The following is a 57,327-nucleotide window of genomic DNA, read 5'->3' as shown; positions in this document are numbered from 1 at the left end:
TCGTCGACAAGATGCGCCGGCGCTCGTTGATGAATTCGCCGGAGGCCGTGGAAAATTACCTGCGGCTTCTGATCGGCGGCCGTCCGCAGGAAGTGTTCGTGTCGCTGTTCCTCGACGCGCGGCATCGGCTGATTCGCAGTGAGGAAAGCGCGCGCGGCACACTCACGCGCATGGCCGTGTATCCGCGCGAGATCGTGCGGCGCGCGCTCGCGCTCAATGCGGCGAGCCTGATCGTCGCGCACAACCATCCTTCCGGCGCGGTGCAGCCGAGCGCGAGCGACTGCAGGCTGACGCGCACGCTGCGCGAAGCGCTCGCGCTGATCGACGTACAACTGGTGGATCATCTGGTGATCGGCGCAGATAGCGTATACTCGTTCGCCCGCGCCGGCTGGCCGTGAAGCTGGCTTGACGCTCTCGGCCGGAAGCTCCGGCCTGGAGCTTCCGGCTTCCGGCTTCCGCTCGAGGCCTCCATCAGGCCGCCCGGCGAGCGGCCCTGCACGGCTCTTCGACCGGCATGAAAAGAATGCGAGCGAAAAGCAAAAACTCGCCAGACCATGTTTCGCCGCCGCAAATAAGGTTTGATTTTGCGGCGTTTTTCCTGCTAGAATTCCGGTTTGCCTATTTCCAACCCCCTGTTCCGAAGCCACCAAGGCGTTCCGGAAAGGATACGTGCCTGATTTCAGCGCGACTCTTTTCGGGAAACTTTCACGGCGTTCGAACTCAGAATTAGCGTATTAGGAGTGCTCTCATGGCACGCGTATGCCAAGTAACTGGGAAAGCGCCGATGAGCGGCAACAACGTTTCCCACGCGAACAACAAGACCAAGCGCCGGTTCCTGCCGAACCTGCAAAGCCGCCGCATTTGGGTGGAAAGCGAAAACCGTTGGGTGCGTCTGCGTATTTCGAACGCCGGCCTGCGCCTGATCGACAAGAACGGTATCGACGCTGTGCTCGCAGATCTGCGCGCACGCGGTGAAGCCTAAGGAGTAAATCATGGCGAAAGGCGCACGCGACAAGATCAAGCTGGAATCGACCGCAGGCACGGGTCACTTCTACACGACCACGAAGAACAAACGCAACATGCCGGAAAAGATGCTGATCAAGAAGTTTGATCCGGTCGTCCGCAAGCACGTTGACTACAAGGAAACCAAGATCAAGTGAGTCTTGACTCCTGCCTTTTGACGAAGGCGAAGACATGTGCAAAGAAGCCCCGCATTCGTGCGGGGCTTTTTGTTTTTGGCCAATCGAATTCGCCGACGGCACGCCCTCTTCGCGCCGACAACGTCCTATGCCGTCCGGCCGGCTTTCCCTCGGCGGTCGTGGCGCGTATCCTCTCTCGTTTCAGCAGTGCGTGAACAACGCGTTGGCACAGCAAAACGACAGACGGAGATGCAAGCAATGGAATTCGATGTGGCGATTGTCGGTAGCGGTCTCGCGGGGCTGAGCGTCGCGCTCAATCTCGCCGAGACGCGGCGAGTCGCGGTAATCGCCAAGCGGTCGATGACCGAAGGCGCGAGCGACTGGGCGCAAGGCGGCATCGCCGCAGTGCTCGATTCCGCGGACAGCGTGGAAAATCACGTGCGCGACACGCTGATTGCAGGCGGTGGCCTGTGCGACGAAGCAGCCACGCGTTTTATCGTCGAAAATGGGCGGGCCGCAATCGAATGGCTCATCGAACAAGGCGTGCCGTTCACGAAAGACGACGCCGCGGAGCTCGGCTTCCACCTCACTCGCGAGGGCGGCCACAGCCACCGGCGCATCATTCATGCAGCCGACGCAACGGGCCACGCAGTGGTCGCCACGCTAAGCGAGCGTGTGCGTCGGCATCCGAATATCACGCTGCTCGAAGACCACTACGCGATCGACCTCATCACGTCGGACCGGCTCGGGCTGCCCGGCCGCCGTTGCCACGGCCTCTACGCGCTCGACGTGCAAAGCGGCCGCACGGTCACCATCGAGGCGCCGCACACGGTGCTCGCCACGGGCGGCGCCGGCAAGGTCTATCTGTACACCACCAATCCGGACACGGCGACGGGCGACGGCATCGCCATGGCGTGGCGCGCGGGCTGCCGCGTTTCGAACATGGAGTTCATCCAGTTTCATCCGACATGCCTGTTCCATCCGTACGCGAAGTCGTTTCTGATCTCGGAAGCGGTGCGCGGCGAAGGCGGTCTGCTGAAGCTGCCGGACGGCACGCGTTTCATGCCGAATCACGACGAACGCGCTGAACTGGCGCCACGCGACATCGTGGCTCGCGCCATCGACTTCGAGATCAAGAAGCGCGGCATCGACTGTGTGTATCTGGACATCAGCCATCAGCCGGCCGACTTTCTTCGCGAGCATTTCCCGACGATCCTCGCGCGTTGCCTCGAATTCGGCATCGACATCACGAAGGAACCCATTCCGGTCGTGCCGGCGGCGCACTATACGTGCGGCGGCGTCGTCACCGACCTGGCAGGCCGCACCGACCTCGCGGGCCTCTATGCGGTGGGCGAAACGTCCTGCACGGGGCTGCACGGCGCGAACCGGCTCGCCAGCAATTCGCTGCTGGAGTGCCTTGTGATTGGACGCTCGGCTGCGCGCGCAATCGAAGAGGAAGGCTTCTGCGGCGCCGTTCATGCCCCTCTGCCGGACTGGGACGAGAGCCGCGTGTCCGATCCGGACGAAGAAGTGGTGGTCGCGCACAATTGGGACGAGCTGCGCCGGCTCATGTGGAACTACGTGGGCATCGTGCGCACGGACAAACGGCTCGCGCGGGCGCGGCACCGGCTTGCCCTGTTGCGCGACGAGATACACGAGTACTACGCGAACTTCAAGGTGAGCCGAGATTTGCTGGAGTTGCGCAATCTGGTGGATGTGGCTTCGTTGATCGTCGACGGCGCACGGTCGAGGCGTGAAAGCCGCGGCCTGCATTTCAGCCGTGACTGGCCGGCAACGTTGCCTAAAGCACTACCTAGCGTGCTCTCGCCCGAGCACGTGCGCAACCGCAACGTCTGATGCAAGCTGAAACGCCATTGCGGCACGCACGGGCCGCAGATGGCGTTTGACGAATCACGACCGCCAGAAAGCAGCGTCAGACGATTCGCAACGAGTAGTCCGTCGCGCGCACGTCCTTCGTCAGGGCGCCGATGGATACACGGTCCACACCGGTCTCCGCAATCGTGCGCACCGTTTCGAAATTCACGCCGCCGGACACTTCCAGCACCGCGCGACCCGCGGTGATGCGAACGGCTTCACGCATTGAGTCGAAAGAAAAATTGTCGAGCAGGATGGATTGCGCGCGATGCGCCAACGCCGTTTGCAACTGCTCGAGCGTCTCGACTTCGATCTGGATCGAGACGCCCGCGTTGAGTGCCAGCGCGGCGTCCATGGCCGCGCCCACTCCGCCGGCTGCGGCGATGTGGTTTTCCTTGATCAGAATGCCGTCGTACAAAGCGAGCCGTTGATTTGCGCCGCCCCCCACGCGCACCGCGTATTTCTGCGCGAGCCGCAAACCCGGCAGCGTCTTGCGCGTGTCCAGGATACGCGTATGCGTGTGGGCGATTGCGTCAACGTAACGGCGCGTCGTGCTCGCTACGCCGGACAGCAATTGCAGGAAGTTGAGCGCGTTACGCTCGGCAGTCAGCAGCGCGCGGACCGGCCCACGCAATTCGCACACGGGCGTGTCCGCCGTCATCCGGTCGCCTTCGCGATAATGCCAGTGCACTTCGATCCGCGAGTCGACCTGCCGCAGCACGGCGTTGAACCACGGCACACCGCACAACACCGCGTCCTCGCGGACAATGACGCGCGCACTGCGAGTCTCCTCCGCGGGCACGAGGCGGCCGGTCAGATCGCCGGCGCCGATGTCTTCGGCGAGCGCCTCCGCGACATTGCGAGCGAGCGCTGCGTCGAAAGCCGCGCCGTACTGCGCGCGAACCTCGCCGAACAGCGGCGACACCGCTTCTTCCTCGCGATAGCCGGCGAAACCGCCCTCTGCTGAACTCTGCGCGACCGCGTTCATCAAGCGGCTCCCACGTTCGAGTACAACTGCGCGTCGCGCGCGAGGTCGCCGCTAGCCTGCACGCGCTTCTTGTGACGCGCCGCGAAATCGAGCATGCGGTCGATGGGCATGCGCGCCCGCTCGCCAATGGCACGGTCGACGAAAATCTCGTTGTGACCACGCTCCAGCACGTCCGCGAGATTCGCGAGCCCGTTCATGGCCATCCACGGACAGTGTGCGCAGCTCTTGCACGTCGCGCTATTGCCGGCGGTCGGCGCGGCGATCAGCGTTTTGCCCGGCGCGGCGAGTTGCATCTTATGCAGGATGCCGAGATCGGTTGCGACGATGAAGTGCGTCGCATCGAGCTTTTGCGCCGCGTCGATCAACTGCGTGGTCGAACCGACGACATCGGCCAGCGCCACCACGTTGGCTGGCGACTCAGGATGCACCAGCACTTTCGCGCCCGGATATTCGGCTCGCAGCAAATCGAGTTCGATACCCTTGAATTCGTCGTGCACGAGGCAGGAACCCTGCCACATCAGCATGTCCGCGCCGGTCTTGCTTTGAATATATGCGCCCAGATGCCGGTCCGGCGCCCAGATGATCTTCTCGCCGCGCGCGTGCAGGTCAGCAACGATTTCGAGCCCGATGGACGAAGTCACCATCCAGTCCGCGCGAGCCTTCACCGCCGCACTCGTGTTCGCGTACACGACCACGGTGCGATCCGGGTGCGCGTCGCAGAAAGCCGAAAATTCGTCTACGGGGCAGCCGAGATCGAGCGAACAGGTTGCATCGAGATCCGGCATCAGAATGCGCTTGCCGGGACTCAGAATTTTCGCGGTCTCGCCCATGAAGCGTACGCCCGCGACCACGAGCGTCTGCGCGTCGTGGTCGCGGCCGAAGCGCGCCATTTCCAGCGAATCGGCCACGCAGCCGCCGGTTTCATCGGCAAGCTCCTGCAATTCAGCATCGACATAGTAATGCGCAACGAGCACGGCTTTCTCGCGCTTGAGCAACGCGCGGATGCGCTCCTTCAGCGCCACTTTCTGCTCGGCCGACGGCATGTCGGGCACCTTCGCCCACGCCTGTCCGATTCCGCAGGACGTGCCCTGCGCCTGCGGCCGGTCGTATTCGACGGTCCTGATCGCCTGCTGATTCATGATCTCCTCTGCCTTCGCTCTGCCGCCGCAGACTGCTCGTCGCGTCGCGCTGCATTTTCCGCGGCCCAAAAAGCAAAACCCCGCCAACGCGGGGTTTTGTGACGTAACGAAATTTTAATGGATTTCGTGGTCAAGCATAACGGCGCAGTCGCATCGCGAACTCCTGCAGCGCCTTGATGCCGCTCGCCTCTGCACGATGACACCAGTCCTGCAACTGCACCAGCAGCTGATCGCGCGATGCGTTCGAGCGCTCCCACATGGCCGCCAGTTCGTTGCGCATGTCGATGTACGTCTTCAGCTTCTGGCTATTGGCGAAGATTTGCGGCAACAGACGCTTCTGCGGCTCGTCGAGCCCCGCTTCTTCCTTATGGAACCAGCTGCGCGCGCCGCGCATGACCTGGTACTTCTCGCGTGCGCCGACTTCCTTCAGGTGCGCGAGTTCCTGACGATACGCGCGCTTGAGCGCCTTGCCGTAACGCGCCATGACTTCATAGCGGTTGGCGAGAACGGCCTGCAGCGTGTCCTGGTCGAGCACCAGCTTGCCGGTGGTCAGACGCGGCGTGGGCGCCACCTTCTTCACCTTCGCGAGACGGAAAGCCGACATGATGCGGATATACATCCAGCCGATGTCGAACTCGTACCACTTGTTCGACAGCTTGGCCGACGTCGCATACGTATGGTGATTGTTGTGCAGTTCCTCACCGCCGATGATGATGCCCCACGGGAAGATGTTCGTGCTGGCATCCGACGAGTTGAAGTTGCGGTAGCCCCAGAAGTGCGCGAGACCGTTGACCACGCCGGCCGCCCAGAACGGGATCCAGACCATTTGCACTGCCCAGATGGTCAGACCGACCACGCCGAAGAGCGCGATATTCAGCACCATCATCAGGCTGACGCCGAGGATCGGGTACTTCGTGTAGACGTTGCGCTCCATCCAGTCGTTCGGCGTGCCGTGACTGAATTTGCGCATGGTTTCTTCGTTTTTCGCTTCGACGCGATACAGCTCCGCGCCTTCGAGCAGCACCTTCCAGATGCCGCGCGTTTGCGGGCTGTGCGGATCTTCTTCCGTTTCGCACTTGGCGTGGTGCTTACGGTGAATGGCCGCCCATTGGCCGGTCAGCATGCCCGTGGTCATCCACAGCCAGAACCGGAAAAAATGACTGACGACGGGGTGCAGCTCCAGCGCGCGGTGCGCCTGGCAGCGGTGCAGATAAACCGTCACGCCGATAATCGTGACGTGTGTCACCGCGAGCGTGTACAGCACAAGTTGCCACCACGAGAAGTGCAGCAGGCCGTGGGCAAGGAAATCGAGCAAAGAATTCAACAAGGCAATTTACCTGTGGAACGAGAGATACGAGAGACACGAGACGCGCGCGAGTTGCGCGTGTCAAGAAAGTGAAAGCATACAGCGGGATTGGACGACATTCTACTGGAAGCGTTCCAAGTGTTTGTAACAAATAGGGATTTTTTGTGCGGGATCAACGCGCGATAGCCTGCAGCAAACGAGCCGGCGCTCGCTGCAGTCCCCAAGCAGCCCCTTACAGGGCCTTGTCCGCCTGGTTGGCCGCGGGAGCGGTCATTGTTACCGAGTGTGGCGCGGCGCCGCCGAGGTTTGCCACGTTTGCGACGCTACCCACAATGCGCACTTCGCGTTGCGCGAAAGGAATGGAAATGCCGTGCGCAGAGAATAGCTGCCAGATGTTGCGATTGACGGCCGAGCGCACGGCCGAAGTGCCGGTCGCCGCATCCGCGATCCAGAAACCGAGCTCCAGGTTGATGCCGTCCGCGCCGAAGCTCACTAGGTAAGGCGTGGGCGCCGGGTCGGCCAGCACGCGCGGCACGCCGTCGGCGGCCTGCACGAGGAGCGCCATGGCTTGTTCGACGTCGGCCGTATAGGCGATCTGCACGGCCGCTTTCGCATAGCCGCGCGTGAGGTAGGACGACTGGTTCTGTACGACGTCGGTGATCAGCTTTTCGTTGGGAATGAGCGTTTCGATGCCGTCGAGGCCGCGCACCACCGTATAACGGGTGCGGATCTGCGTGACCATGCCTTGCAGGCCGCTCACGTTGATCGTGTCGCCGATCCGCAGCGACCGGTCGATGAGGATGATGAAGCCCGACACGTAGTTGCTGGCGATTTTCTGTAGACCGAAACCGAGCCCCACGCCCAGCGCGCCGCCGAACACACCGAGCACCGTGATGTCGATGCCGACGAGCGACAGGCTGATCAGCACCGCGGCCAGCATGAACGCCGCGCGGCCGACGCGCGCGACCACCACTTTGAGATTGGCGTCGAGCGTCGTGGCGCGCATCAGCCGGTCTTCGAAGGCCGAGCCGAGCCACATCGCGACGATCATCGTCACGCACACCCAGAGCAGGCCGGTGACGAGCGAGAGCAGCGTCATATGCGCATTGGCGACGCGAAAGTGCACGCTCGCCATCCACGCGATCACGTCGTCCTGAATGCCCATCACCGTCAGGACCATGGCGACCCAGACGACGAGCGAAACAATCTTCTCGACGAGGAAAAGCCACGGGTGCGTCTCGCCGTCCTGACTGAAGACACGTCGCGCGAAGAAAAACACGATGTAAATCAAACCGATGCCGAACAGCGGCACCAAGGCCAGATCCAGCAACGACGTATGAATGAACTGGCCGGCGACAGACCGCGCGAGCCACACGAGCACCGCGCCGATCAGCGGGAAAAACGCCCGGTTCAGGCTTTCGGCGCCGAAGCGCAGCGTCTGGTAACGCGTCTGGCGGCGCAAGTCGAGCGCACGGCGCAGCAGGCGCGCAAGGAGCCAGGCGAGCGCGAGCGTTCCGACCAGCACGCCGACTTGCCAGAGCATCACCGGCTGGCCGAAGTCGCGCGCGAGATCGCCGAATAGATGAGAAAAGATACGGTTTTGCATGATGTCGCAGGAAGGGCCGGCTCGCGCTTTCGACAATTCACGCGCGAACCGGCCTATAAGGCCAGGGCATCGAGCCCTGGCGCTCAGCTTTGCCGCTCGAGCACGGCGGCGAAGAAGCCGTCAGTCGCGTGGCGATGCGGCCAGAGCGACAGATAGTCGCCCATTTCGAGATCGATGCGCTGCTCGGCCAGCACCTCGCGCGCCGGGACGAGCGCGAAGTCCGGATGATCGGCGAGGAACTGCTGCACGACCGCTTCGTTTTCCGCTTCCAGAATCGAGCAGGTCGCGTAGACGAGACGCCCGCCCTTCTTCACGAGGCGCGCGGCGCTCGCCAGAATCGACGCCTGCTTGGGCGCGAGTTCGGCAACCGATTCGGGCGACTGGCGCCATTTCAGATCAGGATTGCGGCGCAGCGTGCCGAGGCCGCTGCACGGCGCATCCACGAGCACGCGGTCGATCTTGCCCGCGAGGCGCTTGATCTTCGCGTCGTGCTCGCTGTCGATCAGCACCGGATTCACATTCGACAAGCCGCTACGCGCCAGGCGCGGCTTGAGCTTGGCAAGGCGCCGCTCGGAAATATCAAATGCATAGAGACGCCCGGTCGAGCGCATGGCCGCGCCCAGCGCGAGCGTCTTGCCGCCCGCGCCCGCGCAGAAGTCGACGATCATCTCGCCGCGCTTCGGCGCAACCAGCGAACACAGCAACTGGCTGCCTTCGTCCTGCACTTCGAGCCAACCTTGCTGGAACGCGTCGAGCTTGGTGAGCGGCGGCTTGCCGGCCACCCGCACGCCGAACGGCGCAAACGGCGTGGCGCCCGCCTCGATGCCCGCTTTCGACAGCGCGCCGAGCACCTCGTCGCGGCTCGCCTTCATCGGATTGGCGCGCAGATCGAGCGGCGCCGGGTAATTCAGCGCGGCGGCCAGTTGCGCAAGCTCCGCGGGTTCAAAACGCCTGGCGAGCGCCTGATGAATCCAGTCCGGCAAGTTCAGGCGAATGCGCAGCGGCAGGCTTTCCGGGTCGATCGTCGCGACGTGGTCGAGCCATCTGGACTCCGCCTCCGACACGAACGGCTTGAGCGCCGCGCGACCGGCCGTCTGCATCAGGCCGAGCAGGGCCATGCGGCGCGCCGGGCTGCCGGTGCCGCTTTCGGCCAGATGCGCGAATTCCATGCGCCGGCGCAGCACCGCGAACACCGCTTCGGCGATCACGCCGCGCTCGCCGTGGCCGAGCTTGGGATGCGCGCGGAAAAAGCGGCTGGTGGTGGCGTCGGCGGGACCGTTCAGTCTTAGGACTTCGGCCAGCAGCGTCTCAGTTTGTCCAATCAGAAAACCATGCAATCTCATGCGCCCTCTCCGGCGGTGTGACCGGCAAAGAGCCATTGCGGCTCCGGCGGCGTAAGCGTGACGCGCAGGCCGTCGAGCGCAAGGCGCCCTTCGACGAACCAGCGCACCGCGCGTGGATAAATGATGTGTTCGGTGGCGAGCACCTTGTCGGCGAGCGTGGCGGGCGTGTCGCCGGCCTCGACGGGCACCGCCGACTGCACGACGATCGGCCCGTGATCGAGCTGCGACGTCACGAAATGCACCGACGCGCCGTGCAGGCGCACGCCGGCGTCGAGCGCCTGCTGGTGCGTTTTGAGCCCCGGAAAGCTCGGCAGCAGCGACGGGTGCACGTTCAGCATGCGCCCCGCATAACGGTCGACAAAACCGGCCGTCAGCACGCGCATGAAGCCGGCGAGCACGACGAGATCGGGCGCGAAGCTATCGATTTGTTCGGCGAGCGCCGCGTCGAAGCGCTCGCGATCGGAAAACTGGCGATGGTCGACCACCGCCGTGGCAATGCCGCGCGACGCCGCGAAGGCAAGGCCCGCGGCGTCAGGACGGTTGGCAATCACGGCAGCGACCTGCGCCGGCCAGCCTTCGTCCATACACGCGCGGACGATGGCTTCCATGTTGCTTCCCCGCCCCGAAATCAGGATGACGAGTTTTTTCATGCGCGGATTTTATCATTCGGGGACACCCAAACCGCGACGCGCCGCCGTCGGCCGCGCCGAGCGTTTATAATCGTTTGTTTTGCGGCCCCGTGGCCGCCCTACCCCGACGCGCTATCGTGAGAGTCTTCCGCGGTCTTCCCAACGCTGAAAGCCGTGCGCCCTGCGCACTGACCATCGGCAATTTCGACGGTGTCCACCGCGGCCATCAGGCTTTGCTCGCGCACGTGCGCGCGGCGGCCGACGCGCGCGGCCTGCCCGTCTGCGTGATGACCTTCGAGCCGCACCCGCGCGAATTCTTCAATCCGGCCGGCGCGCCGCCGCGCATCGCGATGCTGCGCGACAAGCTGGAGGCGTTGCGCACCAACGGCGTGGACCGCGTGGTCGTCGAGCATTTCAACCACACATTCGCGAGCCAGTCGCCGGATGCGTTCGTCGAACGGATCATCGTCAACGGGCTGCATGCACGCTGGGTGATGATCGGCGACGACTTCCGCTACGGCGCAAAGCGTGCGGGCGATTTCGCGTCGCTCAAAGCTGCGGGCCTGCAGCACGGCTTCGAAGTCGAGCAGATGGCCACGGTCGCCGACCCGTCCGGCGCGCGCATTTCCAGCTCGGGCGTGCGCGCGGCGCTGGTGGCGGGCGACCTCGACGCGGCGCGCGCCGCGCTCGGCCGCGATTACCTGATCAGCGGCCACGTCGTGCACGGCATGAAACTCGGCCGCGACCTGGGCTTTCCCACGCTGAATCTGCAGATCGCGCACAAGCGTCCGGCGCTCGCGGGCATTTTCGTCGTGCGCGTGCACGGCGTCGCGGACGAACCGCTGCCCGGTGTCGCGAGTCTCGGCCTACGCCCCACCGTCGACGATTCGGGCCGCGTGCTGCTCGAAGTGCATCTGCTCGACTGGCACGGCGACGCATACGGCAAACTGGTGCGCGTCGAATTCCTGAAAAAGCTGCGTGACGAGGAAAAGTACGTCGACCTCGAAACGCTCACCGCCGCCATTGCGCGCGACGTCGCCAATGCGCGCGCGTGGTTCGCGGCCGTCGGCGCAGGCACGCCGGGCAGCCGCTCCACCGGTTTCGCGACGTCGGCCACCGACCGAATTAGATAGCCGCCGCGGTCCCTGCGCGCGTGTCAAGCCGCATGGACCCTCGCTCGCGCATCGAGGGGCGTCGGCGCATTTGCGCGACCTGTCCGCCGGGCGCGCCCAACGCTCTCGCGCATCGTGCGCCAACCGCGCCCCGCTGCGCTTACAAAGAATTCACCGCGACCACATCATGAGCAACAAGAAAGCCGATTCGAAACCGCAGTCCCGCTACCCCGTGAACCTGCTCGACACGCCGTTCCCGATGCGCGGCGACCTGCCCAAACGCGAACCGCAGTGGGTCAAGGAATGGCAGGAGCGCAAGGTCTACGAGACAATCCGCGCCGCCTCCAAGGGCCGCAAGAAGTTCATTCTGCACGACGGCCCGCCGTATGCGAACGGCGACATCCACCTCGGCCACGCGGTGAACAAGATTCTGAAGGACATGATCGTCAAGGCGCGCAACATGGCGGGCTTCGACGCGGTCTACGTGCCGGGCTGGGACTGCCACGGCATGCCGATCGAAATCCAGATCGAAAAGCAGTTCGGCAAGTCGCTGCCGGCCGCTGAAGTCATGCAGAAGGCGCGCGCTTACGCGACCGAGCAGATCGAGAAGCAGAAGGTCGGCTTCCGGCGTCTGGGCGTGCTCGGCGACTGGGACAATCCGTACAAGACCATGAACTTCGCCAATGAAGCCGGCGAAATCCGCGCGCTCGCGAAGATCATGGAAAAGGGCTACGTGTTCCGCGGCCTGAAGCCGGTCAATTGGTGCTTCGACTGCGGCTCGGCGCTCGCCGAGGCCGAAGTCGAGTACAAGGACAAGACCGATCCGACCATCGACGTGCTCTTCAGCTTCGCCGAGCCGGACAAGACGGCGCAGGCGTTCGGCCTCGCCGCGCTGCCGCGCAACGAAGGCGGCATCGTGATCTGGACCACCACGCCGTGGACCATTCCCGCGAACCAGGCGCTGAACCTGCATCCGGAAATCGTCTATGCACTGGTCGACACGCCGCGCGGCCTGCTGATCCTCGCCGAAGAGCGCGTCGAGGCGTGCCTGAAGACATACGGCCTGGAAGGCTCGGTGATCGCGGTCACGCCGGGCGCGAAGCTCGTCAATCTGCGCTTTAACCATCCGCTTGCGTCCGCGCATCCGGGCTACAAGCGCACCGCGCCGGTCTACCTCGGCGACTACGTGACGACGGAAACCGGTACGGGCGTCGTGCACTCGTCGCCGGCCTACGGCGTGGAAGACTTCGTGTCGTGCAAGGCGCACGGCATGGCCGACTCCGACATCATCAATCCGGTGATGGGCGACGGGCGCTACATCGAATCGCTCGCGCTGTTCGGCGGCCTGTCGATCTGGGCGGCGAATCCGCAGATCGTCGAAGCGCTGCAAGGCGCCGGGTCGCTCCTGCGCACCGAAAAGTACACGCACAGCTACATGCACTGCTGGCGTCACAAAACGCCGATCATCTACCGCGCGACCTCGCAATGGTTCGCCGGCATGGACGTGAAGCCGAACGACAGCGGCAAGACGCTGCGCGACACGGCGCTCGAAGGCATCGAAAACACGGCGTTTTATCCGTCGTGGGGCAAGCAGCGGCTTTTCAGCATGATCGCGAATCGCCCGGACTGGACGCTGTCGCGCCAGCGCCAGTGGGGCGTGCCGATGGCGTTCTTCGTGCACAAGGAAACCGGCGAGCTGCATCCGCGCACGCTGGAGCTGCTCGAGGAAGTCGCGAAACGGGTCGAACAGGCCGGCATCGAGGCGTGGCAAACGCTCGATCCGCGCGAGCTGATCGGCGACGACGCCAACCTGTACGAAAAGAACCGCGACACGCTCGACGTGTGGTTCGACTCCGGCACCACGCACTGGCACGTGCTGCGCGGCTCGCATAAAGACGAACTGCAATTCCCGGCCGACCTGTACCTGGAAGGCTCGGACCAGCATCGCGGCTGGTTCCATTCGTCGCTGCTGACGGCGTCCATGCTGGACGGCCGCCCGCCCTACAACGCGCTCTTGACGCACGGCTTCACCGTCGACGGCGAAGGCCGCAAGATGAGCAAGTCGCTCGGCAACGGCATCGACCCGCACGAAGTGGCGAACCGCCTCGGCGCGGAAATCATCCGCCTGTGGATCGCGTCGACGGATTACTCCGGCGAACTGGCCATCTCCGAAGAAATTCTCAAGCGCGTGACGGAAAGCTATCGCCGCATTCGCAACACGCTGCGCTTTCTGCTCGCCAATCTGTCGGATTTCGACTACGAGAAGAACGCTCGCCCCGTGGACGACTGGCTCGAGATCGACCGCTATGCGGTGGCGCACACGGCGAATCTGCAGAACGAGATCCTCGCGCACTACGACAAGTACGAATTCCACCCGGTCGTCGCCAAGCTGCAGACGTTCTGCTCGGAAGACCTCGGCGGCTTCTATCTGGACGTGCTGAAGGACCGCCTGTACACCACGGCGCCGGATTCGGTCGCGCGCCGCTCGGCGCAGACCGCGCTGTATCACATCGCGCAGGGTCTGCTGCGTCTGATGGCGCCGTTCCTCTCGTTCACCGCCGAAGAAGCATGGAAGGTGTTCCAGCCGAACAGCGAGACCATCTTCACCGAGACGTATCACGCGTACCCGGCGGTGCCGGACGCCGGCGCCCTGCTCGACAAGTGGACGCTGCTGCGCGCCGTGCGCGGTGACGTCACGAAAGCGCTGGAAGAGGCGCGCGTCGCGAACCTGATCGGCTCGTCGTTGCAGGCAGAAGTGGAAATCCGCGCGAGCGGCGCGCGTTACGACGCGCTCACGAGCCTCGGCGACGACCTGAAGTTCGTGCTCATCACGTCGGCTGCTAGCGTCGTGCAAGTCGAGAGCGAAGCGGAAGAAGGCGTCGAGGTCATCACCTCGAAGTATCTGAAGTGCGAACGCTGCTGGCACTACCGCGCGGACGTCGGCGCGAACGCGGAGCACCCCACGCTGTGCGGCCGCTGCATCAGCAATCTGTTCGGCAACGGTGAAGCGAGGAGCGCGGCATAATGGCGAGAACCATGGCGAAAACCACATCGAAAGCGTCCGCCGGAAACAGTTCGCTGGCGCCCTGGCTCGGCGTCGCGCTAATCGTCATCCTGTTCGATCAGCTGACGAAAATCGCGGTGCAGAAGGTGTTTGCCTACGGGGTCCCGCACGAGGTCACGTCGTTTTTCAATCTGATTCTCGTGTACAACCGCGGCGCCGCGTTCAGTTTCCTGGCAATGGCGGGCGGCTGGCAGCGCTGGGCTTTCACCGCACTCGGCGTGATCGCCGCGCTGGTGATCTGCTATCTGCTCAAGCGTCACGGCGCGCAAAAAATGTTCTGCACGGCGCTTGCGCTGATTCTGGGCGGCGCGCTCGGCAATGTGATCGACCGGCTCGCCTATGGCCACGTGATCGACTTTCTCGACTTCCACGTGCGGGCGTGGCACTGGCCGGCGTTCAATCTCGCCGACAGCGCGATCACGGTCGGCGCGATCCTGCTCGTGATCGACGAGTTGCGCCGCGTGCGCGGCTCGCGCTAACGGCACGTCGCTCAAAGGCGCGCGGCCCGCTCGCTTCGTCGGCCTCTCGGCCGCGCGCATGAAGTCCGCTTTGACGGCCGGCAACGGTGCAAGCACGTCGCGCCTGGCCACCATGCTTTGTCGGAGGCTTTCGTTGGCAACCGCAGAACTCGCAGGGAAACACCTCGTCCTCGGCATGACGGGCGGCATTGCCTGCTACAAGATCGCCGAACTCACGCGTCTGCTGACCAAAGCCGGCGCGAGCGTGCAGGTCGTGATGACCGAAGCGGCCACGCAGTTCATCACGCCCGTCACCATGCAGGCTCTGTCCGGCCGCCCGGTCTACACGAGCCAGTGGGACGCGCGCATGCCGAACAACATGGCGCACATCGATCTTTCGCGTGAAGCCGACGCGATCGTGATCGCGCCCGCCTCCACCGACTTCCTCGCCAAACTCGCGCACGGCATGGCCGACGATCTGCTCGCCACGCTGTGTGTCGCGCGCGATTGTCCACTGCTCGTCGTGCCGGCGATGAACCGGCAAATGTGGCAAAACCCGGCGACGCAGCGCAACGTCGCGCAATTGCGGGCGGACGGCGTGGAAGTGCTCGGCCCCGACTCCGGCCCGCAAGCGTGCGGCGAAATCGGCGACGGCCGCATGCTGGAAGCTGCGGCCACCTACGAAGCCATTGCCTCGTTCTTTGCGCCGAAAATTCTCTCCGGCCGCCGTGTGTTGCTGACCGCCGGTCCCACGTTCGAGCCGCTCGATCCGGTGCGCGGCATCACGAACCGCTCGAGCGGCAAAATGGGCTTTGCGCTCGCGCGCGCCGCGCAGCAGGCCGGCGCCGACGTGCATCTCGTCGCGGGCCCGGTCGCGCTCGACACGCCGTGGGGCGTGTTCCGCGAAGACGTGCAAACCGCTCAGCAGATGCACGATGCAGTGATGCGCTCGGTGGCGGATGCGGACATTTTCATCGGCGTCGCCGCGGTCGCCGACTGGCGCGTCGATCACGCGAGCGAGCACAAGATCAAGAAGGCCGCCGACCGCGCGCTGCCGGTTTTTTCGTTCGTCGAAAATCCGGATATTCTCGCGGCGGTCGCGAAGCTGCCGCATCCGCCGTTCGCTGTGGGCTTCGCCGCCGAAAGCGGCGACCTGGAAGTGCACGGCGAAGAAAAGCGGGTGCGCAAGAACGTGCCGCTTCTGATCGGCAATCTGGGACCGCTCACGTTCGGCATGGACGACAACGAAGTGATTCTCTTTGAAGCCGCCGGCGCCACGCGGCTGCCGCGCGCTGACAAGCAGACGCTCGCACGCGCGTTGATTGCAGAAATCGCGAAGCGTCTGCCTGACACCAGTCTGATTCGCTGAGCCCGCCGCCGCTCGCTTTTCACCTCTCGCGGCTCAGGAAAGCGAACCGAAGCACCTGGAGCACACTGACATGACGCTACTTTCCGTGCTCGATCAAACGCCCGTCATTGCCGGGCACTCGGTGGCCGACGCGATCGCCGCGACCGTCGAACTGGCGCAGCTCGCTGACGACCTCGGCTACACGCGCTACTGGTGCGCCGAACATCACGGCCTGCGCGGTGTGTCGAATCCTTGTCCCGAAGTGATGCTGGCGCGCCTTGGCAGTATCACGCGGCGCATCCGGCTCGGCTCGGGCGGCATAATGCTGCCGTACTACAGCCCTTTCAAGGTTGCCGAGCAGTTCATGATGCTCGAGGCGCTGTTCCCGAATCGCATCGACCTCGGCGTGGGCCGCGCGCCCGGCGGCGACATGCGCACCGCCCAGGCCGTGGCCGCCGGCGACTACAATCGCGGCGAATTCTTTCCGCAACAGGTCGCCGATCTCGTCGGACTGATGCACGGCTCGCTGCCCGCCGACCACCTCGGCCAAGGCGTGCTGCTGCAACCGCAAGTTCCCACGCGTCCGCAGCTGTGGATGCTCGGCTCCAGTGAGTTTGGCGGTCTGCTTGCCGCGCAACTGGGCATCCGCTTCGCGTTCGCGCATTTCATCAATGCGCATTTCGGGCATCAGGTTGCGCGTGCGTATCGCGAGCGATTCCAGCCGAGCGAGGAGGCTCAGCAACCGTATCTGGCAGCCGCCGTCTTCGTGATTTGCGCGGACACCGAACACGAAGCGGCGGGCCTCGAAAAAGCCGTCGACCTGCGCCGCGTGCAAATGGCGTACGGTCTCAACGAGCCGATCCCGACCGTCGAACAAGGTGTCGCGCAGGAATACGGCGAGCGCGAGCAACTGGTGATAGACCGGGAAAAGCCGCGCAGCATCATCGGCACGCCGCAAGTCGTGACCGAGCGGATGCATGCGTTACAGGAACAATTCCAGGCCGACGAGCTGATCGTGCTCACCGTCGCGGGCAGCTATCGCGCGCGCCTGCGCTCCTATGAACTTCTCGCCGATGCGTTCGAACTCGGGCGCCCGGCTTCCACTTCTTAACCCTTCCGATCTGCATGAAACTCGACCTCAAGATTCTCGATGCGCGCATGCGCGAACAGCTTCCCGCTTACGCGACCACCGGCAGCGCGGGCCTCGACCTGCGCGCGTGTCTGAACGAACCGCTGACGCTCAAACCCGGCGACACCGCGCTGGTGCCGACGGGGCTCGCCATTCACGTCGGCGATCCGGGCTATGCGGCGCTGATCCTGCCGCGCTCCGGCCTCGGCCACAAGCACGGCATCGTGCTCGGCAATCTGGTCGGCCTGATCGATTCGGATTATCAAGGTGAACTGATGATCTCCACATGGAATCGCGGCGAGACGACCTTCGTGCTGAATCCGATGGAGCGCCTCGCGCAACTCGTGATCGTGCCGGTCGTGCAGGCGAAGTTCAATATCGTCGACGAATTCGAGCAGAGCGAGCGCGGCGCGGGCGGCTTCGGCAGCACCGGCAAGCACTAATTCTGGCGGCATAAAAAAACGGCGTGGACTCAAGGTCCACGCCGTTTGTATTTGATGCCGCCAGGGCTTACTCGACCTCGACCGCTTCCGGATTCGGATTGCGCGGCGCCGGATGCTCGTCGAAGGTCAGTTGCACCTTGTCTTCCGCATCGACGTCGACGGACACGCGGCCGCCGTTCATCAGTTTGCCGAACAGGAGCTCGTCGGCCAGTGCACGACGGATCGTGTCCTGGATCAGGCGCTGCATGGGGCGCGCGCCCATCAGCGGATCGAAGCCGTGCTTGGCGAGATGCTTGCGCAGCGCGTCGGTGAAGAGCGCGTCGACCTTCTTCTCGTGCAACTGATCTTCCAGCTGCATCAGGAACTTGTCGACCACGCGCATGATGATTTCCTCATCGAGCGCACGGAAGCTGATAGTCGCGTCCAGACGGTTACGGAACTCAGGCGTGAACATGCGCTTGATGTCGACCATCTCGTCGCCGGTTTCGCGGCGGTTCGTGAAGCCGATCACCGACTTGCCCATCGCTTCGGCGCCCGCATTCGTCGTCATGATGATGATGACGTTGCGGAAGTCCGCCTTGCGGCCGTTGTTGTCCGTCAGCGTGCCGTGGTCCATGACCTGCAGCAGCACGTTGTAGATGTCCGGATGCGCCTTCTCGATTTCGTCGAGCAGCAGCACGCAGTGCGGCTTCTTCGTGACCGCCTCGGTCAGCAGGCCGCCCTGATCGAAACCGACATAGCCCGGCGGCGCGCCGATCAGCCGGCTCACCGCGTGACGCTCCATGTATTCCGACATGTCGAAGCGGATCAGTTCGATGCCGAGCGTGAATGCCAGCTGCTTCGCCACTTCGGTCTTGCCGACGCCCGTTGGGCCCGAGAACAGGAATGCGCCAATCGGCTTGTCGAGCTTGCCGAGACCCGCGCGCGCCATCTTGATGGCGGCCGACAGCGCGTCGATAGCCGGGTCCTGACCGAACACCACGCTCTTCAGATCGCGGTCCAGCGTTTGCAGCTTGCTGCGGTCGTCTTGCGACACGCTTTGCGCCGGCACGCGCGCGATCTTGGAGATGATTTCCTCGATCTCGTTCTTGCCGATCGTCTTCTTCTGCTTCGACTTGGGCAGAATGCGTTGCGCGGCGCCCGCTTCGTCGATCACGTCGATCGCCTTGTCCGGCAGATGACGATCCGTAATGAAGCGCGCCGACAGCTCAGCCGCCGCGGACAATGCGCCCGACGAATACTTGACGCCGTGGTGCTCTTCGAAACGCGACTTGAGACCGCGCAGAATCGCCACCGTCTGCTCGACCGACGGTTCCGTCACGTCGACCTTCTGGAAACGGCGCGACAATGCCGCGTCTTTTTCGAAGATGCCACGATATTCGGTGAACGTGGTCGCGCCGATGCACTTGAGCGTGCCCGACGAGAGCGCCGGCTTCAGCAAATTCGACGCGTCCAGCGTGCCGCCCGACGCGGCGCCCGCGCCGATCAGCGTATGAATTTCGTCGATGAACAGAATGGCGTGCGGACGTTCCTTCAGTTCCTTCAGAACCGTCTTCAGGCGCTGTTCGAAATCGCCGCGATACTTGGTGCCGGCCAGCAGCGCGCCCATGTCGAGCGAATATACCTGCGCGTCAGCCAGAATGTCCGGCACTTCGCCGCGCGTGATGCGCCATGCAAGACCCTCGGCAATAGCCGTCTTGCCGACGCCGGCCTCACCGACGAGAAGCGGATTGTTCTTGCGACGGCGGCACAACACCTGCACCACGCGCTCGACTTCCGACTCGCGGCCGATCAGCGGATCGATGCGGCCGTCTTTCGCCATCTGGTTGAGGTTCTGCGTGAACTGGGCGAGCGGCGTTTCTTTCTGCGCTGCGGCCTCGTCGGACTCGGCATTGGCGTCGCTCGCTTTCGCGGCGTCCGAGCCGCTCGTCTTGGCGATGCCGTGCGAGATGAAATTGACCACGTCGAGACGCGTCACGCCCTGCTGCTGCAGGTAGTACACCGCGTGCGAATCCTTCTCGCCGAAAATGGCGACTAGCACGTTTGCGCCGGTGACTTCCTTCTTGCCATTCGAGGTGGACTGCACATGCATGATCGCGCGCTGGATCACACGCTGGAAACCCAGCGTGGGCTGCGTGTCGACGTCGTCCGTGCCGGGCACGGTCGGCGTGTTGTCATGAATGAAGTTGCGCAGGTTCTGGCGCAGATCCTCGATATTGGCCGCGCATGCACGCAACACCTCCGCCGCTGTCGGATTGTCCAACAGTGCCAGCAAAAGATGTTCGACCGTTATGAACTCGTGCCGCGCCTGGCGTGCTTCCATGAACGCCATGTGCAGGCTGACTTCCAGTTCCTGGGCAATCATGCTTCCTCCATCACACACTGCAGCGGATGCCCGGCCTGCCGTGCGTGGGTAACGACTTGCTCGACTTTGGTCGACGCGATGTCCCGCGTATAGACCCCACAAACTCCCCTGCCCTCGCGATGCACCTTCAACATCACCTGTGTTGCGGTTTCACGATCCTTATTGAAATATTCCTGCACGATCATCACGACAAATTCCATTGGCGTGAAGTCGTCATTCAGCAGCACCACCTTGTACATGGACGGCGGCTTGAGCTTTTTCTCCTGCCGCTCCAGTACGGTGCCGTCCTGCTTGTCCGGGATAATCGCCATACACCCATTCTAAACAACTAGGACAGGCCCGCAATCCTGTCAAAACCCGGCCAGCCGGCCGGTGAGCCCGAACGCTGCCGCCCGGCGGAAATGCACCGCCCGCGTGCGCCAATCAACGAGCCGATTGCGGAGCCGGCCCCGATCCTGATCATGCTCGCGCCTTGTTGCGCCGCAGTCGGATCGAGTATCGCACAACCTGCCGGAGCTGGCTGGCTGCGGCCCGCTGGCGCCACCGGGGACGAGCGACCCGCAGAACAGCATGTGAGACGATTATGCGACTTTTCAAGACAGCCCGCTTGCGCAACCGCACATAACGAAAGCGGGAAAAACCCTGGAAACCGCCTGTTTGCAACGGGTGCAACGGCGTCTCAAAATTTTCTTGACACCCGAATAAAGAGCCTCAACAATCAAGCTGGCACTTTTTTCACTGCGCCAAATTTCGAAAAAATGCCGATGGTGAGCTTGTGAGGAGGGAGCGGCTGCATCGCGCGGTCGTCGAGCTTTTCGAGGGCTCGTGGTAGTGACATGAGTTACAGGGGAAGTTGGAATGGCAACTGGTACGGTCAAATGGTTCAATGACGCAAAAGGTTTCGGATTCATCACGCCGGATGAAGGCGGTGAGGATCTGTTTGCACACTTCTCGGCCATCCAGATGAATGGGTTCAAGACCCTCAAGGAAGGCCAAAAGGTGACCTTCGAGGTCGTGCAAGGCCCGAAAGGCAAGCAGGCATCGAACATCCAGGCACCCGCCTGATATCTGTTCGATTCCCGTCCTTTTGAAACCCGGCTTCGCGCCGGGTTTCTTTTTGGACGCGGCTTTTGGAGATTGTTTCCCGGGTTTCGCTTTATCGCCGCCAGCCGTTGAAAAATGCCGACAAGCCGATTTCCCCAAATAACGGGCGCGCCGTGCTTCATCAGGGCATTCAGCCTCATGAGCCGCAAAAAACCCCGGTCGCCTGACGGCAACCGGGGTTCGGGTCGACGCCATTGCGGCAAGGCGTGCCGGCTTTAAGGCCGGCCGCGCGCTTACATATTTTCGATCAGCGTATTTGAACAGCGCAAAAGCACTTGATTCATAAGGATTAGGGAAGCGCCTACATCTAAGTCACACTCCGAATCCCACTCCATCAGCAAGTGCGGCGATCTAAACGCGCCCGACTGTCGCCGGATTTTACATGACCTGCGCTGCGGATGCGCTCGGCCCGACTCATCAGCCTACCTCACGCTTCAGGGCGGCGATACGCGGGCTGACATGGCACAAACCTATGACAGGACAATCGCATCGTGAAAGAACTGCTTTGCGACGTATCGTATGCAGCCCTGCCCTGATTCACGTTGCGGCTTAGTCGCTCTTCGAACTGCCTTCGGCTTTTGCCCAATTTCTTACGGCGTCGGAAAACAGCCTTAGCGCGGTAGGTAGATGACGATTCGCCGGATAGTAGAGGCACAACCCTGAGAAGGATGGACTCCATTCCGGTAACAGATGCACGAGCCGCCCTGCCGCGATGTGTTCGCTGACGTGGTTGACGGGCATCCATGCTATGCCAACGCCCGCAAGCGCCGCCTGCGCGACAAGGTTGAGATCGTCGAGCGTGAGGGGGCCATCAACGCCGACATGGGCACTTCTGCCCCGACGTATCAATTCCCACTCAAGCAGTGCACCGCTTCCAAAGCGGAAGCAGATGCAACGATGATCCGCCAATTCATGCGGCTCCTTTGGAACGCCATGTCGTTCCAGATATGCGGGCGATGCTATCGCAGCGAACGTCATTGCTGGCTGAAACTGGACCGCGATCATGTCGCGTGGCACATCGTCGCGCAACCGAATGCCAGCATCGAAGCCGTTCGCCACGATGTCGATGAGTCGCGAGTCTGTTATGAACTCCACGCGAATGTCGGGGTAGCGTTCGACAAACGCAGGCACGACATGCCGCACCAAGAGCAGCGCTGATGCCGACGACGCGCTGATCTTGATGGTGCCAGTGGGCCGATTTCCCGTTGACGTAACTTCGTTAATGGCGTCTTCCAGATCGTGTACAGCCGGGCGAACGCGGCGGAAAAGCTTCTCCCCTGCTTCCGTCAACGCAACGGACCGCGTGGTGCGGTTGAACAGACGGACCGACAACTTGGCTTCAAGGCCACGCATTGAGTGGCTCAACGCTGATGGTGATATTCCAAGTAGCCGCGCCGCCGCACGGAAGCTTTGTTGCTCGGCAATCGCGATGAACGCGGTTAATTCGGTAAGTCCAGCCTGTGCCATTGATGCAGTTTCCTCAACTGGTCATGAAACGAAAGCGCCATTGTTGAGTGTAGTACATCAACCTACACTGTGTTGTCCAGCCACCCGTACTCGTCACGAAGTCGCATCTGCCGTCCTGCCGCTCGCGCGGCGCTGTCGGTGCCCCGATGCGAAAGGAGAAGACATGAAAACCCGCAAGCTCGGAAAATTCGGTCCCGAAGTATCCGCCCTCGGCTTTGGCTGCATGGGTCTGGACTTCGGCTATGCCAATAAAGTCAGTCGTGCGGACGGCGTTGCGCTCATTCGCGCAGCGGCGGAACGCGGCGTCACTTTCTTCGACACCGCCGAAGTCTATGGCCCCTTTACCAACGAAGAAATGGTAGGCGAAGCGCTTCGACCGATTCGAGATCAGGTCGTGATCGCCACGAAATTCGGCTTCAATATCATCGACGGCAAGCAGGTAGGGCTCAACAGTCGGCCCGAAAATATCCGGAAGGTCGCAGATGAGTCCCTGAAACGGCTCGGCATCGACGTTATCGATCTGTTTTATCAGCATCGCGTCGATCCTGCTGTTCCCATCGAAGACGTGGCGGGCACGGTAAAAGACCTGATCGCCGAAGGTAAGGTCCGCTACTTCGGACTATCTGAACCCGGCGCGCAAACAGTGCGTCGCGCTCACGCCGTGCAGCCGATAGCCGCGTTGCAGAATGAATACTCGCTGTGGACACGGGGACCGGAAACGAATGGCATCCTCGCCGCCTGCGAAGAACTCGGTATTGGTCTGGTGCCGTACAGCCCGCTCGGCAAGGGCTTTTTGACCGGTGCGATGAGCAAAGACACGCAACTCGGTGAAGGCGACTTCCGCAAACTGCTGCCGCGATTTACGCCCGAAGCGATGGAGAAAAATCAGGCGCTAATTAACCTGCTTCGCCACATCGCCGAAGAAAAGCAAGCAACGCCCGCACAAATCGCACTTGCCTGGTTGCTCGCGAAAAAGCCATGGATCGTTCCGATCCCCGGCACCACAAAGCTGCACCGGCTTGAGGAAAACCTTGCCGCTATCGATGTTGCGCTGGCAACGGACGATCTGGACGCCATCGGCCAAGCGCTCGCCGCCATTGATATCGAAGGTGAGCGTTATCCGGCGCAGCTTCTCGCCACGACGGGACTCTAGGTCGATTCGTCAAGCGCAATCCGATCCGGCACAGCGCTGGCCGTCGTCACGGCAGCGCTGGTCGCGTCCGAGCCAGATTTATAGAGGTATCGCAACATGCAAAAACGCAAACTTGGAAATAGCGGCCTTGAAGTCTCGGTCCTTGGGCTTGGCTGCATGGGACTGAGCCACGCCTACGGCTCCGCAGTGGACAAGGACGCGGGCATTGCGCTCATTCGCGGCGCTGTCGAGCGCGGCGTCACGTTTTTTGACACAGCGGAAGCCTACGGGCCATTCACGAATGAAGAACTGGTCGGAGAAGCGCTTGAGCCTTTCCGCGATGACGTTGTGATCGCCACGAAATTCGGGTTTGACATCGACTTGAAGACGGGCGAACGCGGCTCCGCCACGAACAGTCGCCCCGAGCACATCCGGCAGGTTGCAGAAGCGTCGCTAAAGCGGCTTCGTGTCGAAGCCATCGACCTTTTCTATCAACACCGGGTCGATCCCGCGGTGCCGATCGAGGACGTAGCAGGTACCGTAAAAGACCTGATTGCCGAAGGCAAGGTCAAACATTTTGGTTTATCCGAAGCCAGCGTGCAAACCATCTGGCGTGCGCATGCTGTTCAACCTGTAACCGCTTTGCAAAGCGAATATTCGCTGTGGCATCGGGAGCCGGAAGCGCACATTCTGCCAACGCTCGAAGAACTCGGCATCGGTTTCGTTCCGTTTAGTCCACTCGGCGCGGGATTTCTGACCGGCAAGATTGATGCATCAACGACATTCGGGAGCACGGATTTCCGCGCAAGCGTTCCGCGATTTGCTCCCGAAGCGCGCAAAGCGAATCTCTCGCTGGTCGAATTGGTGCGTGCCGTCGCAGACAAAAATCGTTGCACGCCCGCACAGATCGCACTTGCCTGGTTACTCGCGAAGAAACCATGGATCGTTCCAATCCCCGGCACGACGAAACCGCACCGACTCGAAGAGAACCTTGGTGCCGCACACGTCGAACTTACGACGGACGATTTGCAATCGATCAGCGATGCAGTCGCGAAAATTCCGCTACAGGGCGAACGCCTACCCGTAGCCGCCCTTCGCATGACAGGGCTGTAAATGCGTACGCAGACGGGCCACAACCCTGATTAATGAAGTAGGAGAAAAAAACATGAGCAAAGACGTTATCGTCGTCATAGGTGCCGGTGGTATCGGCGTCGCTATCGCTCGCCAGCAAGGTTTCGGAAGAACCGTCCTGCTCGCGGATTTCAATGAAAAGGCGCTGCACAGCGCCGCACAATCGATGCGCGAAGCGGGTTACGCGGTCGAGATTCAGCTAGTGGATGTTACGTCTCGTGACTCTGTGCAGCAGTTGGCAGCCAAGGCCGCCGCACTCGGTAGCGTCGTGCAGGTAGTCAACACCGCAGGCGTGTCTCCCAATATGGCATCCGTGGAAGGTGTCTTGAAGGTTGACCTGTACGGTGCTGCTGTGGTGTTCGATGAATTGGGCAAGGTCATCGCGCACGGCGGGGCCGGTCTCATTATTTCAAGCATGGCCGGGCATATGATGCCCGCGCTGCCGCCAGAGCAAGATCACGCGTTACTCCATACACCGACCGAAGAACTGCTTGCACTTCCGTTCCTTCAACCCGACGCGATACCGAATTCAGTCGTCGCCTATATGCTTGCAAAGCGCGCTAATCATCTTCGCGTTCAGGCATGGGCCATGGCGTGGGGCGAGCGTGGTGCGCGTGTTAATTCCATCAGCCCCGGCATCATCGTCACGCCACTGGCACTGCACGAGTTGAACTCGGAAATCGGCGATATGTATCGCGCGATGGTGAACGCATCACCAGCGAAGCGAATGGCCCCGCCCGACGAAATTGCTGTAGCGGCTTCTTATCTGCTCGGACCGACCGCCGGATTTGTCACGGGCAGCGACTTGTTAATCGACGGCGGTGTAATCGCTGCGATGAAGACAGGTAAATTGGCCGCCCCGAACTGATGGGTATCCAACGATGAACCAGCCAATATCGACTGTTTTGGTAGTGGGAGCCACGGGTAGCATCGGCCATCGGGTCGTGTCCGAAGCATTAGCCGAAGGCTATGCGGTCCGCGCCCTAGTGCGTGACACATCGCGCGCTGGAAAGCTACCGAAAGAGGCGGAACTCATCGTCGGCGATCTGACTCGCCCGGAAACACTGACACGGGCCGTCCAAGGAGTCGATGCGATTATTTTCACTCACGGTAGTGATGGCGAAGGCAAAAACGCTGCCGGACGCGTGGACTATGGCGGCGTTCGAAATATTCTAGGTGCGCTCGGCAAGCGGAAAGCCCGCATCGCTCTGATGACGCTGGCAGGTGTAACCAACTGCGCGAGTTCTTATACAGCATGCGACTGGAAACGACGCGCGGAAAGATTGCTGCGCGCCAGTGGCCTTGACTACACCGTCGTCAGACCGGGCTGGTTCGACTGCAACTCGCCCAATCAACTCAGTTTGATCGCACGGCAAGGCGACACACGGCATAGCGGCGGCCCGAGTGACGGAGCGGTGTCACGCCGACAGGTAGCGCAGGTGTTGGTGCGCAGTTTGTCGTCCGCTGCGGCCAGTCGCAAGACCTTTGAGTTGGATTCGCAGCACGGACCCGCGACAACAGACTTTGACGCGCTTTTTGCGGCGTTGGAACCCGACGCGCCGGACCGGTTGGACGCGGTGCGCGACGGTGCCAACATGCCCGTCGAGCGCGAGCCGGATCAGGTTCGCGAAGACCTGATGCGCATCACGGGTCAACGCTCGACGCAAAGCAAGCCTTTGCCGTGAAGCTGGTCAGCGCGGCCCCGGCGCGCTACGCTACAGTCAGATATCCGCGTATGCGGGCAGTAAGTCTTGATCGACCAAGCGGATTTCGATGCGATTCGCAACCTCGACATGCTCCGGGTTGTCAGCAGAGAACACGGCATCCGCGACGCTCACGATGATCGTGCCAACCTGCTTTTTGCCTGCTTCGGGAACCGGAATCAACGCACGCGCTTCGGGCACTTGCTGCACAGTGATGACCTTCGGCAAGTACAGCATCCAACCGACGCCGGGCTTGTCGTCAAACACGCGTTTTTCGAAGTAGTCCGGCGGCCACACTTGGATGATGTTCGGCTTGAATTCTGCTGCGATCAGGCTGACGTACTGCACGAAATCGGCGTAGTTGACTAGCTCGCTGTTTGCGGCTTCCGCACGATCCGACAGCGACACTTCAAGGGAACACGATTCGCCCGGTGGCAGCATGTGACACGTCATGCTGCCGCCGATTTGTGTGCCTTCCGGGTGCGCCCACATGCCTACGGAAGTCACGTCCCTAACATTGCGGAATTCCTCACCGATGACGGCCAGCGCTGCGGTAGACGGTGCATCGCCATCGAATGCCGGATACAGCTTCGCCTCTTCCGCTGTGTCGCCCTGCAAATGCCACTCGCTTTTTGCGATCCCGCCACGTTGCGCGATTGCATCTGCGATCCGACCGAGCCGCGTTATCACCGTCTCGAAGTCGGTCACAGCAAGCGTTGCGTCGCGGAAATCACCGTGAATTTCGATACGGTTCGCGACTTCGATATGCTCCGGGTTGTCAGCAGAGAACACGGCATCAGCGACGCTGACAATGATCGTCCCGATTTCCTTCCCGTCGTTGCTCTTCACCGGAACCAATGCCCGCGCTTCGAGAACCTGTTGCACCGTGATTTTGCGCGGCAGGTAAATCATCCAACCGACGCCGGGCTTGTCATCGAACACGCGCTTGTCGAAATACCCTTTCGGTGCAACTTCCACGACGAGCGGCGCGAAATTGGCGACGATTGATTGAACAACGCCCGCCATGTCGTCAGCCGACTTCGGACAAAGCGCAGCGTCAATGTCGAGCGTGACGCGATCAGGCAGCACCTTTGCGTCGGATACGTGGCAGGAAATGGCCGCGCTGTCATCCCCTTCCGCCGCGTTCCAGATCGCAGCATGCGACACGCGCCGTTTGCCACCTGCTCGTGTCATTAGCACGGCCAGTGCTGCTGTTGATGGTTCGCCCTTCTCGTCAAAGGCTGGGTACAGATTGGCCTCTTCCGCCGAATCAGCCGTGAGTCGCCAGTTCGCATGTGCCATCAACGGCTGTTTCGCGGACAGTGCCGCCACAACCTGCGATTCGCGAGCCAACATTTCCCGAAAGTCTTGAGACGCCAACGAAGCGTCCCGGAACATCGCGTTTATTTCCATGTTCGGTTCACGGTTGATAGACGGCTGGCACGCCCATGCGCGTGAGCAGCGGAGCCATCTTTTGATAGGTGAGCGGGGTTTGAAAATACCACGTCAAGCAAGCAGGCGGATTCATGCGCACGGTCGTGCCCTGCTCAACGATCTGATCTTCCATGGACCTGAAACCTTCGAACCATTTTTCGGCTTTCGGGATCGAGCCATCGAGAAATTGATCGTAGTTGCCCTTCGCTTCTTGCAGCAGGCACGCGCCGGGCTGAAACCCGTCGAAATCGATACCGAGCCATCGCCACTCTTCGGACCAACGGCATTCTTCCGTATCGAACGGAAAACCCGTAATGCGTGCTTGGTAACGGTACGAATTCCAGTTGACGCCGTGATTGCGGCGAATCCTCCCGCCGCCTTCGGGCGGGCATTTATCGCACATCCGGTCGGTTCGTGGCAGTGAGCGTTCAGCGGCCTTGCTATCTTCCTTTTTCGTATCGCCGGACAAACTACCCGTTGCCCCCACCGCTGCCCCGCCCAATAAAGCTGCGCCAGCGCGCCAAGACCGGACCAAGGGCTCGCGCTGCCCCCGTTATCAATGGAACCGCCAGACCCGCCATTATTCAATCCTCCCTGAAATTCAGGATGTTCGATATGCCAGCGCACCACGCGCATGTAGTCGTGAAATCGTTCGTCCGCCGAGCGGCCCGGGCGCGTCAGCCACGCGCGTATCGCGGGCTGTTCGTAAAAGCCGTGCGAATATGCTTCAACGCGAAGAAACCCGATCAGATTTTCATCGCGTTCGACACCGATTTCGCGCGCGGCCTTGAACGCGCGCCACAGCCGCGACGGCAGCGTCGCATCGTCTGCCAGCTTCGGATCGTCTTTGCATAAGTCCGCGCGCACACCTTCGACAAACCGCTTGGCGTCGATTTCGGCCAGCGCCGCAACCTGTTCTGCCGTCAGTTCAAGCATGCGGATGCACCCTTGTTAGTTCGCCGTTGATTTCCACGAACCAGTCGAACGTCGGCACGAAGAATTCGATACGTTGCGTGAACGAGAGCAGCCTTGCGATTTCGGCCATCAAGCGCGCATCGTAAAAGCGCAGCAAAGCGGTGCGACCGTCCGGCATACGGGCGTTTAGACGCCCTGCAAGCTCGTGCGCAAGTTCCGGAAAGGGATAGGCACTAATGAGCCACGAAACGCCGTCAGCGCCCGCGCCCATCGCGAATAAAGACTGTTTCACACTGCCCGGCGCTTCCTCGAAATCGATCAGCCACGGGCCAGCGTCGGCCAGTGATGCGTCCGGCGTGCCGTCAAATAATCCGATAGTGGCCGTTGGCCGTTCAACAGGCTCGCCGCGTCCATACAGCAGCGCATCAACAAGCGCATAAAGACGCACGGGCAACGGCGCCTGTGCCTGACGCTGCGCGAAATAAGTTTCGATTTTTGCAGACTGCACGACCTACTCCCGCATGACAGTCGTTGCGCCGCTTTTTGCTGCCGCGATCAGGCATTCAAGACAAAGCGTCGGGGTTGGCGACAGCGGCAACGCGCTAGCCGCTGCTGCGACCGCTGCGCCGGGACTCGCGTGACCTTCGCCGTCATCGCTGATAGTGGAATTCGACTGTGACGCGATGAGCGTCGCGCCGCATGCAGTTCCCATACCTTCGACAGCCGTATTTCTACCGTCGATAACATGCGGGTAACGCCGCCCGAGCAAGTCAGGCAGGATCGGAAATGTGCCCTTGCATTGCGGGCACGCGACCATGTGGCCGACGCCCGAAATCGGCCTGCCTTCCAGCGTTGCCGTGGGATTTCCTCGCAGAACCTTGCCGCCGTGCGACGTGATGTCGCCGAGGCAAATAATGCTGCGTGACACGTGGCCCTCTCTCAGTGCTGTTTTGTCTGAACTTTAGCACCGGCATGCAGCGGTGGATTTCAGCTTCGCAGGTTCAAGGTAACATGTGGCCCAAAATCCGCACCACCAACACGGGGGCGTCATGGCGCAGGTTGACTGGAAACTGGTGCTGGAATTCGTAAAGGTGTTCTTGTCATGGCCGCCCATCGTGGGCCTTGCGATCATCGTCGGCGCGCGCTACTTCCGCACGGAACTACGCAATCTGATAAACCGGGTGTCGTCATTCAAGATTCTCGGGCAAGAATTGGTTACGCAACAGGCAAAGCTTGAAGGTGAGGCACCTGCTGACGGGAATCCGCCAGTGCCGGATGACGGTGCTATGCAGCAGGAACTGCAAAATCTTGAAGTAACGCCGGAGCAGCAGGCGCAGATCAAGGCCTTATTCGATGCCGAACGCGCCGCCTCGCGCATGTGGGAATACCGCTATCTCAATTATTTCTTTGCAGACAGCACCCAGGATGTGCTCGACTGGCTAACCAATTTTCAGAACGGAACAACGTTCGATGCATACGAGACGTATTGGATGCATCGCATATACATCGCCAATGAGCGCCACGCGGTCATCAATGCCCTGCAAATGCACCAATGCATCCAGATCGACGGGCCGACAATCAGCATTACCGGGAAAGGCCGGGAATATGCGCAATGGCCGGAACGAAGGCGTCTGAGTGCGCCTCGTGCAGAGGTGCTGGCAGGCGTCGGTAATCCCGGCTGATACAGCCCTCGCAGATCACTCGACCTTGACGATGTACGAACCGTCCACCTCGTCATCCGGGCTATCGTCCAGAAATAAAAAACGCCGATAAATCACTGATCTATCGGCGTTTTTTGCTACTACATGGCACTACTTGAGACTGCGTGCGACAGGCCCTTACATATTCTCGATCATCACCTGCCCAAAGCCCGAACACGAAACCTGCGTTGCGCCTTCCATGAGACGCGCGAAGTCGTAAGTCACGCGCTTTTGCAGGATCGACGTTTCCATCGACTTGATGATGAGGTCCGCCGCCTCGAACCAGCCGAGGTGGCGCAGCATCATTTCCGCCGAGAGAATTTCCGAGCCCGGATTCACGTAGTCCTTGCCCGCATACTTCGGCGCCGTGCCGTGGGTGGCCTCGAACATCGCGACCGAATCCGACATGTTCGCGCCCGGCGCGATGCCGATGCCGCCCACCTGCGCGGCCAGCGCGTCCGACACGTAATCGCCGTTCAGATTCAGCGTGGCGATGACGTCGTATTCCGCGGGGCGCAGCAGGATCTGCTGCAGGAAGGCGTCGGCGATCACGTCCTTCACGACGATGTCGCCACCCGTCTTCGGATTCTTGACCTTCATCCACGGACCGCCGTCGATCAGCTCGGCGTTGAACTCCTTTTGCGCCAGCGCATAACCATAGTCACGGAATGCGCCTTCCGTGTACTTCATGATGTTGCCCTTGTGCACGAGCGTCACCGAGCGGCGGTCGTTGTCGATCGCATACTGGATCGCCTTGCGCACGAGACGCTCCGTGCCCTCGCGCGACACCGGCTTGATGCCGATGCCCGAGGTTTGTGGGAAGCGGATCTTCTTCACGCCCATTTCTTCCTGCAGGAACTTGATCACCTTCTTCGCCTGCTCGGACTCGGCGGGCCATTCGATACCCGCGTAGATGTCTTCCGAGTTTTCGCGGAAGATCACCATATTGGTTTTCTCGGGCTCGCGTACCGGCGAAGGCACGCCCTTGAAGTACTGCACCGGGCGCAGGCACACATACAGATCGAGTTCCTGGCGCAGCGCGACGTTCAGCGAGCGAATGCCGCCGCCGACGGGCGTGGTCAGCGGCCCCTTGATGGACACGACGTATTCTTTCAGCACCTGCAGCGTTTCTTCCGGCAGCCACACGTCCGGCCCGTAGACTTTGGTCGACTTCTCGCCCGCGTAGATTTCCATCCAGTGGATTTTTCTCTTGCCCGCGTAGGCCTTTTCGACCGCGGCGTCCACGACCTTGATCATGACCGGCGTAATGTCGACGCCGGTGCCGTCGCCTTCGATAAACGGAATGATCGGCTGATCCGAGACATTGAGCGAGAAATCCGCATTGACGGTGATCTTGTCACCACCCGTCGGAACCTTGATGTGCTGATACGGCATGATCGACTCCAGTGAAGGCTGTGCTGAAAGCTGGTGGGAGACTGCGAAAAGGATGCTCCTCGCGACGCGCACTGCCGGACGCGCGCACGCGGCCTGGCCGTTATTCTAGCCCACGCGGGCGCGGCATCGCGGCGCGGCCGGCTCGGGGTTTTCCAACATGCATGGAGCGACAAAGCGCGGCGCCGGCCGTCTGTCCTTCTGTCATGTAGCGGACCGGGGCCGTGCTCCGGCGTCTTATGCTTTATTATCCCGCCATTCGCCACCGGCATTGCCTCCCGCGGCGCCGTGCCGGTGCGTCATGCAGACGCATCGCGGCGCGCCTCCCTGATTAGCTATGCGTCTTCTTGCACTGAACAAGCCGTTCGGCACCATCTGCCAGTTTTCTCCGCATGAGACGCGCGCGTCGCTCGCCGACTGGGTCAAAGTGCCGGGCGTGTATCCGGCCGGACGCCTCGACTCCGACAGCGAAGGCCTGCTGCTTCTCACCGACGACGGCGCGCTGCAGGCGCGCATCGCCGAACCGCGTCATAAGCTCGTCAAACGCTATTGGGCGCAGGTGGAAGGCACGGTGGATGCCGCCGCGCTCAAGAAGCTCGCGCGCGGCGTCGATCTTGGCGACTATGTGACGAAACCGTGTCGCGCCGATTATGTCGAGCCCAGCGACACGCTGTGGACGCGCACGCCGCCCATTCGCTATCGCGCGGCCATTCCCACCAGTTGGATCGAACTGTCCATCACCGAAGGCAAGAACCGCCAGGTGCGGCGCATGACGGCTGCAGTCGGCTTTCCGACGCTGCGCCTCGTGCGGGTCGGCATTGGCGCGCTCGATATTTTTTCGCTCGGCCTGCAGCCGGGCGAGTATGTCGAGGTACCGCCCAATGCACCGTGGGAAGGCCTCGTGTAAATCGCTAACTTCTTGTATGCGCGAATAAAACGGCGCGTGAAACGTCACGATAAAAACCGTGAAACATCAACGCGCGCAGCGCTTACGCAAAGTCTGGTTCACCTCAACGTCTCAGATTGAAAGTTTTCCGCGAAATTCACGTCAACCGGCTTGCAAGCTCACGCGTTATTCGACGCAGATGCCGCCCGAAGCTGTCCGGCATTCAGCCTTAAGGGCCTTTGTACAAGCCGTTTGCGCGGTGGGTGCAGGCAGTCTGAGAGCTCGGCAGACGCGTCGAAAATTTGTTCGATGCGACTGTCAACCGAAAGGTGGATGGCACGTTTACCGACATGACTCAAACATAACCGGGTCATTTGGTTAATTAACTCAAGCTGAGGATTTTCAAAATGAACAAACTGATCGCCGCTCTGGTCGCTGGCCTCTTCGCAACGGCAGCATTCGCACAAGCTTCGGCACCGGCAGCAGCTTCGGCAGCTCCGGCAGCAGCTGCTTCGTCGGCAAAGAAGACCACGAAGCACGCTCACAAGAAGTCGCACAAGAAGGCAGCTGCTGCTGCAGCCGCTTCGGCAGCTTCGGAGTAAGTTTGTTGTAAAAACGCAGTCAAGAACTCGCTTCATTGCCGTTCTTACGGCGTTGAAAGGCAGATCACCGCAAGGCGATCTGCCTTTTTGTTTTTGACGCGCTCGCGTAACATTCCCCGGTTAATTTCAGCAAGGAGTCATGCCGTGCGATTTCCCCTGCGCTCGTTGATGGCGCGTTTCGCCGTTGCCGCAATCCTGCCGTTCGCGGCGATGTCGTTCTCCGCTCTCAACGCGCTGCCCGCTCATGCGCAGCAGATGCCGGCCGGCGCGAAACAGCCGGGCGAATTTCCGCGCGCGAAGCTGACCGCCGGCATGTTCGTGATCGACGCGGCCGTCGCCGCCAACGACGCGGACCGCGAGCAGGGTCTCATGTACCGCACGAGCCTCGCGCCGAACGAAGGCATGCTGTTCGTGTTCAACGAAAACGCAGTGCACTGCTTCTGGATGAAGAACACGCTGATCCCGCTGTCCATCGCGTTCATGCGCGCGGACGGCACCGTGACCGACATCGACGAAATGCAGGCCGAGACGACCAACAATCACTGCCCGAAGAACAACGGCGTGTATGCGCTCGAGATGAGCAAGGGCTGGTTCTCGTCGAAGGGCATCAAGCCTGGCATGAAGATTCAGGGGCTGCCGGCGGCGCAGTGAGCGCGTAGGCTGCGCCCGCTGCGCAGTGCGCGGCACAAGACCAGGTCCGCTGCGCGGGTTCTGTTGAACCGAAGCGCTGAACACGCAAACCGCTGCACCTGCTAAAGCACTCCCCGAAAAGGCGGCACCTTCCTGAGAGGCGCCGCCTTTCGTCTTTGTCGCGCCGTGGCGCAAGAGCGGTGTCGCCGCCGCGCCGCGCTGCGCCACTCCCGACGCCGCCACGACGCAGCTTCGCAGACCCGCCGCCCCGCCTGGCAAGATTCCTGCAAAAGACGGGCCGACGCGCTATCCTAGTATTCTCAGCAACGCAGCAATCCCGCGGTCCGGGCGCCACAGACTGCCGCCCGGTCAGCGTTTCAGGCGCGCTATTCCAAGGAGGTTCACGTGCCCCGCAAGACTCCCATCGAGCGCTACCGGAATATCGGCATCAGCGCTCACATCGATGCCGGCAAAACCACCACCACTGAACGCATCCTGTTCTACACCGGCGTGACCCACAAGATCGGCGAGGTTCACGACGGTGCGGCGACGATGGACTGGATGGAACAGGAGCAGGAGCGCGGCATCACGATCACGTCGGCGGCCACCACGGCCTTCTGGAAAGGCATGGCCGGCAATTATCCGGAGCATCGGATCAACATCATCGACACGCCGGGGCACGTCGACTTCACGATCGAAGTGGAGCGCTCCATGCGCGTGCTGGATGGCGCGTGCATGGTCTACGACTCGGTCGGCGGTGTGCAACCGCAATCGGAAACCGTCTGGCGCCAGGCGAACAAGTACAAGGTGCCGCGCATCGCGTTCGTCAACAAGATGGATCGCGTCGGCGCGGACTTTTTCCGCGTGCAGCGGCAGATCGGCGACCGCCTCAAGGGCGTCGCGGTGCCCATTCAGATTCCGGTCGGCGCGGAAGAGCATTTCCAGGGCGTGGTCGACCTCGTCAAGATGAAGGCGATCGTCTGGGACGACGAAAGCCAGGGCATCAAGTTCGAATACCAGGACATCCCTGCCGAGCTGGCGGCCACCGCGAAGGAATGGCACGACAAGATGGTCGAGGCCGCCGCGGAGGCGAGCGAAGAACTGCTCGACAAATATCTGGGCGGCGAGACGCTCACCGAAGAGGAAATCAAGCAGGGCCTGCGCCAGCGCACCATCGCCAATGAAATCGTGCCGATGCTGTGCGGCAGCGCGTTCAAGAACAAGGGCGTGCAGGCCATGCTCGACGCGGTGATCGACTACCTGCCCTCGCCGGTGGACGTGCCCGCAATTCTCGGTCACGACGAGCACGACAACGAAGCGGAGCGTCATCCGAACGACGACGAGCCGTTTTCCGCGCTCGCCTTCAAGATCATGACCGACCCGTTCGTCGGCCAGCTGATCTTCTTCCGCGTGTATTCGGGTGTGGTCAATTCGGGCGACACCGTCTACAACCCGGTCAAGGAAAAGAAGGAACGCCTCGGCCGGATCCTGCAGATGCACGCGAACGAGCGCAAGGAGATCAAGGAAGTGCGCGCGGGCGACATCGCGGCGGCCGTCGGTCTGAAGGAAGCGACCACGGGCGACACGCTGTGCGATCCGAACAAGGTCATCATTCTCGAGAAGATGATTTTCCCCGAGCCGGTTATCTCGCAGGCCGTCGAGCCGAAGACCAAGGCCGACCAGGAGAAGATGGGCATCGCGCTCAACCGTCTCGCGCAGGAAGACCCGTCGTTCCGCGTGCAAACGGACGAGGAATCCGGCCAGACGATCATCTCCGGCATGGGCGAGCTGCACCTCGAAATTCTGGTCGACCGGATGAAGCGCGAGTTCGGCGTGGAAGCGACGGTCGGCAAGCCGCAGGTGGCCTACCGCGAAACGGTGCGCAACAAGGTCGAGGACGTCGAAGGCAAGTTCGTCAAGCAGTCGGGCGGCCGCGGTCAGTACGGCCACGCGGTGATCACGCTGGAGCCGGCGCAGCAGGGCAAGGGCTACGAATTTGTCGACGCGATCAAGGGCGGCGTGATTCCGCGCGAATTCATCCCGGCCGTCGACAAGGGCATCCAGGAAACGCTGAAGGCCGGCGTGCTGGCGGGCTATCCAGTCGTCGACGTGAAGGTGACGCTGACGTTCGGCTCCTACCACGACGTCGACTCGAACGAAAACGCGTTCCGCATGGCCGGCTCGATGGCCTTCAAGGAAGCCATGCGCAAGGCAAAACCGGTGCTGCTCGAACCGATGATGGCCGTCGAGGTGGAAACGCCCGAAGACTTCATGGGCAACGTGATGGGCGATCTGTCGAGCCGCCGCGGCCTCGTGCAAGGCATGGAAGACATCGCGGGCGGCGGCGGCAAGCTCGTGCGCGCGGAAGTGCCGCTCGCGGAAATGTTCGGCTATTCGACGTCGCTGCGCTCGGCCACGCAGGGCCGCGCGACCTACACGATGGAGTTCAAGCATTACGCGGAAACGCCGAACAACGTCGCGGAAGCCGTCATCAACGCGAAGCAGAAGTGAGCCTCTGCGGTCACCTGGAGAGCCGCGGTTCCGCAGTGCGGCAGTCCTGCTGAAACGTCAGGCTGACACTGCGGCTCAAACGCAAGAAGCCCGTCCCTCCCGGACGGGCTTTTTTTCGCCCCGCGGTCAATCGCCTTTGCGCACCTGCAACCCACCCACCCCACGCGTTTTTTAGCGTGTAAAAATGCCGGACGGCGCCGCGCACTTGGCGCGCCTCCCAAGCCCACGAGGAGACATGCGATGAGCCAGGATCACGAACATCCGCATTACAGCGACGAACGGGACAAGGGGGCGGCGCCGGTCGACTGGCGCGAGCACGGCGTCAAGGTAATTCGCGGCGATCAACTCGATACCAACACGCCGCAGACACCCGGCATGAATCGCGCGGCCGCAATCAATGCCGCGCGAGTCGGCGCGCAAAAGATCTGGGCCGGCACCGTGACGATTCATCCGAATGCGAAGACCGGCGCGCATCATCATGGCGCGCTCGAAAGCGTGATCTACGTGGTGCGCGGCCAGGCGCGCATGCGCTGGGGCGAGCAGCTCGAATTCACCGCCGAAGCAGGTCCCGGCGACTTTATTTTCGTGCCGCCGTATGTGCCGCATCAGGAGATCAACGCGAGTACCGACGAGCCGCTCGAATGCGTGCTCGTGCGCAGCGACAACGAAGCGGTCGTGGTCAACCTGAACATCGAGGCCGTCGAACAGCCGGAAACGGTCTATTGGGTCGATCCGATTCACAAACATCCGCACGATCACTAATTCACTTTCACGCGACTCATGACGCCGACCGCTTCGCTGCGCCCTCGCCTTCTCACGCTGTACGCCGTTCTGATCGCCGCCAATCTCGGCGCGTGGGGCTGGGCGCTGCTCGCGTTTCGCCACTATCCGCTGCTGCTCGGCACGGCGCTGCTCGCGTATGGTTTCGGTTTGCGCCACGCGGTCGACGCGGACCACATCGCGGCCATCGACGCCGTCACGCGCAAGCTCATGCAGGCCGGCAAGCGCCCGCTCGGCGTGGGTCTCGCTTTTTCGCTGGGACATTCGAGCATCGTGATTCTCGCGACGCTCGGCATAGCATGGACCGCGCATTCGCTGCATGGCCGCTTCGAGTCGTTCAAGGCAGTGGGCGGCACCATCGGCACCATCGTCTCGGCATCGTTCCTCCTCGTGCTCGCGGCTGTGAACCTCGCGATTCTGCGCGATGTATGGCGCCGCTATCGTCATGTGCAACGCGGCGGCGAACCGGCTCCCGCCACGCCCGGTCTCGCCGAGGCGTCCGCTCACGGCGGTCTTCTGTCGCGCGCGCTGCGGCCCCTCTTCAGGCTCGTGACGAAAAGCTGGCACATGTACCCCGTCGGCGTGCTGTTCGGCCTCGGGTTCGACTCGGCAACGGAAATCGGCCTGCTGGCCATTGCCGCGTCGGAGGCCAGCAAGGGCCTGCCTCTGTATTCGATCCTCGTATTTCCCGCGCTCTTCACCGCGGGCATGACACTCGTCGATTCGACGGATAACGTGCTGATGGTCCACGCCTACGGCTGGGCGATGGACGACCCGAAGCGCAAGCTCTACTACAACGCGAGCATCACGTTCGTTTCGGCGGTCGTTGCCATCGTGATCGGCGGCGTGGAAGCGTTGGGGCTGCTGTCCGACAAGCTCGGGCTCAATGGCCGCATGTGGGACGCGGTGGCGCGCATCAACGAGCAATTCGGCGTGCTGGGCTACGGCATCGTCGCGACATTCATGGCGTGCTGGATCGGCTCGGTACTGTTCCACCGCTGGCGGCGGCCCGCCGTCGCAAGGCGGTAAATGCAACCGCTCTCGAGCGGGTTATCGCGTTCGAGCGGTCAAGCTTTCCACGGCTTTTCTGCCGGTTCGTTCGCTATAGCGCCGTGACGCGGCACATCATGGCGGGAATGCCGCGCGCAACGCGTCGCGCAGCTTCCGCATCTCACTCGGTGACACGCGGCCACAGGCGCCCCGACCGTTGTGACAACGACACACACCGGCCCTTTTATCCGCCGATCGCGAACGCCACGCCGCCGCAAGCGCTCCAATCCACGAGCAATCGCTTAAACTGAAGCCGCCTTGCATCGCCGAAATTTCGCCCGCCGCACAGTCGACCCGACGCGCATCCGGCGCGGCCCCTCAGAACCGGCAACCGAACGGACTGGACATTCCAACGATGAAGACTGCCGCTGACCGATTCCCCGCTCTCGACCTCGCCCGCCGCCAAGCCGACGCTTACGGCAATCACGCCATCGACGAGTTCTTCGCCGGCCGCATCACGCGCCGCGAACTGCTGCGCTACGCGAGCGTGATCGGTCTGTCGCTCGTGGGCGGCGGCGTGCTGAACGCACCGCGTGCGTCGGCACAGGGCAGCACGAAACCGGGTGCGCCGTCGAGCCAGACGATTCGCGTCGCGCATCTGACGCCTGCGGGCGCAGTCGACCCGCTCACTGTTACAGACGCCGCGAGTCTTGCGCTACTCAACCAGACCGGCGAATTCCTGATCGACGACGACGGCGAGAAACTGATGCTGAAGCCCGCGCTCGCGTTGTCGTGGAAGCCGAACGACAAGGGCGACGTGTGGACCTTCAGGCTGCGCGAGAACGTCAAATTTCACGACGGTCAGCCGTTCACCGCGAAAGACGTGGTGGCCACGTTCGACCGCCTCGCCGATCCGGCGAGCGGCTCGGCGGCGTTGTCCGTGTTGAAGGGCGTGCTGTCCAAAGGCGGCGCGAAGGCGGTCGACGAGCACACCGTCGCTTTCCATCTGGACGCGCCCAACGGCAACTTCCCGTACTACGTTTCCTCGGACAATTACAACGCGGTGATCCTGCCGGCGAGCTACGCGGGCGGCTATGAAAAAAGCTTCATCGGCACGGGGCCGTTCAAGCTGGAAAAGTATCAACCGAAAGTCGGCGCGTCGTTCGTGCGCAATCCCGATTACTGGGGCGAGAAAGCGTTACCGGAACGCGTACAGTTTTCGTTCTACGCGGATCAGCAGGCGCAGTTGCTCGCGCTGCAAGGCCATCAGGCGGACGTGATGGGCACCTTCACCGTGCAGGGCGGCGCCGCGATTCTGAACAATCCGGATTACAAGGCAGTGGGCGTGAAGTCGAGCGCGCATCGGCAGATTCATATGCGCAACGACAATCCGCTTTTCAAGGACAAGCGCGTGCGGCAGGCGCTGGCGTTGTCGCTCGATCGCGACGTGCTCGTGCGCGGACTCTTCAAGGGCCGCGCGCAGCTCGGCAACGACAGTCCGTTTGCGCCGGTGTTTCCTTCATCCGATGCCGGTGTGCCGCAGCGCAAAATCGACATCGCGAAGGCGAAGCAGCTGCTCGCGCAAGCCGGCGTGCCGAACGGTTTCGACGTGACGCTGACTACCGAAAAGTACATGGAGATTCCCGACCTCGCGGTCGTCGTGCAGAACGCGGCGAAGGCGATCGGCGTGCGCATCAATCTGAAGGTGGAGAGTCAGTCGCTGTATTACGGCGCCGGCACGCCGGGCAAATCGGACTGGCTCGACTCGCCGCTCGGCATTACCGACTACGGTCATCGCGGCGTGCCCAATGTGTTTCTGAATGCGCCGCTCACGAGCACCGGCACATGGAACGCGGCGCACTTCAGGAATGCGCAATACGATCAATTGGTCGCGCAGTTCGTCGCGGCCGTCGACCTCGCGTCGCAGAAAAAAATCTCCGGCCAGATCCAGACGCTGCTGCTCGACGAAACGCCGATCATCATTCCGTTCTTCTACGACCAGCTGATCGCCATGCGCAAAGGCGTGAACGGTGTTCGCTTCACCGCCCTCGCGCAGCTGTATTTCGACCGCGCGGTGTTGAGCGCTTGAGCGGCTCGTTCACGCACCGCGTTTGACGGCAAGGCGTTCAACATGTCGACCACGGTGAACTCCCCCGCTTCCGCGCCGAACGGCAACGCCGGCCGCGTCGTGCGTTTTCTGGCGACGCGCGTCGGCTTGTCGCTGATCACGTTGTGGCTGTTGTCGGTGATCGTCTTTGCAGGCGGCCAACTGTTGCCCGGCGACATCGGCCGCGCGGTGCTCGGGCCGCTCGCCGACGCGCGCGCGGTCGCCGCGCTCAATCATCAGTTGGGCGCAGATCGTCCGCTCATGACGCAGTACGCGCAATGGATTACGCATTTCGTGCGCGGCGACATGGGGCTTTCATACGCGTATCGCGAACCGGTGGGACCGTTCATCGCCGACGCGCTCGCACACTCCGCGAAGCTCGGCTTCTTCGCATTCATCGTCGTCGTGCCGCTCGGTATTGCGGGCGGCGTGTGGTCCGCCATGCATGCGGGACGCTGGCTCGATCGCACGATCAGCATCGCAGGTTTGTCGGCCACCGTCGTGCCCGAGTTCGTGTCGTCGATCGTGCTGATTCTTGTCTTCGGCGTATGGCTGCGCTGGTTGCCCATTGAGGCTTCGTATCCGCCCGAAGCCGGCGCACTCGAGCAGCTGCGCCATCTGATCCTGCCGGTGCTGCCGCTCGTGCTCGTGTTCTTCGGCTACATCGCACGAATGGCGCGCGCCGGCACGGTCGAGGCGCTCGACGCCGACTACACGCGCACCGCGATTCTCAAGGGCTTGCCGCAACATGTCGTGATCTGGCGGCACGTGTTGCGCAATGCATTGCTGCCCACCATCACAGTGGCCGCCACCCAGCTCGGCTATATGATCGGCGGCCTCGTGGTGGTCGAGACACTGTTCCGCTATCCGGGCATCGGCTCGCTGATCTACAACGCCGCGAAAGCCAAAGATTTTCCGATGCTCGAAGCCGGCGTGCTGACCATCGGCGTGGTGTACACGGTCGCCAACCTGGTCGCGGATGCGTTGCACGTGCTGCTCAATCCGCGCTTGCGCGTGGGGAGCGCCGAATGAGCACGATCGTTCCGCCGGCCACGCCGCGCGCCGCCCGCGAACCGCGCTTCGATCAATTGCGCGTGCTGCTGCGCTCGCCCACCTTCGTCGCGGGTGTGCTCATTGTCGCGTGGTGGATCGGGTGTGCGATTGCCGGCCCATGGTTCGTGCCGCTCGACCCTTACGCGTCCGATCCGCTCAATTCGCTGACGCCGCCCGATCGCGCTCACTGGTTCGGCACCGATCAGCTCGGGCGCGATGTGTTCTCGCGCGTGATCGTCGGCGCGCGCGACATTCTCACCATTGCCCCGCTCGCGACGCTGCTCGGCACCGCGGCGGGCACGGCGCTCGGCCTCGTCGTCGGCTACTTCGACGGCTGGGTCGACAACGTAGTGGGCCGCGCGATCGACGCGATTCTTGCGCTGCCGCTCGTCATCGTCGCGTTGCTCGCGCTCGCCGCCGTCGGCGCGTCGAACTTCACCGTGATCCTCGTGATCGGCATCACGTTCACGCCGATCACCGCGCGCACGGTGCGCGCCGCCGTGTTCGCGGAGCGTCATCTCGACTATGTCGCCGCCGCGCAACTGCGCGGCGAACGTGCGCCGTACATCATGTTTGCGGAGATTCTGCCGAACGTGCTGCCGCCGATCATCGTGGAAGCCACCGTGCGGCTCGGCTACGCGATCTTCGCGGTGGCCACGCTGTCGTTTCTCGGCTTCGGCATTCAGCCGCCTTCCGCCGACTGGGGCCTCGCGCTTTCCGAGTCGTACACGCTGATGGCGGGCGGCGCATGGTGGACCGTCGTGTTCGCCGCCGGCGCGATTGCAACGCTCGTCGTCGGCGTGAATCTGATAGCCGACGGCGTTCAAGGTGTGCTCGACCGATGAACGGACCGCCGCCCTCCTCGTTCCCCGCCTTCGACGTGTCGAAGAGCGACCGCACCGATGCGCTGACCGTGGTCGGCCTGACGGTCGCCTACCGGATGCGCGGACGCGATCGCGAGGTGCTGCAGGATGTGTCGTTCCGCGTGCGGCGCGGCGAAGCGTATGGACTCGTCGGCGAATCGGGCTGCGGCAAGTCGACCGTCGCGATGGCGGCGCTGCGCTATTTGCCGCGCAACGGCAAGGTGAAGGCGGGCAAGATCGTCATTGCCGGCGCGGATGTGAACAAGCTCGACGCCGACGCGCTGCGCACCCTGCGCGCGAATACGATTTCGATGGTCTATCAGGATCCTGGCCGCGCGTTGAATCCGTCGCTCACCATTGCGCGGCAGGTGTCGGAAGCATTCGAGGCGGCAGGCGCCGCACCCGGCGAAGCCTTGCAGCGCTCGCTAGAGATGCTGCAACGGGTGCGCATTGCGTCGCCGGAACGCGTGATGGACAGTTATCCTCATCAATTGTCCGGCGGCATGCAGCAGCGTGTGGTGATTGCGATGGCGCTCGCCTCGAACCCCGCTCTGCTGATTCTCGACGAACCGACCACGGGACTCGACGCCACCGTCGAAGCCGAAGTGCTCGACCTCGTGGCACAACTGCGCGCCGAGTTCGGTACCGCGGTGCTGTTCATCAGCCACAACCTCGCGGTGATCGGGCGCATGTGCGAACGCGTCGGCGTGTTGTATGCGGGCAAGCTCGTCGAAGAAGGCGCGACAGAAGACGTCTTCACGCGGCCGCGTCATCCGTACACGGTGGGGCTGTTGCGCTGTTTGCCCACAGCGGGCCGCAGCAAGGACAGCGAGCGCCTCGACACGATTGCGGGCGGCCTGCCCGCGCCGGGCTCGGTGACGCGAGGCTGTATCTATGCGGAGCGCTGCCGTCTCGCCGACGAGCGCTGCCGCCGCGAGGCGCCGCCGCCGTACCGTGTCGGCGCGGCGCATGGCGATCAGATGTCGCGCTGCCACTATCACGAGCGCGCCATCGAGCTGCCGCGCGGAAGCGCCCAACCGCGGACATCGCCCGCACGCAACGACGCGACAGCCGGCAACCCGCCGCGCGCGCTCGCGCTGCGCGCCGAGAACCTGTCGAAGACATTCCACGTTTCCGGCGCGGCGCTGCGCGCGGTGGACAACGTGTCGCTCGATCTCGCCGCCGGCGAGACGCTCGGCCTCGTCGGCGAGTCGGGCAGCGGCAAGACGACGCTCGCGAAACTGATGCTCGGCCTTCTCACGCCCGACGCGGGCAGCGTGCTCGAACTCGACGGCGCGCCGCTCGCCGCGCGCGTCACGCGACGCAACGACGAGCAGGTGAAATCGCTGCAGATCGTGTTCCAGAATCCCGACTCGGCGCTCAACCGCGCGCATTCGGTGAAGCGGCTGATCGGCCGTGCGTTGTCGCGGCTTGGCGCGCTGCGCGGTGCCGCCATCGACGAACGGCTCGCCAGCTTGACCGCCGCCGTGCGCTTGCCGGAGCGCTATCTCGGCTCGCGCACGCGCCAGCTGTCCGGCGGACTCAAGCAGCGCGTCGCGATTGCGCGCGCTTTCGCGGGCGAGCCGCGCGTCGTGGTGTGCGACGAACCGACTTCCGCGCTCGACGTCTCGGTGCAAGCCGCGATTCTCAATCTGCTTGCCGATCTGCAACGCGAGCGCGGCGTCAGTTATGTATTCATTTCGCACGATCTGCACGTGGTGCGCTATTTGTCTGATCGCATCGCCGTGCTGTATCTCGGCAGGCTGCTCGAAGTCGGACCGGCCGCTGCCGTGTTCGACGGGCCGCAGCATCCCTATACCGAAGCGCTGTTGTCATCGGTACCGACGCTCGACGGCCATCCGGGCAGAACCCGCATACGCCTGTCCGGCGATTTGCCGAGCGCCGCGTCGCCGCCCTCCGGTTGTGTGTTTCATACACGCTGCCCGCGCAAGCTGGGCGCAATCTGCGAACAGCAGGACCCGCCGTTTGCGAATGCGGGCGACGGTGGCGCGCATCGGATTCGCTGTCATATTCCGGTCGACGAATTGCGCGCGCTGCAAAGCGCCTCACGCGAGCAGGTGTCTGGCGCTCCCGACGATGCGCCAACCGGCCCGGCGAAAAACGCCGACGGCGACGCTTCGCGATAGATGTGCGCGCCGCGCGCCGGTCCGGAACCAAAGCGCGGCAATTGCCTCATATCAGATTCAACGTTCGATATGAGGGCACCACAACATGCAAGCAAACGTCCCCTGCTCCGCGGCACGCGCGGTCGCCGGCCTCGCGGCGGCCGCCGCTTTCGGCTTCGCCTCGCTCGCGCACGCGCAAACCGGCGTGCAGAAGCCGGCGCCTGCTGCGCAGCCGCTGTCGCCCACGTTGTCGCAGGCCGCGCCGCCTGTCGATCCCAGCTTCTCCGCCTACTCGCTCGCGCAGACCTGCAAGCAGAAAAGCGATAACGTCGCCCAGGGTCAATGTGTCGGCGCCATTCGCGGCATCATCCACGGCTATCAGTACGGCGTGCTGTTCCTCGGTCAGCGCGCGTCCTTGCCGGCCAACGAAACGCAGCGCGTGTCGCTGTGCCTGCGCAATACGCCGGTGTCGTCGATCGTCGACGAATTCGTCGCGGACGCGGGCGAGGTCAACGACGACTCGCTCAAGCACACGCCGGCCGAAGTCGCGGTGCTGGGCTCGGTGCACATGCATCACAGCTGCAATTGAGAACGCGGGCCGTGCTTGTGAGCGTGCTTGTCCGCATGCTTGCGGCCGGCGCGGCGAGCGCGGCGCTCAGAGCATTTCCAGCGCGCGCTTGCCGCGCGGCGGCTTGAAATAGCCGTCGATGGCAGCCAGTTCCTCGGCCTCGAGCCGCAATTCGAGCGCGCGGTGATTGTCGCGCACGTGCTCGACGCGGCCCGCCTTGGGAATCGCGAACACACCGGGCTGCTGCAGCACCCACGCGAGCGCCACCTGAAACACCGACACGCCGCGCGCGCCTGCAATGTCGTCGAGCGGCGAGCGTTTCGGCAGACGCGCGTGATCGACGGGGCTGTAGGCCATGGTCGGCATGTTGCGAGCGGCGAGCCAGGGCAGCAGATCGAACTCGGGCCCGCGCCGCGCGACGTTATACAGAATCTGGTTGGTCGCGCACGCCGCGCCGCCGGCAACGGCCACGAGTTCCTCCATGTCGTCGGTGTCGAAGTTGCTCACGCCCCAGTGGCGGATTTTGCCGTCCTCGCGCAGTGCTTCGAACGCCGCGACCGTTTCCGCGAGCGGCACGGAGCCGCGCCAGTGCAGCAGATACAGATCGAGCCGATCCGTCTTCAGACGTTTGAGGCTCTGTTCGCACGCGGCGATCACGCCGCGCCGGCTCGCATTATGCGGATACACCTTGCTGACGAGGAATATCTGGTCGCGCAGTCCTGCAAGCGCTTCGCCGAGCAGCGATTCGGTGGCGCCGTCGCCGTACATTTCGGCTGTATCGATCAGCGTCATGCCGAGCTCAATGCCGCATCGCAGCGCGTCGATCTCCGCCGCGCGGCGCGCGGGCCGCTCGCCCATTTCCCATGTGCCCTGCCCGAGTTTCGGGATGCGCTCGCCGTCGGGCAAGCTCACGCTTGCGATATCGCTCGTCATGCTGACTCCTGAAGTGACTGACTGTGGCTGAAGCTCCGCACATGCACCGGCGCAGCGACGCGGCGCGCAAGCACGGCGGTGCGGCTCTATGCGTACCGACGAGTTTAGCGGCTGCGCCCGCCTCCGACCGGCGACCAGGCAAAAGCCCGCTATAACGCGGCGCGCCGATGTCTTAGAATTGCTCCTCGCCCTTCTAGCGTAAGCCCCATGACCTCTGCCTCGGAAGACCGCTGGCGCGATCTGCGCCCGGACCCGGAAAACGACACGCCGCTCTATCTGCAACTTGCCCGCAAGCTCGGCACGGCGATTCACGAGAACCGCTGGAATGCCGGCGAGGCGCTGCCGTCCGAGCGCGTGCTCTCGGAGGCGCTTGGCGTTTCGCGAATCACCTCGCGCAAGGCGATTGCCTTGCTCGTCGAACAAGGCCTGATTCGACGCACGCAAGGCGCCGGCAGTTTCATCACGCCGCGCTATGAAGATCCACTGTCGCGGCTGTCGAGCTTCAGCGAAATGCTGCGCCGGCGCGGCTTCACGCCGAGCTCGAAGTGGCTCTCCCGCGAAATAGAGCCGGCCAATCGCGAGGAAGTGATCCAACTGGGGCTTTCGCCGGCCGCGGCCGTGACGCGTCTGCGGCGTTTGCGTCTGGCGGACGGCATTGTGATGGCGGTCGAGAATTCGACCTTTCCCGCCGCGGTGATTCCCGATCCGCAGGCGATCGGCGATTCGCTGTACACGTATCTGGAGAATCGCGGGCTGACCATCGTGCGCGCGCTGCAGCACTTCCGCGCGGTGAATGCGAGCGAGGAAATCGCGCAGCAGATGAGTATCGCGCCGAACGAAGCGCTGCTGTTGATCACACGCGTCGGCTACACCGCGGATCAGCGTGCGATTGAACTGACCGACACGTACTGCCGCAACGATTACTACGATTTCGTGGCGGAACTGCGCAAATAATTCGTCGCTTAGGGAAAGACGCTCAGACGCAGCCGCATCGCGCCGTCAAAGCCACTTCGCCTCGTGCGCGCCGATCCGCGATGGCGGCAACGCGAGAAACGCCGGCGTCTCCTCCAGTTGCTCGGCCGGCTGCACCGCCCGCACGCGGCCGAACTCGGACTGAACGGTATCGAGGCAGTCGCGCACGTCGTCGAGCGTGATGTCAGGCGCTGTCTGTCCATCCGGAATCTGGCCGAGCGATTGCAGCCACCGGCCTGTCTGCGCCAGCGATACCTTCACGTGCCAGCTTCCGCCTTCGGTCGCGCGCCGGGCCAGCGCGATCATGGCGCCGAAAGCGGCGAGATAACCAGTCGCGTGATCGAGCGCCTGGCACGGCAAATGTCTCGGTCCGGGCGATGCCGCTGCCTGCCACTCAGTCGCCGCAATGCCGCTCGCGGACTGCACGAGACTGTCGAAGCCGCGCCGCGAGGCCCATGGTCCGTCATATCCATACGCGCACACCGATACATACACGATGCCCGGCCGCACGCGCGCGGCGTCGTCGGGACCGAAGCCGCGCGCCGCCAGCGCGCCGGGGCGATAGGCTTGCAGAAAGACATCGGCGTCGCGCGTCAGTCCGCGCAGCGTGTCGCGGCCTGCAGCGTCGCGTAAATCGAGCACGGCGGAGCGCTTGCCGCGGCTGTTGTCGATGACGAGCGGCGCAATGTTCGGCAGATGCGGGCCGTTGATCATCAGCACCTCGGCGCCATGCTGCGCGAGCGCGCGGCCGCCGACCGGCCCGGCGATGATCCGCGACAGGTCCAGCACGCGCACGCCGGACAGCGGCCGGGCGCCGCCCTGACCGGATGGCGATAGATGACGCCGCGCCAGTTCCGGCGGTGCATCGCCGATACGCTCGATTTCGAAAAGCGGCAGTCTCGCGATTGCTTTCGCCTGATCGAGCGCGGCCCACTCGTCGGGCGTGCGGATCAGTGCCGCGCAGAGGCCTGCATCGGCGAGCGTCTGGTCGAGCACGGCGCCCTCCCAGCCGCGTATCGCCGACGCGACCGCCGCGCGCTCGTTCCCGCAGCCGAGCACCTTCAACACGCCCGCGAGGTGATGCGCGAAATTCGTATGCAGTTGAATCCAGCGGCCGTCGCGCGTCTCGTAGAACCCGGTCACCGGATCGCGCAGCACGGGCGGCGGGCCGCCGTCGATTCCCAGATACCGCTCGCTGCGAAACGACGCCAGTGCCCGCCGCATGTCCACGGTGACGTGCTGCCCGCGTCCCGTGCGCAGCCGATGGTATTCCGCCGCCGCGAGGCCCGTCGCCGCAATGGTCGCCGACGCGAGCGCGCCGACGCGAAACACCGACGGCAGGCCCGGCTCCTGGCCGGTCAGGTGGACGGAGAGAAGCGCAGCGGGCTCACCCCGAGCGAGTGTCCAGATGTGATCGAGCGCGAGTTCGGGGGTCATGGCGTTCACATTCGAGTCGAGAGGAATGTGAACGAGTCTAGAAGCGCGCCTTGCACGAATCAATCTTGATTATGATAATCAATATATATTGAATTCTTTGGTTGTCGGCCGCTTACTACTCCGACCTCGTCGCTTACCTTTATGTCCTCTTCCGACTCGTTGACCGCCGCTGAAGCCGCCGCCGAACTCGGCATCAGCGTCGCCACGCTCTATGCGTATGTGAGCCGCGGCTTGCTGAGTTCCTCGCCGGATGCGCAAGGCAAACAGCGGCGCTATGACGCGCGCGAAGTGCGGCGCCTCGCGCGGCGCAAGGCAGACGGCAAGCGCGCCGGCAAAGTCGCGCAGAAGGTGCTGGACTGGGGTGTGCCGGTGCTCGAATCGTCGATCACGCTCGTTGCCGACGGCCGCCTCCTGTATCGCGGGCGCGATGCGATGGCGCTCGCGCGCACGGAATCGCTGGAGGATATCGCGGCCTTGTTATGGGAATGCAGCGCGGCGCGCATTGCCGATGCGCCCGCCGTCCCGCTCGCCGCTGCTCAATGGGCCGCGTGGCTCAAGCTCTGGAGCGACAGCACGCCGCTCGACCGGGCGCTCGTCCTGCTGCCGGCCGCGGCCGCGCAATTGCCGCGGGTCTGGGCGCTCGGGCGCGAGGCGCAACTCGACAATGCATGCGCCGTGATGCGGCTGCTGGCCGCTGGGATGATGTCCGCCGCGCCGTCGAATGCGCCGCTGCATCGGCAACTGGCGTCGGTGTGGCAGGTGCGCAACCGGCAGCAGGCGGCGCTGCTGCGCGCCGCGCTGGTGGCGTGCGCAGATCACGAGCTGAACGCGTCCACGTTCACGGTTCGCTGTATTACGTCGACGGGCACGCACCTGTTCGGCGCGGTTGCGGGCGGCCTCGCCGCGCTGGCCGGCCCGCGCCACGGCGGCGAAACCGTGCGCATCGCCGCGCTATTGGAAGAAGCGTCGCGCGCCGCCGATCTCGACCGCTTTCTGGCCACGCGTCTGTCGCGACACGAACAAGGTGTGCAAGGACCGGTGCTGTCGGGCTTCGGCCATCCGCTTTATCCGGACGGCGATCCGCGTGCGCGGTTGCTGCTGGACCTGCTGCGGGAATGCGCGCCGGCGCGCTCCCCGCTCGGTGAGATCGAAGCGCTGGCGCGCGCGGTCCGCGATACGACCGGCGCAAAGCCCACGGTCGACTTTGCGCTTGCCGCCATTGAGCGTGTGCTCGGCTTGCCCGCCGGCGCGGCGTTCACGCTGTTTGCGGTGGGACGCGTGGTCGGCTGGATTGCGCACGCCATGGAACAGACGCGCGACGGCAGTTTGATCCGGCCGCGGGCGCGGTATGTCGGAGAGGTCGGCGGTTAGTCGGCGGTTAGCGGCGGGCGTTTAGCGGCCGATGGTTAGCAGCGGGCGTTTGGCGGCCGATGGTTAGCAGCCGGCGTTTGGCGGCGGGCGGCACGGGCGTGGGTGTAGCCGGCCGCCCGCCGTCAGGCAGCGCCAAGCCAGCGCGGCAGCCAGTTCGGCAGCGACGCACCGCGCGTCGGCTTCGTGGCGCCACGCTCGGAGCCGCTCGCGAGCGCGAAGCGCGCGCCGGCTTGCCCCGCACTGATCCACGCGACGGCTCCGCGCGGTAGTTCGACCGATTCGCCCGCGGCGAGCCAGTAGTCCTCGCTGTCGCCCTCGACCGTCAGCCAGATCTCGCCCGAAATCACCTTGAAAGTGGACGGACGCGCGACACGCCAGGCGGTCGCCGGCTCCTCATGTTCCAGTTCGAAAATTCGCACTTCACGCATGACCGTTCTCCTTCAAAGAACTTTTCTGGTGTAGCGATTATTGTCGTGCGAAGATCGGATACCCATGCACAGTTCCGAACACTTTCGTCGGAACTGTGCAGTCGAAAAACCGAACAGTTGGCGCGGGTGGTTGTGTGAGTGGCCGCGCCTGCGGCTCTTTTGACTGCGCGTCTCGTTCGGGAAGGAAAGTGCATGCGACTTCAAATTCAACTCGATAGAGACAACGGCGTGCCGCTGACGGAACAGATCGTGACGGGCGTCACGACGTGGATCCGCTCGCGCGCCGCCCATCCCGGCTCGAAATTGCCGTCGATCCGTCAGTTTGCAGCCGACTACGGCGTAAGCCGCTTTCCGGTAATCGAGGCGTATGACCGGCTGGTGTCGCTCGGTTATGTGGATTCGCGCCACGGCTCCGGTTTCTACGTGGCCGACCGGCCGCCCGGCGGCTCGCCATGCGACGGCACCTCGGACCCGCGACGCGCCGAAGACGAATCCGGCCACCTGCTGCAGCAGTTCAACCATCCCGGCGAAACGCTGAAGCTCGGCAGCGGATTCATCCCCGAGGCCTGGCGCGATACGGAAAGCATTGCCCAGGCGATACGCCATGTGTTGCGCACCGATCCCGCGAGCATGGTCGACTACGCGACGCCGCTCGGCAACCTGAGCTTGCGCGAGCATTTGCAGGCTCGCATCGCGCAACTCGGCATCCGCGCGGACACATCGCAGATCGTGATTACCCATGGCGCGAGCCAGGCGTTCGACCTGCTGATGCGTTACATGCTGAAAGCGGGCGACACGATCTTCGTCGAAGACCCCGGCTACTACAACCTGTACGGGCTGCTGAAGCTGCACGGCGTTCGTCTCGTCGGCATTCCGCGTACGCGCAGCGGGCCGGACCTCGATGTCATGCAGGCGCAGTTGAAACTGCATAGACCGAAGCTCTTCTTCATCAACACGGTGTTCCACAATCCGACCGGCACGACCGTTGCGCCGCCGGTCGCGTTCCGGCTGCTGCAACTCGCGCGGGAGCACGGCTTCACGATCATCGAAGACGACATCTACGCCGACTTCCAGACCGACGTCACGGATCGCCTTGCGACCCTCGACCAGCTCGAACACGTGATTTACATCGGCGGACTGTCGAAGACACTATCGTCTTCGCTGCGGATCGGCTGCGTGGTCGCGAGCCACGCGATCATCAAGGACCTCGTCGATATCAAGATGCTGACGAGCATCGGCGGGTCGCTTTTTGCCGAAACCGTCACAGCGTCGCTGCTTGAGCGCGGCGCGTATCGCAAATACCTCGAACGACTCCGCCGCCGGATGCGCGACGCGCTCGGCTCGACCATTCAGACGCTCGAAGAGGCGGGATGGGAAGTGTTCGAGAAACCGGTCGGCGGCAAATTCCTGTGGGCGCGCGTGCCGCACGTGGAGAATGCCGAGCGGCTGGTGGAATGCGGCGCGCCGCTCGGCGTGACGGTCGCGCCGGGCAGCTACTTCCGGCCGGGCATGGAGCCGAGTCCGTGGATCCGGATTCATGCGGCGTTCGGCAACGAGCCGCGCGCACAGGCGTTTTTTCGCGCAGCGGCGCAATTGCGCTGAAGCTGGCGCCGCGCGCACCCGGGCCTTCCTGCGTGGCCCGCGGCTTTTCCCTAGAATAGCGAGTCCCTGCCCGTCCCCGCGCCTCGCCGCCACTTCATGTCCACGCCGCCGACTCCGCCCGCCCCCGCAACTGCCGCGCCCAGCACTCCTTCGGCCCGCTCGCTCACCGTCATGTTGTGGCTCGTCGCGACGGGCTTCTTCATGCAGACGCTGGATTCGACAATCGTCAACACGGCCCTCCCCGCGATGGCGACGAGCCTCGGCGAACTGCCGCTGCGCATGCAGTCGGTGGTGATCGCCTATTCGCTGACGATGGCCGTCATGATCCCAGTCTCGGGCTGGCTCGCCGACAAGCTTGGCACCCGGCGCGTATTCTTCAGCGCGATTCTCGTTTTCGCCGTCGGCTCGCTGCTCTGCGCCAACGCTCATACGCTGAACCAGCTGGTGATCTTCCGTGTCGTGCAAGGCGTGGGCGGCGCAATGCTGCTGCCGGTCGGGCGCCTCGCCGTGCTGCGGACCTTTCCGGCCGAACGCTACTTGCCGGCGCTTTCGTTCGTGGCGATTCCAGGACTGATCGGACCGTTGATCGGGCCGACGCTCGGCGGCTGGCTCGTAAAGATCGCGTCGTGGCACTGGATCTTTCTGATCAACGTGCCTGTGGGTGTCGCCGGATGCATCGCCACCTTTATCTTCATGCCCGACAGTCGCAACGAGCAGGTCGGCAAGTTCGACCTGAAGGGCTATGGGCTGCTGATCGTCGGCATGGTGGCGATTTCCTTTGCACTCGACGGCCGCACCGAATTCGGCATTCAACATGCCACCGTACTCGTGCTGCTGATTCTGAGCCTGGCCTGCTTTGTCGCCTACGGCTTGCACGCCGTGCGCGAGCCCGCACCGATTTTTCCACTCGATCTGTTCAAGATTCACACGTTCAGCGTCGGACTGCTCGGCAATCTGTTCGCGCGGATTGGAAGCGGCGCAATGCCCTACCTGATTCCGCTGCTCCTGCAAGTGAGCCTCGGCTACAGCGCATTCGAAGCGGGCCTGATGATGCTGCCCGTCGCCGCGGCCGGCATGGCCTCGAAGCGGCTCGTGACCAAGCTGATCGTCAAGTACAGCTATCGCCGCGTGTTGATCGCCAATACGGTCCTCGTCGGGTTGACCATGGCGAGCTTTTCACTGACCAGCGCCGGGCAGCCGTTGTGGCTGAGAGTCGTGCAACTGGCCTTGTTCGGCGGCGTCAACTCGATGCAATTCACGGCGATGAACACGCTGACGCTCAAGGATCTCGGCACCGGCGGCGCAAGCAGCGGCAACAGCCTGTTCTCGCTCGTCCAGATGCTCTCGATGAGCCTCGGCGTCACGGTCGCCGGCGCCCTCCTCGCCACGTTCACGGGCCTCCTGCCGCGGGTGACGGCGGCCAACTCTCTGCCCGCTTTTCACGCGACGTTCCTTTGCGTCGGCATCATCACCGCGGGTTCCGCGTGGATCTTCGCGCAGTTGTCGCCCGAAATCCGCACGCCGGGCAGGAAGACGGATCCCTCCGAGCGAACGTGAGTTTCTTTGACCCGCCGCGCTTGGGTCTGATTCAGCACTCCTCTTCCCACCGGGACATACGCTTGCCCTGAATCCGACTTAATGTCCTCCAGGTCCACTTCGGTCCGCAACAGGGCGCGGCGCGCACCAGCAAAGTGCGGATTGCGGGCGCACACGCCATGCTGATGCCCGACGTTCAGGGACGCACGCGTCAATTACACGCCTCGTCAGCGCTTCTGCATGCGCATAAATCTTGCTCGCCTATCCTGTAAACTGCCGTGTTGCGCATGCAGATTCCGCATTCAACACGCAATCTCGCCGCCACCCACACGACTGACATGATGAGCATGATCGAACTCGATCCTCCCGGCTTCCAGCCTCCCCGCCCAATGGCCGGCGACGAAGGCTCGCGGCGCACGGTACTTTACGGCGCATACACCGTTTTCAGCGTGTTTCAGCCAGTCTTCTCCGTCTCGCACCGGCGCGCGATCGGCTATCACGCCTCGTTGCGTGCGCACGACGAGCATGCGCAGCAAGTGCCTTCGCACGAGGTTTTCACCCAGGCCGCGCGCCGAGGCGACCTGCTTGAACTTGGCCGACTGGCCGAGTCGCTGCACCTCGGCAACTTCAACGCGTTCGACAGTCACGACGAATGGCTCTTCTTGAGCCTCCATCCGGCCGCGCTGATGGATACCAGCTATGGCGACGCGTTGCTCGCCGGCCTGAAGGCGTTGGGCTTGCCGCCGCAGCGCGTGGTGCTCGAAGTGTCCGAGCAGGCCGGCGGCGAAACGACTCGCTTCGCCGAGATCATCGACGCGCTGCGCAAGTCCGGCTTCCTCATCGCGCTGGACGGCTTTGGCGCCAAGCACTCGAACATTGACCGCGTGTGGAATCTGCGGCCCGACATCGTCACGCTTGACCGCTGCATCCTTGCACAGGCTAGCGAGCATTCGCATATTGAACGCGTCCTGCCCGGCCTCGTTTCGCTGCTCCATGAGTCGGGCCAATTGGTCTTGATGGGCGGCCTGACCACGGAGCGTGACGCCCTGATCGCGCTCGAATGCAACGTCGACTTCGTGCAGGGCGCGTTCTTTGCCGGCCCGAGCGTCGAGCCGGTCAAACCCCAAACCGCTGCCGGCCTGATGGACTCGCTCTCCGCAGCGCTGCGCGAGCGGGTCGCCGCACGCGAACGCGCACAGGCCGCGCGGCTCGCCCCGTATGTCAGCGCGCTCGAAACGGCGGCGGCACAACTCGTTGCCGGGCAGCCTGCGGCCGAGGCGACAGCCCCGCTGCTCAAGCTCGGCGAGACGGCGCGCTGTTTCATTCTGGACGGCTCCGGACGGCAAATCGGCGATAACGTGCTGCCCCCCGGGCGCGCCTCGCAACGCGCGAAACGCTTTCGTCCGCTGTTGCATTCGGAAGGCGCAAGCTGGGAGCGCCGCCCCTATTTCATCCAGGCGATGCGGGCACCGGGCCAAGTACATCTGACCCCTCCCTATCTCTCAATCAATGAAGCACACCTGTGCGTGACGGCGTCTATTGCAGCGCATACACCGGGCGGCACGCAGGTGCTATGCGTAGACATCAACTGGGAAGTCACGGCCCATCGCAATTGAATCCAGCGAGCGCTGCTGGATTCGCGCCAGCATTTCGGTGACAGCCGCGCGGCCAAGCTGGCGGTTGGCGGCCTCTAACCGCGACGCGCTCGTCACCGCGCGTAACGAGACGATCTTTGCCGCGCCGTCTGCGTAGCCGTAGACCGGGCTTGGGCCTCGCAACTCGTCGCTCGTTAGGTGAGTTGTGGCGCCGGCCGCCCTGTCGGTTGTGACACCGGTTGCAGCACCGCTTCTCGCGCCGCCCTTGGCCGCAGCTGTCAGGCCGCAGTCAGAGCCGACGGTTGAAACGTCGATCAACGCGACGACCTCGCCTTCGACAAGCAGCGCAATGGAAAGCGCTCCGTCCACCGACACCAGTTCCGCATGACTCGCCTGCCGCGCGAGCGACGTCACCCGCTCCATCCAGTCGCCGAATGCGAAATCAAGCGCGGTGGGCCCCGTCTCGGCAAGCGCCTTTGCCCGCACCCGGTGCGCGTGGGTGGCCGCCTCGGTAGGCGCAATGGCCGCCGAATGAGCCACCGCACTTGCCGCTCGGCACACCGGTTGGTCGGTGACGACTTCCGGCGCATCGCTAAACAACTCGAGCAAGCTCACCCTGTCTTGCGCCTGCAGCGCATTGCGCAAACGCTCGACGATCCGCGCGTGCGCCTCCGGATCGCGCCGTTGCAACGGCGCACCCGCGCGCTGCAAGCGCGCCCTGGCCCGATGGACGATCTGCCGGCAACTCGCTGGCGCGCGCTCCAGGATCTTGCCGATTTCGGCGTAGTCGCAATCGAAGGCTTCGTGCAGCACGAAAGCCGCGCGCTCGTCGGGCTTCAAACGATCGAGCAACAGCATCACGCCATAGGACATTTCCGCAGCACGCAAGGCAAGTTCTTCAGCCGATGGCGCAACTTCGTCCAGCCATGGCTCAGGCAGCCATCCGGTAGCCTGGGAGTCGCGCTCGCGCTGCACATTTCGCAGACGGTCGATCGCCGTGCGCGTGGTGAGCGTAGTGAGCCACGCGGCCGGTGTCTGTACCTCGTGCGTATCGGCAAGATGCCACTTCAGCCAGACGTCCTGCACGATGTCCTCCGCTTCCGCGCGGCTGCCGAGCATGCGGTACGCCAACGCGAGCAGACGGGCCCGCACCGCCCCGAAGCTGGATGCCTTGTCGATTTCGTGTTCTTTCATGCGTGGACCTCCAGATCATGCGTGGTGAAAAGCGCGTGCGCCGCCTACAGGATGCTTCGACGGCGCGCCGCAAAGGCATCCATTAGCAGCTTGACGGTTGGGCGGACTGCCGCGTGACAGGCGGGCGAAAAAAATTTCCTGTCACGCTGCCTGCAGCCGGGTCGTCATAGGGACAGTAGCCCACTTTGACGAGACAACCATGCAACCCAGCTATCTACCCGCCACAGGCCTCGGCCTCGTGCCAACCGTCATCGAGCAGTCCGGCCGCGGCGAACGCGCCTACGACATCTATTCGCGCCTGCTGCGCGAGCGGATCGTCTTTCTGGTCGGCCCGGTGAACGAGCAGTCGGCCAGTCTCATTGTGGCGCAACTACTGTTTCTGGAGTCGGAGAACCCGGACAAGGACATTTCGTTTTATATCAATTCGCCAGGCGGGTCGGTGTACGACGGGCTCGCAATCTACGACACCATGCAATTCATCAAGCCGGAGGTATCTACCTTATGCACCGGGTTCGCTGCGAGCATGGGCACGTTTTTGCTGTGTGCGGGCCAACGCGGCAAGCGGTATGCATTGCCCAACGCGCGCATCATGATTCACCAGCCTTCCGGCGGCAGCCAGGGCACGGCCGCGGACATCGACATTCAGGCGAAAGAAGTGCTTTACCTGCGCGAACGCCTCAATGCCATGATGGCCGAACGAACCGGGCGCAGCGTGGAGGAAATCGCGCGCGACACGGACCGCGACAATTTCATGTCCGCGTTAGCGGCAAAAACGTATGGCCTCGTCGACGAAGTACTGGAAACGCGCGCGGCACTCGGCTCCTCTTCCAGTTCCTCTTCCGGCGCCTCCTCCGGCGCCTCCTCCGGCGCATCAAGCAGGCGCAATGACATGTAGCCCGGCGCGGCTCGCTGCGTTGCCTGGACAAAATCTGATCCCGTTGGCTGGAATCGCTATCATGGTCGCGATTCGTCGACTCCGACGAGCGCTTCAATGGAGATTTACATGGCGTCATCCAACGAAACCGTCAGCATGGCGCTATTTTGCGACTTCGAGAATGTCGCATTGGGCGTGCGCGACGCGAAATACGACAAGTTCGACATCAAGCTGGTGGGCAATGTCCCAGGCGTAGTTGAAGGTTGAAGGCGGCGGTTCGCCAGTGGAATCCGAGAGAATCGGGTTTCCAGGACCAACCTCCCGAACAGGGAACCAAGGAGAACCGC

53 protein-coding genes and 2 pseudogenes (1 of these 55 only partly in view) are annotated in these 57,327 nt (G+C 63.1%); 35 read left to right on the top strand and 20 right to left on the bottom strand.

Annotated elements, in window-relative coordinates; all coding sequences use genetic code 11:
* The 4 genes from radC to nadB all read left to right on the top strand — a co-directional run.
* Positions 1–398, top strand: partial view of a RadC family protein gene (radC, locus tag HV711_RS10220; protein ID WP_028360909.1) — the 3' portion only. Its footprint begins 367 nt before the window's first position; 398 of the gene's 765 nt are visible here — the last part of the coding sequence; its start codon lies beyond the left edge, outside the window; the stop codon is at positions 396–398.
* A 350-nt stretch (positions 399–748) separates the two neighbouring features.
* A complete protein-coding gene (gene rpmB / locus HV711_RS10215) occupies positions 749–982 on the top strand; it encodes a 50S ribosomal protein L28 (protein ID WP_006050117.1) in 234 nt (77 codons plus the stop codon).
* A 10-nt stretch (positions 983–992) separates the two neighbouring features.
* Entirely contained in the window at positions 993–1,160 is a 168-nt protein-coding gene (gene rpmG, locus HV711_RS10210; protein ID WP_006050116.1) for a 50S ribosomal protein L33, read from the top strand.
* 237 nt (positions 1,161–1,397) lie between these two features.
* On the top strand, positions 1,398–2,996 hold the full coding sequence (gene nadB / locus HV711_RS10205; RefSeq protein WP_035479316.1) for an L-aspartate oxidase: 1,599 nt from the start codon (positions 1,398–1,400) through the stop codon (positions 2,994–2,996).
* A 76-nt stretch (positions 2,997–3,072) separates the two neighbouring features.
* Here the strand turns inward: nadB and nadC are convergent, their stop codons facing one another.
* The 6 genes from nadC to purN form a co-directional block, all read right to left on the bottom strand.
* Positions 3,073–4,002, bottom strand: a complete 930-nt coding sequence (nadC, locus tag HV711_RS10200) for a carboxylating nicotinate-nucleotide diphosphorylase (RefSeq protein ID WP_035479319.1) — start codon at positions 4,000–4,002, stop codon at positions 3,073–3,075.
* Positions 4,002–5,141, bottom strand: coding sequence for a quinolinate synthase NadA (nadA, locus tag HV711_RS10195; protein ID WP_028360911.1), 1,140 nt, complete (start codon positions 5,139–5,141; stop codon positions 4,002–4,004). The genes nadC and nadA overlap by 1 nt, the downstream gene beginning before the upstream one ends.
* A 130-nt stretch (positions 5,142–5,271) precedes the next feature.
* Positions 5,272–6,468: a DesA family fatty acid desaturase gene (locus tag HV711_RS10190; RefSeq protein WP_013589397.1), complete on the bottom strand. Its 1,197-nt coding sequence runs from the start codon at positions 6,466–6,468 to the stop codon at positions 5,272–5,274.
* A gap of 211 nt (positions 6,469–6,679) precedes the next feature.
* Entirely contained in the window at positions 6,680–8,053 is a 1,374-nt protein-coding gene (locus HV711_RS10185) for a mechanosensitive ion channel family protein (RefSeq protein WP_013589398.1), read from the bottom strand.
* A gap of 83 nt (positions 8,054–8,136) precedes the next feature.
* A complete protein-coding gene (locus HV711_RS10180) occupies positions 8,137–9,396 on the bottom strand; it encodes an RsmB/NOP family class I SAM-dependent RNA methyltransferase (RefSeq protein ID WP_013589399.1) in 1,260 nt (419 codons plus the stop codon).
* The gene (purN, locus tag HV711_RS10175; RefSeq protein ID WP_035479321.1) at positions 9,393–10,046 is read right to left on the bottom strand and encodes a phosphoribosylglycinamide formyltransferase; all 654 of its coding nucleotides are present in this window, start codon (positions 10,044–10,046) and stop codon (positions 9,393–9,395) included. Before purN ends, HV711_RS10180 begins: the two co-directional genes overlap by 4 nt.
* 116 nt (positions 10,047–10,162) lie before the next feature.
* Here purN and HV711_RS10170 point away from each other — a divergent pair, with 116 nt between their 5' ends.
* The 6 genes from HV711_RS10170 (at position 10,163) to dut (ending at position 17,579) form a co-directional block, all read left to right on the top strand.
* Complete coding sequence (locus tag HV711_RS10170; RefSeq protein ID WP_035479324.1) at positions 10,163–11,158, top strand: bifunctional riboflavin kinase/FAD synthetase; 996 nt, start codon at positions 10,163–10,165, stop codon at positions 11,156–11,158.
* Between the two features lie 166 nt (positions 11,159–11,324).
* Positions 11,325–14,162, top strand: coding sequence for an isoleucine--tRNA ligase (ileS, locus tag HV711_RS10165; RefSeq protein WP_028360914.1), 2,838 nt, complete (start codon positions 11,325–11,327; stop codon positions 14,160–14,162).
* An 11-nt stretch (positions 14,163–14,173) separates the two neighbouring features.
* Positions 14,174–14,680, top strand: a complete 507-nt coding sequence (gene lspA / locus HV711_RS10160; protein WP_015003581.1) for a signal peptidase II — start codon at positions 14,174–14,176, stop codon at positions 14,678–14,680.
* A gap of 133 nt (positions 14,681–14,813) precedes the next feature.
* Complete coding sequence (coaBC, locus tag HV711_RS10155) at positions 14,814–16,028, top strand: bifunctional phosphopantothenoylcysteine decarboxylase/phosphopantothenate--cysteine ligase CoaBC (protein WP_013589404.1); 1,215 nt, start codon at positions 14,814–14,816, stop codon at positions 16,026–16,028.
* Positions 16,029–16,098: 70 nt separating this feature from the next.
* A complete protein-coding gene (locus HV711_RS10150) occupies positions 16,099–17,118 on the top strand; it encodes an LLM class flavin-dependent oxidoreductase (RefSeq protein WP_035479327.1) in 1,020 nt (339 codons plus the stop codon).
* A gap of 14 nt (positions 17,119–17,132) precedes the next feature.
* On the top strand, positions 17,133–17,579 hold the full coding sequence (gene dut / locus HV711_RS10145; RefSeq protein WP_028360916.1) for a dUTP diphosphatase: 447 nt from the start codon (positions 17,133–17,135) through the stop codon (positions 17,577–17,579).
* A gap of 67 nt (positions 17,580–17,646) precedes the next feature.
* Here the strand turns inward: dut and clpA are convergent, their stop codons facing one another.
* The gene (gene clpA, locus HV711_RS10140) at positions 17,647–19,944 is read right to left on the bottom strand and encodes an ATP-dependent Clp protease ATP-binding subunit ClpA (protein ID WP_013589407.1); all 2,298 of its coding nucleotides are present in this window, start codon (positions 19,942–19,944) and stop codon (positions 17,647–17,649) included.
* Complete coding sequence (gene clpS / locus HV711_RS10135) at positions 19,941–20,255, bottom strand: ATP-dependent Clp protease adapter ClpS (RefSeq protein ID WP_006050100.1); 315 nt, start codon at positions 20,253–20,255, stop codon at positions 19,941–19,943. The genes clpA and clpS overlap by 4 nt, the downstream gene beginning before the upstream one ends.
* Before the next feature lie 547 nt (positions 20,256–20,802).
* Between clpS and HV711_RS10130 the strand changes: the two genes are divergently transcribed.
* Together HV711_RS10130 and HV711_RS10125 are read left to right on the top strand one after the other, a co-directional pair.
* The gene (locus tag HV711_RS10130) at positions 20,803–21,009 is read left to right on the top strand and encodes a cold-shock protein (protein ID WP_007180614.1); all 207 of its coding nucleotides are present in this window, start codon (positions 20,803–20,805) and stop codon (positions 21,007–21,009) included.
* A gap of 65 nt (positions 21,010–21,074) precedes the next feature.
* A complete protein-coding gene (locus HV711_RS10125) occupies positions 21,075–21,215 on the top strand; it encodes a hypothetical protein (protein ID WP_175145083.1) in 141 nt (46 codons plus the stop codon).
* 382 nt (positions 21,216–21,597) lie between these two features.
* On the opposite strand, the gene HV711_RS10120 is transcribed toward HV711_RS10125, so the two are convergent.
* Entirely contained in the window at positions 21,598–22,515 is a 918-nt protein-coding gene (locus HV711_RS10120; RefSeq protein WP_082201424.1) for a LysR family transcriptional regulator, read from the bottom strand.
* 163 nt (positions 22,516–22,678) lie between these two features.
* Between HV711_RS10120 and HV711_RS10115 the strand changes: the two genes are divergently transcribed.
* From HV711_RS10115 to HV711_RS10100, 4 genes are all read left to right on the top strand, one after another.
* Complete coding sequence (locus tag HV711_RS10115; protein WP_035479332.1) at positions 22,679–23,668, top strand: aldo/keto reductase; 990 nt, start codon at positions 22,679–22,681, stop codon at positions 23,666–23,668.
* Between the two features lie 96 nt (positions 23,669–23,764).
* A complete protein-coding gene (locus HV711_RS10110; RefSeq protein WP_035479335.1) occupies positions 23,765–24,760 on the top strand; it encodes an aldo/keto reductase in 996 nt (331 codons plus the stop codon).
* Positions 24,761–24,812: 52 nt separating this feature from the next.
* A complete protein-coding gene (locus HV711_RS10105; protein WP_035479337.1) occupies positions 24,813–25,646 on the top strand; it encodes an SDR family oxidoreductase in 834 nt (277 codons plus the stop codon).
* Positions 25,647–25,659: 13 nt separating this feature from the next.
* Positions 25,660–26,463: an SDR family oxidoreductase gene (locus HV711_RS10100; RefSeq protein ID WP_035479339.1), complete on the top strand. Its 804-nt coding sequence runs from the start codon at positions 25,660–25,662 to the stop codon at positions 26,461–26,463.
* A gap of 36 nt (positions 26,464–26,499) precedes the next feature.
* Here the strand turns inward: HV711_RS10100 and HV711_RS10095 are convergent, their stop codons facing one another.
* The 6 genes and pseudogenes from HV711_RS10095 to HV711_RS10070 form a co-directional block, all read right to left on the bottom strand.
* The gene (locus HV711_RS10095) at positions 26,500–27,171 is read right to left on the bottom strand and encodes an immunity 52 family protein (RefSeq protein ID WP_425195021.1); all 672 of its coding nucleotides are present in this window, start codon (positions 27,169–27,171) and stop codon (positions 26,500–26,502) included.
* A gap of 9 nt (positions 27,172–27,180) precedes the next feature.
* Positions 27,181–27,894: pseudogene (locus HV711_RS33935) on the bottom strand (Imm52 family immunity protein); the annotation flags it as partial.
* A 7-nt stretch (positions 27,895–27,901) separates the two neighbouring features.
* A complete protein-coding gene (locus tag HV711_RS10085; protein ID WP_254604776.1) occupies positions 27,902–28,384 on the bottom strand; it encodes a restriction endonuclease fold toxin 5 domain-containing protein in 483 nt (160 codons plus the stop codon).
* 1 nt (position 28,385) lies between these two features.
* Positions 28,386–28,851, bottom strand: a pseudogene (locus HV711_RS33465) (hypothetical protein).
* The gene (locus tag HV711_RS10075; RefSeq protein WP_035479343.1) at positions 28,844–29,338 is read right to left on the bottom strand and encodes a DUF4123 domain-containing protein; all 495 of its coding nucleotides are present in this window, start codon (positions 29,336–29,338) and stop codon (positions 28,844–28,846) included. The pseudogene HV711_RS33465 and the gene HV711_RS10075 overlap by 8 nt, the downstream one beginning before the upstream one ends.
* A gap of 3 nt (positions 29,339–29,341) precedes the next feature.
* Positions 29,342–29,758 carry a PAAR domain-containing protein gene (locus tag HV711_RS10070; protein ID WP_035479344.1) on the bottom strand — a complete coding sequence of 139 codons (417 nt, stop codon included), beginning with the start codon at positions 29,756–29,758 and terminating at the stop codon, positions 29,342–29,344.
* A 121-nt stretch (positions 29,759–29,879) separates the two neighbouring features.
* Between HV711_RS10070 and HV711_RS10065 the strand changes: the two genes are divergently transcribed.
* Positions 29,880–30,512, top strand: coding sequence for a hypothetical protein (locus HV711_RS10065; protein ID WP_035479345.1), 633 nt, complete (start codon positions 29,880–29,882; stop codon positions 30,510–30,512).
* A 156-nt stretch (positions 30,513–30,668) separates the two neighbouring features.
* Here HV711_RS10065 and icd read toward each other — a convergent pair whose 3' ends face one another.
* Positions 30,669–31,925, bottom strand: a complete 1,257-nt coding sequence (icd, locus tag HV711_RS10060; protein WP_028360927.1) for an NADP-dependent isocitrate dehydrogenase — start codon at positions 31,923–31,925, stop codon at positions 30,669–30,671.
* Between the two features lie 334 nt (positions 31,926–32,259).
* Between icd and HV711_RS10055 the strand changes: the two genes are divergently transcribed.
* From HV711_RS10055 to HV711_RS10005, 11 genes are all read left to right on the top strand, one after another.
* On the top strand, positions 32,260–32,829 hold the full coding sequence (locus HV711_RS10055) for a pseudouridine synthase (RefSeq protein ID WP_035479346.1): 570 nt from the start codon (positions 32,260–32,262) through the stop codon (positions 32,827–32,829).
* A gap of 386 nt (positions 32,830–33,215) precedes the next feature.
* A complete protein-coding gene (locus HV711_RS10050; protein WP_027212290.1) occupies positions 33,216–33,410 on the top strand; it encodes a hypothetical protein in 195 nt (64 codons plus the stop codon).
* 144 nt (positions 33,411–33,554) lie between these two features.
* Positions 33,555–34,061, top strand: coding sequence for a DUF192 domain-containing protein (locus tag HV711_RS10045; protein ID WP_013589417.1), 507 nt, complete (start codon positions 33,555–33,557; stop codon positions 34,059–34,061).
* 384 nt (positions 34,062–34,445) lie between these two features.
* Positions 34,446–36,551 carry an elongation factor G gene (gene fusA, locus HV711_RS10040; RefSeq protein WP_013589418.1) on the top strand — a complete coding sequence of 702 codons (2,106 nt, stop codon included), beginning with the start codon at positions 34,446–34,448 and terminating at the stop codon, positions 36,549–36,551.
* A gap of 240 nt (positions 36,552–36,791) precedes the next feature.
* On the top strand, positions 36,792–37,313 hold the full coding sequence (locus tag HV711_RS10035; RefSeq protein WP_013589419.1) for a cupin domain-containing protein: 522 nt from the start codon (positions 36,792–36,794) through the stop codon (positions 37,311–37,313).
* Positions 37,314–37,331: 18 nt separating this feature from the next.
* Complete coding sequence (locus tag HV711_RS10030; RefSeq protein ID WP_035479347.1) at positions 37,332–38,360, top strand: HoxN/HupN/NixA family nickel/cobalt transporter; 1,029 nt, start codon at positions 37,332–37,334, stop codon at positions 38,358–38,360.
* A gap of 376 nt (positions 38,361–38,736) precedes the next feature.
* A complete protein-coding gene (locus HV711_RS10025; RefSeq protein ID WP_035479348.1) occupies positions 38,737–40,410 on the top strand; it encodes an ABC transporter substrate-binding protein in 1,674 nt (557 codons plus the stop codon).
* A 42-nt stretch (positions 40,411–40,452) separates the two neighbouring features.
* Complete coding sequence (locus tag HV711_RS10020) at positions 40,453–41,460, top strand: ABC transporter permease (protein ID WP_013589422.1); 1,008 nt, start codon at positions 40,453–40,455, stop codon at positions 41,458–41,460.
* A complete protein-coding gene (locus HV711_RS10015; protein ID WP_035479350.1) occupies positions 41,457–42,326 on the top strand; it encodes an ABC transporter permease in 870 nt (289 codons plus the stop codon). Before HV711_RS10020 ends, HV711_RS10015 begins: the two co-directional genes overlap by 4 nt.
* Entirely contained in the window at positions 42,323–44,491 is a 2,169-nt protein-coding gene (locus HV711_RS10010) for an ABC transporter ATP-binding protein (RefSeq protein WP_028360932.1), read from the top strand. The genes HV711_RS10015 and HV711_RS10010 overlap by 4 nt, the downstream gene beginning before the upstream one ends.
* Before the next feature lie 85 nt (positions 44,492–44,576).
* Positions 44,577–45,059, top strand: a complete 483-nt coding sequence (locus HV711_RS10005; protein WP_015003594.1) for a hypothetical protein — start codon at positions 44,577–44,579, stop codon at positions 45,057–45,059.
* Between the two features lie 66 nt (positions 45,060–45,125).
* On the opposite strand, the gene HV711_RS10000 is transcribed toward HV711_RS10005, so the two are convergent.
* Positions 45,126–45,971 carry an aldo/keto reductase gene (locus HV711_RS10000; protein ID WP_035479351.1) on the bottom strand — a complete coding sequence of 282 codons (846 nt, stop codon included), beginning with the start codon at positions 45,969–45,971 and terminating at the stop codon, positions 45,126–45,128.
* A gap of 207 nt (positions 45,972–46,178) precedes the next feature.
* Between HV711_RS10000 and HV711_RS09995 the strand changes: the two genes are divergently transcribed.
* Positions 46,179–46,925: a GntR family transcriptional regulator gene (locus tag HV711_RS09995; protein ID WP_013589427.1), complete on the top strand. Its 747-nt coding sequence runs from the start codon at positions 46,179–46,181 to the stop codon at positions 46,923–46,925.
* A gap of 45 nt (positions 46,926–46,970) precedes the next feature.
* Here HV711_RS09995 and HV711_RS09990 read toward each other — a convergent pair whose 3' ends face one another.
* Positions 46,971–48,380, bottom strand: coding sequence for a CoA transferase (locus tag HV711_RS09990; RefSeq protein ID WP_035479352.1), 1,410 nt, complete (start codon positions 48,378–48,380; stop codon positions 46,971–46,973).
* Between the two features lie 141 nt (positions 48,381–48,521).
* On the opposite strand from HV711_RS09990, the gene HV711_RS09985 reads away from it, so the two are divergent.
* Positions 48,522–49,751, top strand: a complete 1,230-nt coding sequence (locus HV711_RS09985; RefSeq protein WP_035479353.1) for a citrate/2-methylcitrate synthase — start codon at positions 48,522–48,524, stop codon at positions 49,749–49,751.
* 122 nt (positions 49,752–49,873) lie between these two features.
* Here HV711_RS09985 and HV711_RS09980 read toward each other — a convergent pair whose 3' ends face one another.
* Positions 49,874–50,179, bottom strand: a complete 306-nt coding sequence (locus HV711_RS09980; RefSeq protein WP_028360936.1) for a DUF2917 domain-containing protein — start codon at positions 50,177–50,179, stop codon at positions 49,874–49,876.
* A 192-nt stretch (positions 50,180–50,371) separates the two neighbouring features.
* On the opposite strand from HV711_RS09980, the gene HV711_RS09975 reads away from it, so the two are divergent.
* The 3 genes from HV711_RS09975 (at position 50,372) to HV711_RS09965 (ending at position 54,933) form a co-directional block, all read left to right on the top strand.
* Positions 50,372–51,781, top strand: coding sequence for an aminotransferase-like domain-containing protein (locus HV711_RS09975; protein WP_028360937.1), 1,410 nt, complete (start codon positions 50,372–50,374; stop codon positions 51,779–51,781).
* Between the two features lie 96 nt (positions 51,782–51,877).
* A complete protein-coding gene (gene mdtD, locus HV711_RS09970) occupies positions 51,878–53,338 on the top strand; it encodes a multidrug transporter subunit MdtD (RefSeq protein WP_028360938.1) in 1,461 nt (486 codons plus the stop codon).
* A gap of 320 nt (positions 53,339–53,658) precedes the next feature.
* A complete protein-coding gene (locus HV711_RS09965; RefSeq protein WP_035479369.1) occupies positions 53,659–54,933 on the top strand; it encodes an EAL domain-containing protein in 1,275 nt (424 codons plus the stop codon).
* Here HV711_RS09965 and HV711_RS09960 read toward each other — a convergent pair.
* The gene (locus HV711_RS09960; protein WP_035479356.1) at positions 54,889–56,106 is read right to left on the bottom strand and encodes a sigma-70 family RNA polymerase sigma factor; all 1,218 of its coding nucleotides are present in this window, start codon (positions 56,104–56,106) and stop codon (positions 54,889–54,891) included. The genes HV711_RS09965 and HV711_RS09960 overlap by 45 nt on opposite strands.
* A 199-nt stretch (positions 56,107–56,305) precedes the next feature.
* Here HV711_RS09960 and clpP point away from each other — a divergent pair, with 199 nt between their 5' ends.
* Positions 56,306–57,001, top strand: coding sequence for an ATP-dependent Clp endopeptidase proteolytic subunit ClpP (gene clpP / locus HV711_RS09955; protein WP_035479357.1), 696 nt, complete (start codon positions 56,306–56,308; stop codon positions 56,999–57,001).
* A gap of 108 nt (positions 57,002–57,109) precedes the next feature.
* Complete coding sequence (locus HV711_RS09950) at positions 57,110–57,247, top strand: hypothetical protein (protein WP_175145079.1); 138 nt, start codon at positions 57,110–57,112, stop codon at positions 57,245–57,247.
* Positions 57,248–57,327: the final 80 nt, after the last annotated feature.

It is taken from the genome of Paraburkholderia phenoliruptrix (assembly GCF_902859825.1).
Taxonomy (GTDB): Bacteria; Pseudomonadota; Gammaproteobacteria; order Burkholderiales; family Burkholderiaceae; genus Paraburkholderia; species Paraburkholderia phenoliruptrix.
This window is presented reverse-complemented; position numbering and strand designations above follow the sequence as displayed.

What these genes read in the sequence shown, in the direction of transcription:
- HV711_RS10120 (WP_082201424.1), bottom strand. Translation starts at nt 22,515, where the DNA reads ATGGCACAGGCTGGACTTACCGAATTAACCGCGTTCATCGCGATTGCC.
- HV711_RS10035 (WP_013589419.1), top strand. Translation starts at nt 36,792, where the DNA reads ATGAGCCAGGATCACGAACATCCGCATTACAGCGACGAACGGGACAAG.
- clpA (WP_013589407.1), bottom strand. Translation starts at nt 19,944, where the DNA reads ATGATTGCCCAGGAACTGGAAGTCAGCCTGCACATGGCGTTCATGGAA.
- HV711_RS10005 (WP_015003594.1), top strand. Translation starts at nt 44,577, where the DNA reads ATGCAAGCAAACGTCCCCTGCTCCGCGGCACGCGCGGTCGCCGGCCTC.
- dut (WP_028360916.1), top strand. Translation starts at nt 17,133, where the DNA reads ATGAAACTCGACCTCAAGATTCTCGATGCGCGCATGCGCGAACAGCTT.
- HV711_RS10110 (WP_035479335.1), top strand. Translation starts at nt 23,765, where the DNA reads ATGCAAAAACGCAAACTTGGAAATAGCGGCCTTGAAGTCTCGGTCCTT.
- HV711_RS10015 (WP_035479350.1), top strand. Translation starts at nt 41,457, where the DNA reads ATGAGCACGATCGTTCCGCCGGCCACGCCGCGCGCCGCCCGCGAACCG.
- HV711_RS10055 (WP_035479346.1), top strand. Translation starts at nt 32,260, where the DNA reads ATGCGTCTTCTTGCACTGAACAAGCCGTTCGGCACCATCTGCCAGTTT.
- HV711_RS09990 (WP_035479352.1), bottom strand. Translation starts at nt 48,380, where the DNA reads ATGACCCCCGAACTCGCGCTCGATCACATCTGGACACTCGCTCGGGGT.
- HV711_RS10100 (WP_035479339.1), top strand. Translation starts at nt 25,660, where the DNA reads ATGAACCAGCCAATATCGACTGTTTTGGTAGTGGGAGCCACGGGTAGC.
- HV711_RS10105 (WP_035479337.1), top strand. Translation starts at nt 24,813, where the DNA reads ATGAGCAAAGACGTTATCGTCGTCATAGGTGCCGGTGGTATCGGCGTC.
- HV711_RS09995 (WP_013589427.1), top strand. Translation starts at nt 46,179, where the DNA reads ATGACCTCTGCCTCGGAAGACCGCTGGCGCGATCTGCGCCCGGACCCG.
- rpmB (WP_006050117.1), top strand. Translation starts at nt 749, where the DNA reads ATGGCACGCGTATGCCAAGTAACTGGGAAAGCGCCGATGAGCGGCAAC.
- nadB (WP_035479316.1), top strand. Translation starts at nt 1,398, where the DNA reads ATGGAATTCGATGTGGCGATTGTCGGTAGCGGTCTCGCGGGGCTGAGC.
- lspA (WP_015003581.1), top strand. Translation starts at nt 14,174, where the DNA reads ATGGCGAAAACCACATCGAAAGCGTCCGCCGGAAACAGTTCGCTGGCG.
- purN (WP_035479321.1), bottom strand. Translation starts at nt 10,046, where the DNA reads ATGAAAAAACTCGTCATCCTGATTTCGGGGCGGGGAAGCAACATGGAA.
- HV711_RS10000 (WP_035479351.1), bottom strand. Translation starts at nt 45,971, where the DNA reads ATGACGAGCGATATCGCAAGCGTGAGCTTGCCCGACGGCGAGCGCATC.
- HV711_RS10185 (WP_013589398.1), bottom strand. Translation starts at nt 8,053, where the DNA reads ATGCAAAACCGTATCTTTTCTCATCTATTCGGCGATCTCGCGCGCGAC.
- HV711_RS10180 (WP_013589399.1), bottom strand. Translation starts at nt 9,396, where the DNA reads ATGAGATTGCATGGTTTTCTGATTGGACAAACTGAGACGCTGCTGGCC.
- HV711_RS10115 (WP_035479332.1), top strand. Translation starts at nt 22,679, where the DNA reads ATGAAAACCCGCAAGCTCGGAAAATTCGGTCCCGAAGTATCCGCCCTC.
- clpS (WP_006050100.1), bottom strand. Translation starts at nt 20,255, where the DNA reads ATGGCGATTATCCCGGACAAGCAGGACGGCACCGTACTGGAGCGGCAG.
- HV711_RS10020 (WP_013589422.1), top strand. Translation starts at nt 40,453, where the DNA reads ATGTCGACCACGGTGAACTCCCCCGCTTCCGCGCCGAACGGCAACGCC.
- HV711_RS10130 (WP_007180614.1), top strand. Translation starts at nt 20,803, where the DNA reads ATGGCAACTGGTACGGTCAAATGGTTCAATGACGCAAAAGGTTTCGGA.
- ileS (WP_028360914.1), top strand. Translation starts at nt 11,325, where the DNA reads ATGAGCAACAAGAAAGCCGATTCGAAACCGCAGTCCCGCTACCCCGTG.
- HV711_RS09965 (WP_035479369.1), top strand. Translation starts at nt 53,659, where the DNA reads ATGAGCATGATCGAACTCGATCCTCCCGGCTTCCAGCCTCCCCGCCCA.
- icd (WP_028360927.1), bottom strand. Translation starts at nt 31,925, where the DNA reads ATGCCGTATCAGCACATCAAGGTTCCGACGGGTGGTGACAAGATCACC.
- HV711_RS10010 (WP_028360932.1), top strand. Translation starts at nt 42,323, where the DNA reads ATGAACGGACCGCCGCCCTCCTCGTTCCCCGCCTTCGACGTGTCGAAG.
- HV711_RS10065 (WP_035479345.1), top strand. Translation starts at nt 29,880, where the DNA reads ATGGCGCAGGTTGACTGGAAACTGGTGCTGGAATTCGTAAAGGTGTTC.
- HV711_RS09980 (WP_028360936.1), bottom strand. Translation starts at nt 50,179, where the DNA reads ATGCGTGAAGTGCGAATTTTCGAACTGGAACATGAGGAGCCGGCGACC.
- HV711_RS10025 (WP_035479348.1), top strand. Translation starts at nt 38,737, where the DNA reads ATGAAGACTGCCGCTGACCGATTCCCCGCTCTCGACCTCGCCCGCCGC.
- mdtD (WP_028360938.1), top strand. Translation starts at nt 51,878, where the DNA reads ATGTCCACGCCGCCGACTCCGCCCGCCCCCGCAACTGCCGCGCCCAGC.
- HV711_RS10050 (WP_027212290.1), top strand. Translation starts at nt 33,216, where the DNA reads ATGAACAAACTGATCGCCGCTCTGGTCGCTGGCCTCTTCGCAACGGCA.
- clpP (WP_035479357.1), top strand. Translation starts at nt 56,306, where the DNA reads ATGCAACCCAGCTATCTACCCGCCACAGGCCTCGGCCTCGTGCCAACC.
- HV711_RS09985 (WP_035479353.1), top strand. Translation starts at nt 48,522, where the DNA reads ATGTCCTCTTCCGACTCGTTGACCGCCGCTGAAGCCGCCGCCGAACTC.
- nadA (WP_028360911.1), bottom strand. Translation starts at nt 5,141, where the DNA reads ATGAATCAGCAGGCGATCAGGACCGTCGAATACGACCGGCCGCAGGCG.
- HV711_RS09960 (WP_035479356.1), bottom strand. Translation starts at nt 56,106, where the DNA reads ATGAAAGAACACGAAATCGACAAGGCATCCAGCTTCGGGGCGGTGCGG.
- HV711_RS10150 (WP_035479327.1), top strand. Translation starts at nt 16,099, where the DNA reads ATGACGCTACTTTCCGTGCTCGATCAAACGCCCGTCATTGCCGGGCAC.
- HV711_RS10030 (WP_035479347.1), top strand. Translation starts at nt 37,332, where the DNA reads ATGACGCCGACCGCTTCGCTGCGCCCTCGCCTTCTCACGCTGTACGCC.
- HV711_RS09975 (WP_028360937.1), top strand. Translation starts at nt 50,372, where the DNA reads ATGCGACTTCAAATTCAACTCGATAGAGACAACGGCGTGCCGCTGACG.
- HV711_RS09950 (WP_175145079.1), top strand. Translation starts at nt 57,110, where the DNA reads ATGGCGTCATCCAACGAAACCGTCAGCATGGCGCTATTTTGCGACTTC.
- rpmG (WP_006050116.1), top strand. Translation starts at nt 993, where the DNA reads ATGGCGAAAGGCGCACGCGACAAGATCAAGCTGGAATCGACCGCAGGC.
- nadC (WP_035479319.1), bottom strand. Translation starts at nt 4,002, where the DNA reads ATGAACGCGGTCGCGCAGAGTTCAGCAGAGGGCGGTTTCGCCGGCTAT.